The organism is Streptomyces sp. NPDC058051 (assembly GCF_042885475.1).
GTDB lineage: Bacteria > Actinomycetota > Actinomycetes > Streptomycetales > Streptomycetaceae > Streptomyces.
This window is the reverse complement of the sequence record NZ_JBHVRW010000005.1, coordinates 292,801-350,471: the sequence shown is the minus strand read 5'-3', so window position 1 is coordinate 350,471 and position 57,671 is coordinate 292,801. Positions and strand designations below refer to the sequence as shown.

At 69.9% G+C, this 57,671-nt stretch carries 45 protein-coding genes and 2 tRNA genes (1 of these 47 running past the window's edge); 6 read left to right on the top strand and 41 right to left on the bottom strand.

Annotated features, from left to right (window positions below):
• Positions 1-925: the 5' portion of a molecular chaperone DnaJ gene (gene dnaJ / locus ACFVUT_RS11510; RefSeq protein WP_389645555.1), read on the bottom strand. Its footprint begins 212 nt before the window's first position; only the first 925 of its 1,137 coding nucleotides appear in the window; it begins with the start codon at positions 923-925; its stop codon lies beyond the left edge, outside the window.
• On the bottom strand, positions 926-1,942 hold the full coding sequence (hrcA, locus tag ACFVUT_RS11505) for a heat-inducible transcriptional repressor HrcA (protein ID WP_389645552.1): 1,017 nt from the start codon (positions 1,940-1,942) through the stop codon (positions 926-928).
• A 197-nt stretch (positions 1,943-2,139) separates the two neighbouring features.
• Here hrcA and ACFVUT_RS11500 point away from each other — a divergent pair, with 197 nt between their 5' ends.
• Together ACFVUT_RS11500 and ACFVUT_RS11495 are read left to right on the top strand one after the other, a co-directional pair.
• Complete coding sequence (locus tag ACFVUT_RS11500; RefSeq protein WP_389645549.1) at positions 2,140-2,862, top strand: MBL fold metallo-hydrolase; 723 nt, start codon at positions 2,140-2,142, stop codon at positions 2,860-2,862.
• A 25-nt stretch (positions 2,863-2,887) separates the two neighbouring features.
• Positions 2,888-3,706: a DUF3097 domain-containing protein gene (locus ACFVUT_RS11495; RefSeq protein ID WP_389645547.1), complete on the top strand. Its 819-nt coding sequence runs from the start codon at positions 2,888-2,890 to the stop codon at positions 3,704-3,706.
• 278 nt (positions 3,707-3,984) lie between these two features.
• On the opposite strand, the gene hemW is transcribed toward ACFVUT_RS11495, so the two are convergent.
• The 4 genes from hemW to lepA form a co-directional block, all read right to left on the bottom strand.
• Positions 3,985-5,226, bottom strand: a complete 1,242-nt coding sequence (gene hemW, locus ACFVUT_RS11490) for a radical SAM family heme chaperone HemW (protein WP_389645544.1) — start codon at positions 5,224-5,226, stop codon at positions 3,985-3,987.
• 85 nt (positions 5,227-5,311) lie between these two features.
• The gene (locus tag ACFVUT_RS11485) at positions 5,312-7,237 is read right to left on the bottom strand and encodes a SpoIIE family protein phosphatase (RefSeq protein ID WP_389645778.1); all 1,926 of its coding nucleotides are present in this window, start codon (positions 7,235-7,237) and stop codon (positions 5,312-5,314) included.
• 202 nt (positions 7,238-7,439) lie between these two features.
• Positions 7,440-9,329 (bottom strand): AMP-dependent synthetase/ligase, encoded by a 1,890-nt coding sequence (locus ACFVUT_RS11480; RefSeq protein WP_389645542.1) that lies wholly within the window; start codon positions 9,327-9,329, stop codon positions 7,440-7,442.
• A gap of 323 nt (positions 9,330-9,652) precedes the next feature.
• Complete coding sequence (lepA, locus tag ACFVUT_RS11475; RefSeq protein WP_389645539.1) at positions 9,653-11,527, bottom strand: translation elongation factor 4; 1,875 nt, start codon at positions 11,525-11,527, stop codon at positions 9,653-9,655.
• Between the two features lie 215 nt (positions 11,528-11,742).
• Between lepA and rpsT the strand changes: the two genes are divergently transcribed.
• Positions 11,743-12,009 carry a 30S ribosomal protein S20 gene (gene rpsT / locus ACFVUT_RS11470; protein ID WP_389645537.1) on the top strand — a complete coding sequence of 89 codons (267 nt, stop codon included), beginning with the start codon at positions 11,743-11,745 and terminating at the stop codon, positions 12,007-12,009.
• 321 nt (positions 12,010-12,330) lie between these two features.
• On the opposite strand, the gene holA is transcribed toward rpsT, so the two are convergent.
• Positions 12,331-13,317, bottom strand: a complete 987-nt coding sequence (holA, locus tag ACFVUT_RS11465) for a DNA polymerase III subunit delta (RefSeq protein WP_389645534.1) — start codon at positions 13,315-13,317, stop codon at positions 12,331-12,333.
• A 188-nt stretch (positions 13,318-13,505) separates the two neighbouring features.
• Between holA and ACFVUT_RS11460 the strand changes: the two genes are divergently transcribed.
• Positions 13,506-13,751: a hypothetical protein gene (locus ACFVUT_RS11460; RefSeq protein ID WP_389645532.1), complete on the top strand. Its 246-nt coding sequence runs from the start codon at positions 13,506-13,508 to the stop codon at positions 13,749-13,751.
• Positions 13,752-13,920: 169 nt separating this feature from the next.
• On the opposite strand, the gene ACFVUT_RS11455 is transcribed toward ACFVUT_RS11460, so the two are convergent.
• The 9 genes from ACFVUT_RS11455 to ACFVUT_RS11415 form a co-directional block, all read right to left on the bottom strand.
• Positions 13,921-14,805 carry a YceI family protein gene (locus tag ACFVUT_RS11455; protein WP_389645530.1) on the bottom strand — a complete coding sequence of 295 codons (885 nt, stop codon included), beginning with the start codon at positions 14,803-14,805 and terminating at the stop codon, positions 13,921-13,923.
• A gap of 224 nt (positions 14,806-15,029) precedes the next feature.
• A complete protein-coding gene (locus ACFVUT_RS11450) occupies positions 15,030-17,696 on the bottom strand; it encodes a ComEC/Rec2 family competence protein (RefSeq protein WP_389645528.1) in 2,667 nt (888 codons plus the stop codon).
• Positions 17,693-18,112 (bottom strand): helix-hairpin-helix domain-containing protein, encoded by a 420-nt coding sequence (locus tag ACFVUT_RS11445; RefSeq protein WP_389645526.1) that lies wholly within the window; start codon positions 18,110-18,112, stop codon positions 17,693-17,695. Before ACFVUT_RS11445 ends, ACFVUT_RS11450 begins: the two co-directional genes overlap by 4 nt.
• Before the next feature lie 1,103 nt (positions 18,113-19,215).
• Positions 19,216-20,061, bottom strand: coding sequence for a DegV family protein (locus tag ACFVUT_RS11440; protein WP_389645523.1), 846 nt, complete (start codon positions 20,059-20,061; stop codon positions 19,216-19,218).
• A 108-nt stretch (positions 20,062-20,169) separates the two neighbouring features.
• The gene (locus ACFVUT_RS11435; protein ID WP_389645520.1) at positions 20,170-20,973 is read right to left on the bottom strand and encodes a hypothetical protein; all 804 of its coding nucleotides are present in this window, start codon (positions 20,971-20,973) and stop codon (positions 20,170-20,172) included.
• 376 nt (positions 20,974-21,349) lie between these two features.
• On the bottom strand, positions 21,350-24,223 hold the full coding sequence (leuS, locus tag ACFVUT_RS11430) for a leucine--tRNA ligase (RefSeq protein ID WP_389645518.1): 2,874 nt from the start codon (positions 24,221-24,223) through the stop codon (positions 21,350-21,352).
• A gap of 384 nt (positions 24,224-24,607) precedes the next feature.
• A tRNA-Ala gene (locus tag ACFVUT_RS11425) sits at positions 24,608-24,680 on the bottom strand.
• 133 nt (positions 24,681-24,813) lie between these two features.
• Positions 24,814-25,047 carry a hypothetical protein gene (locus ACFVUT_RS11420; RefSeq protein WP_073723092.1) on the bottom strand — a complete coding sequence of 78 codons (234 nt, stop codon included), beginning with the start codon at positions 25,045-25,047 and terminating at the stop codon, positions 24,814-24,816.
• A 259-nt stretch (positions 25,048-25,306) separates the two neighbouring features.
• Positions 25,307-26,758, bottom strand: coding sequence for an MFS transporter (locus tag ACFVUT_RS11415; protein ID WP_389645515.1), 1,452 nt, complete (start codon positions 26,756-26,758; stop codon positions 25,307-25,309).
• 108 nt (positions 26,759-26,866) lie between these two features.
• Here ACFVUT_RS11415 and ACFVUT_RS11410 point away from each other — a divergent pair, with 108 nt between their 5' ends.
• Positions 26,867-27,724 (top strand): helix-turn-helix transcriptional regulator, encoded by an 858-nt coding sequence (locus ACFVUT_RS11410; protein ID WP_389645775.1) that lies wholly within the window; start codon positions 26,867-26,869, stop codon positions 27,722-27,724.
• 232 nt (positions 27,725-27,956) lie between these two features.
• Here the strand turns inward: ACFVUT_RS11410 and ACFVUT_RS11405 are convergent.
• The 7 genes from ACFVUT_RS11405 to ACFVUT_RS11375 form a co-directional block, all read right to left on the bottom strand.
• A tRNA-Ala gene (locus ACFVUT_RS11405) sits at positions 27,957-28,029 on the bottom strand.
• Between the two features lie 173 nt (positions 28,030-28,202).
• Positions 28,203-28,856 (bottom strand): histidine phosphatase family protein, encoded by a 654-nt coding sequence (locus ACFVUT_RS11400; RefSeq protein ID WP_389645772.1) that lies wholly within the window; start codon positions 28,854-28,856, stop codon positions 28,203-28,205.
• Positions 28,853-29,284, bottom strand: a complete 432-nt coding sequence (gene rsfS / locus ACFVUT_RS11395; RefSeq protein WP_389645512.1) for a ribosome silencing factor — start codon at positions 29,282-29,284, stop codon at positions 28,853-28,855. Before rsfS ends, ACFVUT_RS11400 begins: the two co-directional genes overlap by 4 nt.
• Before the next feature lie 114 nt (positions 29,285-29,398).
• Positions 29,399-31,159, bottom strand: a complete 1,761-nt coding sequence (locus ACFVUT_RS11390; protein ID WP_389645509.1) for an LCP family protein — start codon at positions 31,157-31,159, stop codon at positions 29,399-29,401.
• A gap of 19 nt (positions 31,160-31,178) precedes the next feature.
• Entirely contained in the window at positions 31,179-31,796 is a 618-nt protein-coding gene (nadD, locus tag ACFVUT_RS11385; protein WP_389645507.1) for a nicotinate-nucleotide adenylyltransferase, read from the bottom strand.
• 38 nt (positions 31,797-31,834) lie between these two features.
• The gene (locus ACFVUT_RS11380) at positions 31,835-31,999 is read right to left on the bottom strand and encodes a hypothetical protein (protein ID WP_389645504.1); all 165 of its coding nucleotides are present in this window, start codon (positions 31,997-31,999) and stop codon (positions 31,835-31,837) included.
• 84 nt (positions 32,000-32,083) lie between these two features.
• Positions 32,084-32,236, bottom strand: coding sequence for a hypothetical protein (locus ACFVUT_RS11375; protein WP_389645502.1), 153 nt, complete (start codon positions 32,234-32,236; stop codon positions 32,084-32,086).
• Positions 32,237-32,347: 111 nt separating this feature from the next.
• Between ACFVUT_RS11375 and ACFVUT_RS11370 the strand changes: the two genes are divergently transcribed.
• The gene (locus ACFVUT_RS11370) at positions 32,348-33,493 is read left to right on the top strand and encodes a M48 family metallopeptidase (protein ID WP_389645499.1); all 1,146 of its coding nucleotides are present in this window, start codon (positions 32,348-32,350) and stop codon (positions 33,491-33,493) included.
• Here ACFVUT_RS11370 and ACFVUT_RS11365 read toward each other — a convergent pair.
• The 18 genes from ACFVUT_RS11365 to ACFVUT_RS11280 all read right to left on the bottom strand — a co-directional run.
• A complete protein-coding gene (locus ACFVUT_RS11365) occupies positions 33,480-34,547 on the bottom strand; it encodes a hypothetical protein (RefSeq protein WP_389645496.1) in 1,068 nt (355 codons plus the stop codon). The genes ACFVUT_RS11370 and ACFVUT_RS11365 overlap by 14 nt on opposite strands.
• 333 nt (positions 34,548-34,880) lie before the next feature.
• The gene (locus ACFVUT_RS11360) at positions 34,881-35,486 is read right to left on the bottom strand and encodes a hypothetical protein (protein ID WP_389645494.1); all 606 of its coding nucleotides are present in this window, start codon (positions 35,484-35,486) and stop codon (positions 34,881-34,883) included.
• A gap of 67 nt (positions 35,487-35,553) precedes the next feature.
• Complete coding sequence (locus ACFVUT_RS11355; protein ID WP_389645491.1) at positions 35,554-36,837, bottom strand: glutamate-5-semialdehyde dehydrogenase; 1,284 nt, start codon at positions 36,835-36,837, stop codon at positions 35,554-35,556.
• A gap of 78 nt (positions 36,838-36,915) precedes the next feature.
• Positions 36,916-37,416 carry a hypothetical protein gene (locus ACFVUT_RS11350; RefSeq protein ID WP_389645489.1) on the bottom strand — a complete coding sequence of 167 codons (501 nt, stop codon included), beginning with the start codon at positions 37,414-37,416 and terminating at the stop codon, positions 36,916-36,918.
• Between the two features lie 146 nt (positions 37,417-37,562).
• Positions 37,563-38,648 carry a glutamate 5-kinase gene (gene proB, locus ACFVUT_RS11345; RefSeq protein ID WP_389645769.1) on the bottom strand — a complete coding sequence of 362 codons (1,086 nt, stop codon included), beginning with the start codon at positions 38,646-38,648 and terminating at the stop codon, positions 37,563-37,565.
• Between the two features lie 186 nt (positions 38,649-38,834).
• On the bottom strand, positions 38,835-39,431 hold the full coding sequence (rfbC, locus tag ACFVUT_RS11340; RefSeq protein WP_389645486.1) for a dTDP-4-dehydrorhamnose 3,5-epimerase: 597 nt from the start codon (positions 39,429-39,431) through the stop codon (positions 38,835-38,837).
• A 55-nt stretch (positions 39,432-39,486) separates the two neighbouring features.
• Entirely contained in the window at positions 39,487-41,484 is a 1,998-nt protein-coding gene (locus tag ACFVUT_RS11335; RefSeq protein WP_389645483.1) for a glycosyltransferase family 2 protein, read from the bottom strand.
• 138 nt (positions 41,485-41,622) lie between these two features.
• Entirely contained in the window at positions 41,623-42,417 is a 795-nt protein-coding gene (locus ACFVUT_RS11330; protein WP_389645480.1) for a class I SAM-dependent methyltransferase, read from the bottom strand.
• Between the two features lie 292 nt (positions 42,418-42,709).
• Positions 42,710-43,594 carry a dTDP-4-dehydrorhamnose reductase gene (gene rfbD, locus ACFVUT_RS11325; RefSeq protein WP_389645477.1) on the bottom strand — a complete coding sequence of 295 codons (885 nt, stop codon included), beginning with the start codon at positions 43,592-43,594 and terminating at the stop codon, positions 42,710-42,712.
• A gap of 103 nt (positions 43,595-43,697) precedes the next feature.
• Positions 43,698-44,684, bottom strand: a complete 987-nt coding sequence (rfbB, locus tag ACFVUT_RS11320) for a dTDP-glucose 4,6-dehydratase (RefSeq protein WP_389645474.1) — start codon at positions 44,682-44,684, stop codon at positions 43,698-43,700.
• Positions 44,681-45,751, bottom strand: a complete 1,071-nt coding sequence (locus ACFVUT_RS11315) for a glucose-1-phosphate thymidylyltransferase (protein WP_389645471.1) — start codon at positions 45,749-45,751, stop codon at positions 44,681-44,683. Before ACFVUT_RS11315 ends, rfbB begins: the two co-directional genes overlap by 4 nt.
• A gap of 120 nt (positions 45,752-45,871) precedes the next feature.
• Entirely contained in the window at positions 45,872-47,098 is a 1,227-nt protein-coding gene (locus ACFVUT_RS11310) for a glycosyltransferase family 2 protein (protein WP_389645468.1), read from the bottom strand.
• A gap of 136 nt (positions 47,099-47,234) precedes the next feature.
• Entirely contained in the window at positions 47,235-49,259 is a 2,025-nt protein-coding gene (locus ACFVUT_RS11305) for a hypothetical protein (RefSeq protein WP_389645465.1), read from the bottom strand.
• Positions 49,260-49,412: 153 nt separating this feature from the next.
• Positions 49,413-50,912, bottom strand: coding sequence for a D-ribitol-5-phosphate cytidylyltransferase (locus ACFVUT_RS11300; RefSeq protein ID WP_389645462.1), 1,500 nt, complete (start codon positions 50,910-50,912; stop codon positions 49,413-49,415).
• 382 nt (positions 50,913-51,294) lie between these two features.
• The gene (gene obgE, locus ACFVUT_RS11295) at positions 51,295-52,731 is read right to left on the bottom strand and encodes a GTPase ObgE (RefSeq protein WP_389645460.1); all 1,437 of its coding nucleotides are present in this window, start codon (positions 52,729-52,731) and stop codon (positions 51,295-51,297) included.
• Between the two features lie 163 nt (positions 52,732-52,894).
• Complete coding sequence (rpmA, locus tag ACFVUT_RS11290; protein WP_018103204.1) at positions 52,895-53,152, bottom strand: 50S ribosomal protein L27; 258 nt, start codon at positions 53,150-53,152, stop codon at positions 52,895-52,897.
• Between the two features lie 14 nt (positions 53,153-53,166).
• Positions 53,167-53,487, bottom strand: a complete 321-nt coding sequence (rplU, locus tag ACFVUT_RS11285; RefSeq protein ID WP_030921216.1) for a 50S ribosomal protein L21 — start codon at positions 53,485-53,487, stop codon at positions 53,167-53,169.
• Positions 53,488-54,088: 601 nt separating this feature from the next.
• A partial coding sequence (locus ACFVUT_RS11280; RefSeq protein ID WP_389645456.1) for an Rne/Rng family ribonuclease occupies positions 54,089-57,671 on the bottom strand: 3,583 nt, incomplete at its 5' end.

Below are 57,671 nucleotides of genomic sequence, written 5' to 3'. Positions count from 1 at the left end.
GCAGCGGCACCGACTGGCCGGACTGGGTGCCGGGCCGGATGTCGACCTCCTCCAGGCCGTCGAGCGTCTCCAACGGCACCTTGGTGCCGAGCGCGCCCGCCGTCATGGGGATGGTGACCGTGCAGTGCAGGTCGTCGCCGCGGCGCTGGAACACCGCGTGCGGCAACTCGTGGATCTCCACGTACAGATCGCCGGCCGGGCCGCCGCCGGGGCCGACCTCGCCCTCGCCCGCGAGCTGGATGCGGGTGCCGTTGTCGACACCGGCGGGGATCTTCACGGTGAGCGTGCGCCGCGACCGGATGCGGCCGTCACCGGCACACTCCGGGCAGGGCGTCGGCACGACCGTGCCGAAGCCCTGGCACTGCGGGCAGGGCCGCGAGGTCATGACCTGGCCCAGGAAGGACCGGGTGACCTGGGAGACCTCGCCGCGACCGCGGCACATGTCACATGTCTGGGCGGAGGTGCCGGGGGCGGCGCCCTCGCCGTTGCACGTCTTGCAGACGACGGCCGTGTCGACCTGGATGTCCTTGGTCGTGCCGAACGCGGCCTCGGCCAGATCGATCTCCAGCCGGATCATCGCGTCCTGGCCGCGCCGGGTGCGCGAACGGGGTCCGCGCTGCGACGACGTACCGAAGAACGCGTCCATGATGTCGGAGAAGTTGCCGAAGCCACCCTGTCCGAATCCGCCCGCGCCACCGCCGCCGGAGGCGGACAGCGGGTCACCGCCGAGGTCGTAGACCTGTTTCTTCTGCGGATCCGACAACACCTCGTAGGCGGCGTTGATCTCCTTGAACCGCTCCTGCGTCTTCGGATCGGGGTTCACATCCGGATGCAGCTCGCGAGCGAGCCGCCGGAATGCCTTCTTGATCTCGTCCTGAGATGCGTCGCGGCGCACGCCGAGTACGGCGTAATAGTCCGTGGCCACTTACGACTCCGCCAGGATCTGTCCGACGTAACGTGCCACTGCGCGTACCGCTCCCATCGTTCCGGGGTAGTCCATGCGGGTCGGTCCGACCACGCCGAGTTTGGCGACTGCTTCGTCGCCCGAACCGTAGCCGACCGTGACGACGGACGTGGAGTTGAGGCCCTCATGGGCGTTCTCGTGCCCGATCCGTACGGTCATGCCCGAGTCCGTGGCCTCGCCGAGCAGCTTCAGCAGCACGACCTGCTCCTCCAATGCCTCCAGCACCGGCCGGATCATCACGGGGAAGTCGTGCCCGAAGCGGGTGAGGTTGGAGGTGCCGCCGATCATCAGCCGCTCCTCCGTCTCCTCGACGAGGGTTTCGAGCAGGGTGGAGAGCACGGTGGACACGGTTCCCCGGTCCTCGCTCTCGAAGGATTCCGGCAGATCCTGCACCAGTTGCGGGACGTCCGTGAAACGGCGTCCGACGACCCGGCTGTTGAGCCGGGCCCGCAGATCGGCGAGAGAGGTCTCACCGAACGGAGCAGGACAGTCGATCATGCGCTGTTCGACCCGGCCGGTGTCCGTGATCAGCACGAGCATCAGCCGGGCGGACGCCAGCGACAGCAGCTCCACATGCCGGACCGTCGACCGGGTCAGCGAGGGGTACTGCACGATGGCGACCTGCCGGGTCAGCTGCGCGAGCAGCCGCACGGTGCGTCCGACGACGTCGTCGAGGTCGACCGCACCGTCGAGGAAATGGTGAATGGCGCGGCGTTCCGGCGACGAGAGCGGCTTGACGCCCGCGAGCCGGTCGACGAAGAGCCGGTACCCCTTGTCCGTGGGGATGCGTCCCGCGCTGGTGTGGGGTTGGGCGATGAAGCCCTCATCCTCCAGCACCGCCATGTCGTTGCGGACGGTGGCCGGGGAGACCCCCAGCTTGTGCCGCTCGGTGAGCGCCTTGGAGCCCACGGGCTCCTCGGTGCCGACATAGTCCTGGACGATGGCGCGCAACACTTCGAGTCTGCGTTCGCTGAGCATCGCGCACACCTCCAGCTGAGTTTCCTCGGTGGTTCTCGGGCCGTTCCTGTTCCGTTCCCAGGAATCCGCCTGGCACTCTGTCCTCACGAGTGCCAGCAACCCCCCGGTCAGTGTACGGCGGCGGAGTGGGGGGCTAGCAAGAGCGACCGGTCACGGTATCGCGGGACTGCGCAGGTCGTTGCCGATAGCGTCCTGGTATGAACGCCTCTTGGGAAGAGTCCGGCTGGGAGCGACTCGGTCACGAAGTGGGCAGACGCCGTCTTCCCGGGTGGGACGCGACCGTCGCGCTGGTCGCCGGAGCGGACGGAGTGCTGCTCTACGACACCGGTTCGACCCTCCGCGAAGGCGTCCGGGTGCGGTCCCAGGCACAGACCCTGCTGGGTCGGAGGGTGACGCATATCGCACTCAGCCACCCCCACTTCGACCATGTCCTGGGCATCGGCGCCTTCTCCGGCGCCCAGGTGTACGGAGCCGTCGGCATGGCCGCCCTGCTGGAGCGCGGGGCGGACGCTCTGCGCGCCGACGCGGTGCGCCACGGAGTGTCCGAGCACGATGCGGCCGAGGCCACCGATGCGCTGGTGGTGCCGCGGCACGAGGTGTGCGGCGAGTGGACGCTCGATCTGGGCGGCGGCCGTCAGGTGCTGCTGGCGAACGTGGGCCCCGCCCACAGCGGTCACGATCTCGCGGTGCTCGTGCCCGGCTCCCCCGCGGTGGTGCTCTGCGGCGACCTGGTCGAGGAGTCCGGTGAACCGCAGGCGGGCCCCGACGCCGTCCCGGCCCGCTGGCCGGCCGCGCTGGACCGGCTGCTGGCGCTGGGTGGCGAGGACGCGGTGTACGTTCCGGGCCACGGGGCGGTGGTGGACGCGGCGTTCGTGCGGAACCAGCGCGACCGGCTGGCCGCACTCTTCGGCGTGTCGTGACACCTGATCGTCCTATCGTCATCCGATGCGCAGCTACCAGCCGGACCTGACCCCGCCGTGGAAGAGGTCCGCCCCCGTTCCCGAGGTCGCCGCCGAGCCCGATCTGGTGGTGGAAGAGGTCTCCACCGGTTTCTGCGGTGCCGTGATCCGCTGCGAGAAGACGGCCCAGGGCCCGACCGTGACCCTGGAGGACCGGTTCGGCAAGCACCGGGTGTTCCCGATGGAGGCGCGCGGCTTCCTCCTGGAAGGCCGGGTGGTCACCCTCGTGCGTCCCTCGGCGGCCGGTCCCGCACGTCCGCTGCGTACCGCCTCGGGGTCGGTCGCGGTACCGGAGGCGCGCGCCCGGGTCGCGCGGGCCGGCCGGATCTACGTGGAGGGCCGCCACGACGCGGAGCTGGTCGAGCGGGTCTGGGGCGACGACCTGCGGATCGAGGGCGTGGTCGTCGAGTACCTGGAGGGCATCGACGACCTCCCGGCCATCGTGCGCGCGTTCTCGCCCGGCCCGGACGCCAGGCTGGGTGTCCTGGTCGACCACCTGGTTCCCGGCTCCAAGGAGTCCCGGATCGCGGACCAGGTGTCGAACCCGGACGTGCTGGTGGTCGGCCACCCCTACATCGACGTGTGGGAGGCGGTGAAGCCGTCGTCCGTGGGCATCGCGGCCTGGCCGGTGGTCCCGCGCGGCCAGGACTGGAAGACGGGCGTGTGCCGCGCGCTGGGCTGGCCGGAGAACACCGGCGCGGCCTGGCAGCGCATCCTGTCCACGGTGCGTTCGTACCGGGATCTGGAACCGTCGCTGCTGGGCTCCGTGGAACATCTCATCGACTTCGTGACGACGGAGGCATAGGGGCCGCTTCGTGACGACGGAGGCATAGCGGTCGCTTCGTGACGACGGAGGCATGGGGGCTGCCGCGGGCGTACCGGGTCCGCGGGGGCGCGTACGGCCCCGCGGGGGCGCGTACCGGCCCGCCGAGACTCGTATGGGGGCGCGTAAAGCCCGTGGAGGCTCGTATCGGGGCGCGTACAGCCCGTGGAGGCTCGTACAGCCCGGCGGGGGCCCATACGGTCTGCGGGGGCGCACAGGGCGTCAGCCGCGGGCGCCTCGTCCCGCACCGGCCCCGGTGCTCAGTCCACCAGGTCCCGGACCACCGCGTCCGCCAGCAGCCGCCCCCGCAGGGTGAGCACCGCTCGCCCTTCGCCGTACGGGGCGCGCTCCAGCAGCCCGTCCTCGACCGCGCGCTCCGCCGCGGCCAGCCCGGTCGGTGCCAGCAGCGACAACGGGCACCCGTCCGCGAGCCGCAGCTCCAGCAGGATCCGCTCGACCCGCCGGTCCTCCAAGGAGAGGATCTCGCGCCCGGCCCCGGGCGACCGTCCCTCGGCCAGGGCCTGCGCATACGCACCCGGATGCTTCACGTTCCACCAGCGCACCCCGCCGACATGGCTGTGCGCTCCGGGGCCGGCGCCCCACCAGTCGGCGCCGCGCCAGTACAACTCGTTGTGCAGGCACCGGCCCTCGGGCGTGCGGGACCAGTTGGACACCTCGTACCAGGAGAAGCCCGCCGCGGCCATCACCTCGTCCGCGATCAGGTACCGGTCCGCGTGGGTGTCGTCGTCGGTCATCGGGACCTCGCCGCGCCGGATCCGCCGGGCCAGCTGTGTGCCCTCCTCGACGATCAGCGCGTACGCCGACACATGGTCGGGCCCCGCCCCGATCGCCGCGTCCAGCGAGGCCCGCCAGTCGTCGTCGGACTCCCCCGGCGTGCCGTAGATCAGGTCGAGGTTGACGTGCTCGAAGCCTGCCTCCCGCGCCTCGGTGACGCACGCCTCGGGCCGCCCCGGCGTATGTGTGCGGTCCAGGATCTTCAGCACGTGCTGCCGGGCGCTCTGCATCCCGAACGAGATCCGGTTGAAGCCGCCCTCCCGCAGCTCGGCCAGATAGGCCGGACCGACGGACTCCGGGTTGGCCTCGGTGGTGATCTCGGCGTCGTCCGCGAGCCCGAACTCGTCGCGGATCGCCCCCAGCATCCGGACCAGGTCCGCGGCGGCCAGCAGGGTCGGTGTGCCACCGCCCACGAAGACCGTACGGACCGGACGCGGATCGTCACCGAGGACCTTGCGGGCCTGGCGGACCTCGCCGATCAGATGGGCGGCGTAGTTGTCGCGGGAGGCCAGCGCACCGCCCGAGCCGCGCAGCTCGGTGGCCGTGTAGGTGTTGAAGTCGCAGTACCCGCAGCGGGTCGCGCAGTAGGGAACGTGCAGGTAGAAGCCGAGAGGCCGGTCGGCGGCGCCTTCCAGGGCATGGCGCGGCAGCGCGCCGTCGTCGGGTACGGGTTCACCATCGGGCAGTACGGAAGGCATACCGCCCATTGTCACTCGCCGCCGAACCGTCCGGTCCCGCCGGGGATCACGGACCGCCACGCCCGCCACGTCCGCCGCGCCCACGCGCCGCCTCTCACCCCGCCTGGAGCACCAGCAGCGCCAGATCGTCGTCGGGCGGCCGCTCGGCGAATTCGTGCACGGCGCGCTTGATCCGGTCCGCGATCCCGTCCGCCGAGAGTCCGGTGCAGTCGGCCAGCGCCTGGGCCAGGCCGTCCTCGTCGTCGAACATCAGCACCCCGGAGCGGCGCTCCGTCACACCGTCCGTGACGCACAGCAGGCTGTCGCCGGGCGCGAGATCGAAGCTCTGGCTCTCGTAGGCGACGTCGTCGAAGATCCCGAGCAGCATCTGCGGCTCGGCGGCCGGGCGCACCTCTCCATCGGGCCGCAGCAGCAGCGGCAGCGGGTGGCCTGCGCTGGCGAGGGTGCAGCGCACGCCACCACCGGGCAGCGGCACGAGTTCGCCGTACAGCAGGGAGAGGAAGCGGGACTGTCCGGTGTCCGCCGTCTGCTGGCCGCCCGCCGCGGCGACCATGAGGGCAGCCGCCTCGGCAGCCTCCATCGCATCGTCGAGGAGCAGTCTGTTGAGCCGGTCCAGCACCTCGCCGACGCCGAAGCCCTCCCGGGCCAGCAGCCGCAGCCAGGGGCGGGCGAGGCCCGTGACGACGGCTGCTTCGGGTCCGCTGCCCTGCACGTCGCCCAGGACGAAGCACCAGCGGTCGCCGGGGCACGGGAAGATGTCGTAGAAGTCACCGCCGACGACGCCGTCGTCGCTGGGCTCGTACACCAGTGAGCTGGTGACACCGGGTATGTCGGCGACCTTGCCGGGCAGCAGGGCGCGTTGCAGGATGCGGCTGATGGTGGCCTGCCGGGTATAGGCGCGGGCGGCGCCGACAGCGAGGCCGACGCGGCGTACGAAGTCCTCGATCAGGGCGGTCACTTCGTCGGGGACGCGTGCCATGTCCTCCCGGCCGAGGAGTACGGCGCCGAGGGTCCGGCCACCCGAGGTGATCCGGTAGGCGAGGGCGGAGGCGGCGCGCCCGTCGGATTCCCCCTCGGCCTCGTCCTCCTCGCTCCCGGGCAGAGAGACGGGCCCGGTGCCCACCCGCTCGGGCAGCCGGATCGGGTCCTGCTCCAGTGCCGCACGCAGTTGCCCGGTCTCGGCCTCGTCCCGGTGCCAGACGCTGGCGAGCCTGGGAACGGCCGAGGGGCCGCCGTTCTCGGGCTCCAGCCAGATCGCGCACCAGTCGGCGAGTCTGGGCACCAATAACTGTCCCGAGAGCGCCGCGACGATGTCCTCGTCGAGCTGGCCCGCGAGCAGGTCCGAGGCTTCGGCGAGGAACGAGAGCGCGCCGCGGCCGGCCCAGTCCGCGTCGTCGCGCAGGGCCCGGCGGGCGCTGGGGGCGAGCAGTTCGGCGGCACGCAGCCCCTGCGGGAGACCGGGTTCTTCCGACGGTTCGGGGAACGGATTCCAGTCGTCGACGGGAAGCCGGGCCCAGACGGTCTTGAGGCCGGTGCGGTAGGTGATGCCCCAGCGCTCGGCGAGGGTGCCGACGAGCTGGAGCCCGCGCCCGTAGTCGTCGGGGTCCTCGGCCTCGGAGTGGGCGGCTCCCGCTGCCGTGTCCGCCGCGCCGTCGTCCTCCTCGCGTTCGCTGCGCACGGTGCGGGCCGGGTGGTGGTCGGAGACCTCCAGCACCAGGGCCGCGGCCTCGTCCTCGACGGCCTCCTCAAGCCGGCAGAGCACCTCGACGTTGGTCCCGGCGTGCACGACCGCGTTGGTGACCAGTTCGCTGGCGACGACCGCCGCGTCGTCGGCCAGGCGTTCACTGACGCCGACGGCCGTCGGCAGTCCGAGCCGGGTCCACTCGGTGAGCGCGGCCTGGACGAACCGGCGGGCGGCGGAGGGCGCGAGGAGGTTTCCGGGCAGGGACGTATGGGCGACGGGCCGTGCGTCCGCATGGCCGACGGTGATACCGGGACGCTGAACGATGTCCCGCTGCAAGGGAATGGGCCCCACGGTGCAGCTCCTGACCTGTTCTCGCTCTGTCTGTATCTTGCTCTGTTCTCTGGCGCCGCTGACGACACCGACAGAGTGACAGATGGACCCTGCCCATAAGCGACGAGTTGCCGAAGTGAGCGGAGAAAGTGAGCGGAGAAGAACAGGAGCAGCCGCACCGTGCGGCCTGCGGCGGGAAGGTCCGGGGTCAGACCTCGCGGGTTCCCACGTACATGTCGTCGATGAGGTCCTTGTACGCGCGCTCGACGACCGGCCGCTTCAGCTTGAGACTGGGCGTCAGTTCGCCGTGCTCGATGTCGAGATCGCGGGGCAGCAGCCGGAACTTCTTGATGGTCTGCCAGCGCTGCAGCCCCTCGTTGAGCCGCTTCACATAGCCCTCGACGAGTTCCACGGTCTGCGGGGACGCCACCACTTCGGCGTACGTCCTGCCGCCCAGGCCGTTCTCGGCGGCCCAGCCGAGGAGGGTCGGCTCGTCGAGCGCGATCAGAGCGGTGCAGAAGTTGCGGTCCGCGCCGTGCACCAGGATGTTCGAGACGAACGGGCAGACCGCCTTGAACTGTCCCTCGACCTCCGCCGGAGCGATGTACTTTCCGCCGGACGTCTTGATCAGGTCCTTCTTGCGGTCGGTGATCCGGAGGTAGCCGTCCACGGACAGCTCGCCGATGTCGCCGGTGCGGAACCAGCCGTCCGCCTCCAGCACCTCGGCCGTCTTCTCCGGGAGCCCCTGGTAGCCCTGCATCAGGCCGGGGCCGCGCAGCAGGATCTCGCCGTCGTCGGCGATCCGTACCTCGGTGCCGGGGAGCGGCTTGCCGACCGTGCCGGTGCGATAGGCCTCGCCCGGGTTGACGAAGGAGGCGGCGCTGGTCTCGGTGAGGCCGTAGCCCTCCAGGATGTGGATGCCGGCGCCCGAGAAGAAGTAGCCGATGTCGGGGGCGAGTGCCGCGGAGCCGGAGATGCAGGCGCGCAGCCGGCCGCCGAAGGCCTCACGGATCTTGGCGAAGACGAGGGTGTCGGCGACCTTGTGCTTGGCACCGAGTCCGAACGGGACGGAGGCCACGCCGGTGCGCCGGAAGTTGTCCTGTGAGACCGTCGCGTACTCCCGGGCGACCCCGGCCGCCCACTGGAAGATCTTGTACTTGGCCCCGCCGCCGGCCCGCGCCTTGGCGGCGACGCCGTTGTAGACCTTCTCGAAGATACGGGGGACGGCGGCCATGTACGTCGGCTGGACGACCGGCAGATTCTCGATGATCTTGTCGACCCGCCCGTCCACGGCGGTGACGTGCCCGACCTCGATCTGCCCCGAGGTGAGGACCTTGCCGAAGACGTGCGCGAGCGGCAGCCACAGATACTGGACGTCGTCCTGGGTGATGAGACCCGTCGCCACGGTGGCCTTGGCCATGTACGACCAGTTGTCGTGCGGCAGCCGTACGCCCTTGGGGCGGCCGGTGGTGCCCGAGGTGTAGATCAGGGTGGCGAGCTGATCGGCCGTGATGGCGGCGACCCGCTCCTTGATCGCGTCGGGGTGCTCGGCGAGGTGCTCCGCGCCGCGGGCCTCCAGCTCGGCGAGGGTGAGCACCCAGCCCTCGGGATCGCCCTCGGCGGGTTCTGCGCCCTCGGCGTCGATGACGACGACATGGGCGAGGTGGGGCAGTTCGGTGCGGCGCTCGCGGGCCTTGGCCAGTTGAGTGGCGTCCTCGGCGATCAGGATGCGGCTCTCGGAGTCGGAGAGGATGAACGCCGCCTCCTCGGCCTTGGTCGACGGGTAGACCGTCGTGGTGGCGGCTCCCGCGCACATCACGCCGAGGTCGGCGAGGATCCATTCCACTCGCGTACTGGCGGCGAGCGCAACCCGCTCCTCCGGCCGCACACCCAGACCGATCAGCCCTGCCGCGATGGCGTACACCCGTTCGGCAGCCTGCGCCCAGCTCAGCGACTTCCAGTCGTCGGGCCCCTCGCCGGTGGCCGCGGGGACCGGGTAGCGGTAGGCCTCTTTGTCCGGGGTGGCCTCCACGCGGTCGATGAAGAGGTTCGCCACGGAGGGCGGTCGGTTCTCGATCAAGGTCTGTGTGTCGCTCACGACATCCTCCGGGCCTGCGGCAGTGCTTCACGACCGGCTGCTGATTGCTGCTGACTGCTAGGTGCTGTTCCTACGTGTGTTCCCGCGCTCGTGTGTGCGCTTGGTCCTGCGTTGCCCGTCCTGGCACGCTCGTCCTGTTTCCTGTCCTGCGGCTGCGGCGCTCGGCCCCGCTTGTTTAACTGGCGAGTAACTAAGAGGCCGTGATCAGGGTAGAGCGCCCGCGTCCGCCGCGTAAGAGGCAATAGGGCGCCGCTTCATAACAAACGGGCCCCCGCGTCGCGGTACGTTGCGACACGGGGGCCCGTCGGCCTCACGACCGGAAGCTACTTCTTGGCCTTGCCGTCCCCGCCCGACTCGTCCGTCGACAGCACGGCGATGAAGGCCTCCTGCGGCACCTCCACGTTGCCGACCATCTTCATCCGCTTCTTGCCCTCCTTCTGCTTCTCCAGCAGCTTCCGCTTACGGGAGATGTCACCGCCGTAACACTTGGCGAGGACGTCCTTGCGGATGGCGCGGACGGTCTCACGGGCGATGACCCGGGAGCCGATGGCGGCCTGGATCGGCACCTCGAAGTTCTGCCGCGGGATGAGCTCGCGCAGCTTGGCGACGAGCCGCACGCCGTAGGCGTACGCCTTGTCCTTGTGCGTGACCGCGGAGAACGCGTCGACCTTGTCGCCGTGCAGGAGGATGTCGACCTTGACGAGCTGGGCGCTCTGCTCGCCGGTGGGCTCGTAGTCGAGGGAGGCGTACCCCCGCGTCTTGGACTTCAGCTGGTCGAAGAAGTCGAAGACGATCTCGGCGAGCGGCAGGGTGTAGCGGATCTCGACCCGGTCCTCGGAGAGGTAGTCCATGCCGAGCAGGGTGCCGCGCCGGTTCTGGCAGAGCTCCATGATCGCGCCGATGAACTCGCTGGGCGCGAGGATCGTCGCGCGCACGACGGGCTCGTGCACCTTGTCGATCTTGCCTTCGGGGAACTCGCTCGGGTTGGTGACGATGTGCTCGCTGCCGTCCTCCATGTCCACGCGGTAGACCACGTTGGGGGCGGTGGCGATCAGGTCGAGACCGAACTCGCGCTCCAGCCGCTCACGGATCACGTCGAGGTGCAGCAGACCGAGGAAGCCGACACGGAAACCGAAGCCGAGCGCGGCGGACGTCTCCGGCTCGTACACCAGGGCGGCGTCGTTGAGCTGGAGCTTGTCGAGCGCCTCGCGCAGGTCCGGGTAGTCGGAGCCGTCCAGCGGGTACAGGCCCGAGAACACCATCGGCTTGGGGTCCTTGTAGCCGCCCAGCGCCTCGGTCGCGCCCTTGTTCAGGGAGGTGATGGTGTCACCGACCTTGGACTGCCGGACGTCCTTCACACCGGTGATGATGTAGCCCACCTCACCCACACCGAGGCCGTCGGCCGGGGTCATCTCCGGGGAGGAGACCCCGATCTCCAGCAGCTCGTGGGCGGCACCGGTGGACATCATCCTGATGCGCTCGCGCTTGTTGAGCTGGCCGTCGACGACACGGACGTACGTGACGACGCCCCGGTACGAGTCGTAGACCGAGTCGAAGATCATCGCGCGGGCGGGGGCGTCGGCCACGCCGACCGGGGCCGGGACGTCCTTGACCACCCGGTCGAGCAGGGCGTCCACGCCGACACCGGTCTTCGCGGAGACCTTGAGCACGTCCTCCGGCCGGCAGCCGATGAGGTTGGCCAGCTCCTCGGAGAACTTCTCGGGCTGCGCGGCCGGCAGGTCGATCTTGTTGAGCACCGGGATGATGGTGAGGTCGTTCTCCATCGCCAGGTAGAGGTTGGCCAGCGTCTGGGCCTCGATGCCCTGGGCGGCGTCGACCAGCAGGACCGTGCCCTCGCAGGCGGCGAGCGAGCGGGAGACCTCGTAGGTGAAGTCCACGTGGCCCGGGGTGTCGATCATGTTGAGGATGTGGGTGCGCCCCTGGTCCTCGCCCGTGGTGGGCGCCCAGGGAAGACGCACCGCCTGGGACTTGATGGTGATGCCGCGCTCGCGCTCGATGTCCATCCGGTCGAGGTACTGAGCGCGCATCTGCCGCGCATCGACCACGCCCGTCAGCTGAAGCATCCGGTCGGCAAGGGTCGACTTGCCGTGGTCGATGTGCGCAATGATGCAGAAGTTGCGGATCAGCGCCGGGTCGGTACGGCTCGGCTCGGGCACGTGGGTAGGAGTCGCGGGCACGCAGGGTCCTGATTCTTGAGACGCCGAACGCCGTGTCTCGGGTCGATGTCGGTTCGGTCGGATCGATACGTAGCCTCCATCGTCCCATGGTTGCGGGGCGGAGACCGGTTTGGGCCGGTCGGAGTGGGGCTGGTACCGTGGTCAGCTGTGCCTCGCGACCCTTTCGGGCCGCTCGACACACATCGAAGATCCATCGAACCTGAAAAGGCTCTTTCGTGGCGAACATCAAGTCCCAGATCAAGCGGAACAAGACGAACGAGAAGGCGCGCCTGCGCAACAAGGCCGTCAAGTCCTCGCTCAAGACCGCTATCCGCAAGGCCCGTGAGGCTGTCGCCGCCGGTGACGTCGAGAAGGCCAACGTGGCCACTCGCGACGCCTCCCGCGCGCTCGACAAGGCCGTCTCGAAGGGTGTCATCCACAAGAACGCCGCCGCCAACAAGAAGTCGGCGCTGGCCTCCAAGGTTGCCTCCCTCCAGGGCTGAGCTTCTCTGATGTGATCGCCGGAACGGATCAGCGGGCCCTCTCTCCCGCCCCTGCCCGGCCCCCGCGCCGCACACCGAACCTGCGTTCGCCACGCGGGTGCGGCGCACCAAGCGCGAACCGAAGGCCCCGGCCCCGCTCTCCCCAGAGCGGGACCGGGGCCTTCGGCGTACCCCGTCGGCTTACCCCGTCCCGTCTGCCCGGCGGCCGGGGGCGGTGCGGGCGGACTGCGCACCTGGCTTCTTACGCCCTGACCGCCCTGACCGCACCGGCGTGCTCCGGCTGCCGCCCAGGCCGTACACGACCGCATCGGCGCGCCCCGGCTACCGGCCTGACCGCGCCGCCCGCGCCACCGCGACCACGGCCTTCTCCAACGCGTACTCCGGATCGTCGCCGCCGCCCTTGACGCCCGCGTCCGCATCCGCGACCGCCAGCAGCGCCATGGCCACTCCGTCCGGCGTCCAGCCACGCATCTGCTGACGCACCCGGTCGATCTTCCACGGCGGCATGCCCAGCTCACGGGCGAGGTCCGCGGGACGCCCCCCGCGCGCCGAGGACAGCTTTCCGATCGCCCTCACCCCCTGGGCCAACGCACTGGTGATCAGCACGGGCGCCACACCCGTCGACAGCGACCAGCGCAGCGCCTCCAGCGCCTCTGCGGCCCGCCCCTCCACAGCGCGGTCGGCGACGGTGAAACTCGACGCCTCGGCGCGGCCCGTGTAGTAGCGGGCGACCACCGCCTCGTCGATCGTTCCCTCGACATCCGCGACGAGCTGCGAGACCGCACTCGCCAGCTCCCGCAGATCACTGCCGATGGAGTCGACCAGCGCCTGGCACGCCTCGGGGGTAGCCGAGCGCCCCAGCGCCCGGAACTCCGACCGTACGAACGAGAGCCGCTCGGCCGGCTTGGTCGTCTTCGGGCACGCGACCTCCCGCGCCCCGGCCTTGCGCGCCGCGTCCAGCAGCCCCTTGCCCTTCGCGCCGCCCGCGTGCAGCAGAACGAGGGTGATCTCCTCGACCGGATCGCCGAGGTACGCCTTGACGTCCTTGATCGTGTCGGCGGAGAGGTCCTGGGCATTGCGCACGATCACCACCTTGCGCTCGGCGAAGAGCGACGGGCTCGTCAGCTCCGCGAGGGTGCCGGGCTGGAGCTGGTCCGAGGTGAGATCGCGGACGTCCGTGTCGGGGTCGGAGGCGCGGGCCGCCGCCACCACCTGTTGCACAGCGCGGTCGAGGAGCAGGTCCTCCTGTCCCACGGCGAGCGTGAGGGGGGCGAGCGGGTCGTCGGTGGAATTCCTTCTGGTGGCCATCGCCGTCCAGCATCCCACGCACCACCGACAGCCCGCCGGACTCCCTGACCGCCTCGTACGGACAGCCGACGCGAGCGGACAGCCGACGCGAGCGGAAGGCCGGCGCGAGCGGAAGCCGCCGCACGCTGGGAGCCTCCTCGTGCGGGACCGCACAGCGTTCCTCTTTCCTCGTGCGGGAGGATGGGCAGGTGAGCGATGTGAGACATGTGCTGGTGCTGCCCGACCGCGATGCCGCGGAAGAGGTGGCCGGAGAGCTCGGCGACCGTTTCGGGGTCACCGAGGAGCCCCAGCTCATACGCGATGCCCTGGCGGGCGAGGACGATGCCGAGGACGCCCAGTGGCTGGTGGTCGTGGAGGATCCGTCGGGGCGGCTGGACTCCTCGGCGCTCGACGCGTTCGCCGGCGAGTACGAGGGCTGGCTCGAAGCGCCTTAGAGAGAGCAACAGCCGCGTGTACCACGCGTTCAGGCAGCCCTTCCGGGGCGTCGTCGGCCTCGCGCCTGAGCGCCTGAGCGGCCGAACCGGCCGAACCGGCCGAACGGCCGCAGGAGCTGAGCGGCTGAGATCACGTCGTGGAGGGGGCGCGGCCTGTCCTCTTGTGCGCTCAGCCCTTGGGGACGATCTGGATGTCCATGTCGATGGAGATGCTGGAGCCGACAACAGCGATGCCGCGTGCCAGCATGGTCTGCCAGGTGAGGGTGAAGTCCTCGCGGTGCAGTTCCGTGGTGGCCCGGCAGGCGGCGCGGGCCTCGCCCTCCAGCCCACTGCCCAGGCCCAGGTACTGGGTGTCCAGCGTGACCGTACGGCTGACGCCGTGCAGCGTGAGCGCGCCGGTCACACCCCAGCGGATCCCGCCGCGGTGGACGAAGCGGTCACTGTAGAACTCCAGAGTCGGAAAACGCCCGACGTCGAGGAAGTCACTGGAGCGCAGATGGTCGTCGCGCATCTGGACATTGGTGTCGATCGACGCGGCGTCGATGATCACGTGCATCGCCGAGTCCTCCATGCGATCGGCGATCCGGACGGCACCGGCGAAGGTGTTGAACCGGCCATGGATGCGCGCCATGCCGATGTGCCGGGCCGTGAAGCCGATCTGTGAGTGCGTCGGATCGACCTCCCACTCGCCCGGATCGGGCAGCTGCGGGGGCGCGGACAGTTGCAGGGTCACATCGCCGAGGTTCGCGTGGCCGCCCTCGACAACCATGGCGGTGCCGTGGAACGGAGTGAAACCCTCCGCCGTGACGGCCAGCCGGTACTCGCCGGCCGGAACGGTGGCGAGGACGTTGCCGTGCGGGTCCGTCTCACCACCGACCACCTTGCGGCCCGCCCCGTCCGTGACCACGAACTCGGCCTGCCGCACGATCTCGTTGACGGCGTCGAGCACACGGCAGCTGAGCATGCCTGCGGTGCGCGGCACCTCAAGTCCCGTAAGGGCGTTGCCGTGCGCGGCAACCGTCGCTCTCCTGCTTCCCAGCAAACGGCCGAACATCTTCCACCTACCCCGGGGCGATTCACTGTGGGGCCTGGCGGCTGGACGTCCTCGTCGGAGCAGCGGCCCACCGACGATCATCCATTCGATCACCCTTGTGGCGTTCGAGGCAAACAGAGCAGCTCGCAGGGGGTTGAGACGAGGTGTTACCGAAGGTCCGAATTCACCGGTCCGCTCGCATACGTCACATCGGCGGAGCTGCGCGTCCCCCATACGAGCCGTGCTCATGACCGGCCCACCGCCCGCAGCCCCGGCCCGGCACCCATCACAGCGATCGCGCCGTCGGTGTCCGTGCGGAGCACGACCGCTCCCTCGGCGCTGAGCGCGTCGACGGTACGCGCGGCCGGGTGACCGTATGGGTTGTCCCTGCCCACGCTCACCAGGGCGAGTCTCGGGTGCGCGCTGCGCAGCAGCGCGGGGTCCTGGTGGGCGGAGCCGTGGTGGGCGACCTTGAGAACGTCCACCCGCGGCAGCGCCGGATATCTGCGCAACAGCCCTTGTTGAGCGGGAGGTTCGAGGTCGCCCAGAAGCAACAGGGTCAGCCCACCGGTCCGGACGTACAGGGTGACACTGGCATCGTTCGGCTCCTGCGGTACGGGCCCCGCCCCAAGGGCCGCCGGCGCACCGCCCGCCCCTGCGCCTCCCGTCCCAGCGCCTCCTGCTCCTGCTCCTGCTCCTGCGCCTGCGCCGCCTGCCCCAGCGCCTCCGGCTCCTGTGCCTCCCACCCCTGCGCCGCCCGTCGGCCAGAGGATCCGCCAGTCCAGCGGGCCGATCCGTCGGTGTTCACCAGGGAGGGCCCGCACCAGGGGAACACCTCTCGCGGCGGCTGTCCTCCGTACGAACGCGACCTGATCAGGCGGTTCGTCCAGGATCGTTGTCTGGATCGCCCCCACCGCTCTGCCGCGCAGCACACCGGGCAACCCCTGTACGTGATCCGCGTGGAAGTGCGTGAGCACGAGGAGCGGCACCTCGCTGATGCCCAGGTCCCGCAGGCACCGGTCGGCGAGCCGGGGATCGGGACCGGTGTCGACCACCACACCCGCGCCGTCCCCCGCGGCCAGCACAAGAGCGTCGCCCTGACCCACGTCACACATCGCGAACGCCCAGCCAGGCGGCGGCCATCCGGTCAGCACCCGGGTGAGCGGCACCGGCCGGAGCACTGCGAGGATCAGCAGCAGCACGGCGGCCGAACAGACCCAGGGGTGGCGCGCGATGCGGCGGGCGAGCAGCACGACCAGAGCTGTCAGCACCGTGAGGAGCAGCGCGCCCTTCCCGCCGCCGGGCCAGTCGGTCTCCGCCCCCGGCAGGGCCGCCCCGGTACGGGCCACCGAGGCGATCCATCCCGTCGGCCAGCCTGCGACCCGGGCGAACAGTTCCGCCACCGGCATGGCCACCGGCGCCAGGGCGAGCGCGCCGAATCCGAGCACCGTGGCCGGTGCCACCGCGAACTCGGCCAGCAGATTGCACGGGATCGCCACCAGGCTGACCCGGGACGCCAGCAGCACGATGACCGGTGCGCACACCGCCTGCGCCGCGGCGGCCGCGGCCAGCGCCTCGGCGAGCCGGGGCGGTACCCGGCGCCGTTGCAGCGCGTCACTCCACTTCGGTGCGATGGTGAGCAGGGCGCCGGTGGCCAGTACGGACAGGACGAAGCCGTAACTGCGCGCCATCCACGGGTCGTACAGCACCAGCAGCAGCACGGCGGTGGCCAGTGCCGGAATCAGTGATCTGCGGCGCCCCGTGCCGATGGCGAGCAGGGTGATCAGTCCGCAGGCCGCGGACCGCAGCACGCTCGGCTCGGGCCGGCAGACGATGACGAACGCGACTGTCAGCCCGCCGCCGAGCAACGCTGTCATCCGCAACGGAATCCCCAACCGGGCTGCCAGACCGCGGCGTTCGACGCGCGACGCCGTGCCCGGCGGTCCGATCAGGAGGACGAGCAGGATCGCCAGGTTGGCACCGGAGACCGCCATCAGGTGGGTGAGGTCGGTTGTCCGGAAGGCGTCGTGCAGTTCGGTGGTGACCCGCGAGGTGTCACCGATCACCAAGCCCGGCAGGAGCGCCCGCGCATCGGGATCGAGCGGCTCGGTCGCCTGCCTCAGGCCACCCCGCAGAGCACCCGCTGCGCGCTGGGGAAGGGAAGGGAGGCCGATGACGCGGGGCGGACCGTTGCCCTCGGACCGGAGCACGGCGGCATGGCGCTCCCCGTCGTGCAGCGGTGGCGCCAGTCGGCCGCCGACATGCAGGTGCGTCGACGGGAGCAACCCCTGCCACTGGGCCATCGACCCGCCGGGCGAGACGATCAGCAACACCGGCGTGCGCAGCCGGAGCGCCTCGCCGTGGGGCCTGGTGAACCGCGTGATCTCGGCGTCCATGAGGAGCGAAGCGGGCGTGCTGTGGTCGCCCCGTACCCGGGGCCGGGTCTGCCGGGCGTCGGACGTCACCGTCAGCTCCGCCTCGACCCTCTCGTACTGTCGGGCCGACTCATGGATCGGCCCCTGCCGGACGTCCGCACCATGCATTCCGGCCGATGCGGCGCCGGCCGCCGCGCAGAGCAGTGCGGCAGCAGCGGCGACGGCGGTGGTGGTGTGCGGCCACCGGTTGCGTACCGCGCTCTCGCCCTCCGCCGCACCTTCTCCGGCGTCGGCCGACCGCCTGCGCCTCGCACGGGTCGCCGACGCTCCCGACACCGCCAGGACCACCATGGCCGCGCCGGCGCAGAGCAGCACGCCCACCGCCGTCCACCGCCCCGGCATGCTCAGCGCCGCCGCCGCCCCGGCCCAGGCCGCCATGGCCGGCGGAACCAGCCGGAGATCGACCGGGCCTTCCTGCCGCGGGTCGGAGGCGCCCAGGCGTCGGCCCGACGCCGCATGGACGTCACGGTGGTTCATGGGCCCACCAGCGGTCGGAGATCGGCGAACCGGCGGTCACCGATCCCATTGACCTCGCGGAGTTCATCGACAGAACGGAAGCCGCCGTGCTGTGTGCGGTAGTCGATGATGTGTTGGGCCAGAACCGGGCCGACACCGGGAAGGGTGTCGAGTTGTCCGACGGTCGCACGGTTGAGGCTGACCGGTCCGGTGGCGGGGCTGCCGCCGCCCGTGACGGCTTCCCCCGTACCGTCGGCGGCAGGAGGGCCGGGTGGGGCTCCCACCACGACCTGCTCCCCGTCCATGAGCACCCGCGCCCGGTTGAGCCCGGTCAGGTCGACACCGGGCCTGGCTCCGCCCGCGGCGCGCAACGCGTCGGCGACCCGAGCGCCGGAGGGCAGTCGAAGAACGCCCGGCCTTCGCACCTTCCCGCTCACATCGACGACAATGTGCCCGGCGGGCCCCGTCACCGGCGGTGGACCCGGTGACGGATCGGGGTCTGCGGCGGCGTCCTGTACCGGGGCCGATGTCCGGGCGGGCGCGGCCTCGTTGACCGGATCCGGGACACGTACCGCATGAGGACGCGCGGACCAGAAGTGCACCGCCGCGAAGGCCGCGGCCGCGATCAGGACAACGGCCAGCGCGGCAAGGGTCTTTGGCTCCAGACCGCACCTGAGCTGCAGCCACAGGGGAATCCGCTCCCGCAGTGCCGGAACCAGCCTCTCCCACCGCGGCGATGTTCCGGAGCCGGAGACCGGAGCCGAGGCTGAGACCTGGGCTGGGGCCGGGGATGGGACCTGGGCTGGGGACGGGGCCTGGGCTGGGGACAGGGCTGGAGCCGGGGATGGGACCTGGGCCGGGGCCGAAACCGAGGATGGGGCCGATACCGGAACCGGTGCTGGGGCCGCAGCCGTAGCCATAGCCGTGGCGGGAATTGATGTCGGGGACGGGCTCGGAGCAGGCGCCTGAGCCGCGGACGCCCCCGGCATGCGCCGCGCGGCCCGCCCGTCCCCCGCACCCCGCATGAGTGCGTCCGCCCGACCGCGCGATGCCGCCGCCACGACATCAGCACGTCCGCGCGACGACCGTCTCCGTGCGGGCCGGAGACCGAGGCCGCGACCGGCGCGGCCGTCCGAGAGACGGGACCGGCCGGGGCCGCTGCCGCTTCCGTTGCTTGCGCGATGTGATCGGGGAGCCATGCCTCACGACGGTAGGCACATCCGCCCCCACCCGCTGAGCAGGCCCGATTTCGGTGGACAACCGGCCAGTTGTGGATATCTCGACCACCCTCAGGAGTGAGGTCCACGCGCAGCAGGATCCGGGCCGGGCCGGCACGACTGCGGTGTGGCGCAGCTCGTGAGAGTCACGGCCAGTGGCCCCCGGGGCATGGAGACCAAGAGGCGCGAGGGAGCCAAGAAGCGCGAAGGGATCAAAGCGCGAGGGGACCACGAAGCGCGAGGAGACCACGAAGCGCGAGGAGACCACGAAGCGCGAGGAGACCACGAAACCAGATCCGGGAGACAAAGCCGGAGCACCGGCTTCAGCGCGGCGAGACCACTGCCCCGAGCAGGCCTGGGCCGGTGTGCGCGCCGATCACCGCGCCCACCTCGCTGACATGCAGATCGACCAGCCCGGGCACCCGCTCGCGGAGCTGCTCGGCAAGCCGCTCGGCCCGCTCGGGTGCCGCCAGGTGATGCACGGCGATGTCCACCCGGCCGTCGCCCGACCGCTCCGCGACGATCTCCTCCAGGCGCGCGATCGCCTTCGAGGCGGTCCGTACCTTCTCCAGCAGCTCGATGCGTCCGCCGTCCAGCTGGAGCAGCGGCTTCACGGCGAGCGCCGATCCCAGCAGAGCCTGCGCGGCACCGATGCGACCGCCGCGGCGCAGATAGTCCAGCGTGTCGACGTAGAAGTACGCGGAGGTACCCGCTGCCCGCTTCTCCGCGGCCGCGACGGCCTCGTCCAGGCTTCCGCCGGCCTCCACCGTCTCCGCCGCCGCCAGAGCGCAGAATCCGAGAGCCATGGCGACCATTCCGGTGTCCACCACCCGCACCGGAACCGGTGCGTCCTTCGCCGCCAGCACCGCTGCGTCGTACGTACCCGAGATCTCGGCCGAGAGGTGCAGTGAGACGACGCCGGTGGCTCCGGCCCCGGCCGCCGCCCGGTACGCGGCGGCGAAGACCTCAGGACTCGGCCGGGAAGTCGTCACGGGGCGGCGCTTCTGCAGTGCCACCGCGAGGGAGCGGGCGGAGAGCTCCGTGCCGTCCTCCAGAGCCTGATCGCCAAGGACGACAGTCAGCGGCACCGCGGTGATGCCGTGCCGCTCCATCGCGTCGGGCGGCAGGTAGGCCGTGGAATCGGTGACGATCGCGACATGGCGGGACATGAGCGGGAGATTACCTGGCGCGTCCACGGCTCGGCAGTCCGACCCCGACCGAATGATCGCTCGCGAACGCTTCGGACCGCATCCTGTCACCGCTGGTCGTCGAACTGCTCAGTTCGTCGTTTCGGGCCGAGCCGCCTTCTGCCAGAGGTATTCGGTCTGCCGTCGCGGATCCCGAGCCGTGATCGCCTGCGCCGCGTCATCGGCCGCCCCCGCCCCCTGCCCTGGCTGACCGCCCTGCCTGCGGCCCCGGTCGTGCCCATGGTCCCGCAGCTGCCCCGACTCCTGTCGCTCTCCCCGGGCCCCCGGTTCCTGTCGCTCTCGGCGAACCCCGGGCTCCTGTCGCTCTCCCCCGACCGGCTCGTTCGGCTCCGTCGTCCAGTGCCGCAGCGCCCCGGCCTCCACATCGATCTGTGCGTTCAGCGCGTCCAGATCGTCGTCGGAGAACTGTTGCGCCCGGTCCCGCGCGGCCCATCGCAGCGCGTCCGCGGAGTGCGTGATCCGCTCCGTACGCTGCTTCAGGCCCGGCAGCAGCGAGGCGACCGTAACCCGGTCGGGCTCGCGCTCCAGTCTCTTCAGCTCATCGTCCAGCTGACGCCCGTGCACACTCAGCCGCTGGAACAGGCCCAGCGACTCCGAGAGCGAGGCGTCCTCGACAACTCCCCTCCGCAACGCCTCCTGCGTGGCCCGCATGGATGTACGCAGCGCGAGCCGTAGCTGCGCCAGCTCTCCGCCCACACCCGCCTGGCCGTAGCTCTTCGCCCGCAGCGTGGTGTCCTCGACGGTGCGGCGCGCCTGCGTGATCGTGCGGTCCACCCCCCGCTTCGCCACGCCGATCGCCTTGACGCTCACGTACACGCCAAGGGCGATGAAGGCGAAAAAGAGCAACCCCAGAATCAGGATCACGGCTTCCATGAGCGCCCCTCGGATGTCATTTCTGCTGCCGGGTGCCGACCTCTCCACCGTAAACGGAAAGAGCAGGTTGAGGGTTCCGAAGAAACCCCCAACCTGCCCGTAGGGGAACGCCCTCACATCGCCGTACGGTGACCAGCGCGTGCGAGCGGACCGTCACGCGGGTCGGGTCGGCACCCCTCGTGTGGGGCCGACCCGCGGCCCCACACGAGAACGACCGCGCGCCCTCACAGGAACGCCCCGCAGCGTCACACGGGACGCAGACCCGACCCGCACCTCACACCGGACCGCCCCGCAGCCCCACACCGGACCGCACCTCACACCGGACCGCCCCGCAGCCCCACACCGGACCGCACCTCACACCGGACCGCCCGCAGCCTCACGCCGGAACGATGTTGACCAGCTTCGGCGCCCGCACGATCACCTTGCGGATCCCCGCGCCGTTCAGCGCCGCGACCACGGCCGGGTCGGCCAGGGCCAGTGCTTCCAGCTCCTCGTCCGCGATCGACGGGGAGATCTCCAGGCGCGCCTTGACCTTGCCCTTGACCTGCACGACACAGGTCACGGTCTCGTCCACGACGTACGCCGGATCGGCGACCGGGAAGTCCTGGTGCACGACCGACCCGGTGTGGCCCAGTCGCCGCCACAGCTCCTCGGCGATGTGCGGCGCCAGCGGCGCCACCAGCAGCACCAGCGACTCGGCGACGCTCCGGGACAGCGGGCCGCCCGCCTTGGTCAGGTGGTTGTTCAGCTCGGTGACCTTGGCGATGGCCGTGTTGAAGCGCATCCCGGCCATGTCCTGGCCGACGCCGTCGATCGCCTTGTGCAGCGCCCGCAGCGTCTCCTCGCCCGGCTCCGCGTCGACAACGGTGACCTCACCGGTCTCCTCGTCCACGACATTGCGCCACAGCCGCTGCAGCAGCCGGTACTGGCCGACCACAGCACGCGTGTCCCACGGCCGTGACACGTCCAGGGGGCCCATGGCCATCTCGTACAGGCGCAGCGTGTCCGCACCGTACTCGGTGCAGATCTCGTCGGGCGTGACGGCGTTCTTCAGGGACTTGCCCATCTTGCCCAGGACACGGCTGACCTTCTCGCCCTGGTAGAAGAACTTTCCGTCCCGTTCCTCGATCTCGGCCGCCGGAACCGCGACGCCGCGGCTGTCCCGGTAGACGAACGCCTGGATCATGCCCTGGTTGTACAGCTTGTGGAACGGCTCGACGGACGAGATGTGCCCCAGGTCGTACAGCACCTTGGACCAGAAGCGGGCATACAGCAGGTGCAGCACGGCGTGCTCGGCGCCGCCGACGTACAGGTCGACGCCGCCGGTCGGCTGACCCTCGCGCGGCCCCATCCAGTACTGCTCGATGGCCGGGTCCACCAGCTGCCGGTCGTTGTTCGGGTCCAGGTAGCGCAGCTCGTACCAGCAGGAGCCGGCCCAGTTGGGCATGGTGTTGGTCTCACGGCGGTACTTCTTCGGGCCGTTGCCGTCGCCCAGGTCCAGGGTGACGTTGACCCAGTCGGCGTTCCGGGAAAGCGGGGTCTCGGGCTGGGTGTCGGCGTCCTCGGGGTCGAAGGTCCGCGGCGAGTAGTCGTCGACCTCCGGCAGCTCCAGCGGCAGCATCGACTCGGGCAGCGGGTGGGCGATGCCGTCCTCGTCGTAGACGATGGGGAAGGGCTCGCCCCAGTAGCGCTGGCGGCTGAACAGCCAGTCGCGCAGCCGGAAGTTGACGGTGCCCTCGCCGACGCCGTGCGCCCGCAGCCACTCGGTGATCTTCGCCTTGGCGTCGACGACCCCCAGACCGTTCAGCGAGATCTCGTCATTGGCGGAGTTGACCAGCTTCGCCTCGTACGAGGCGAAGGCGTCGTCCCACGTCGAGGGGTCCGTGCCGCGGTCGTCCGACGGCTCGACGACACAGCGCATCGGCAGCTCGAAGGCGCGCGCGAAAGCGAAGTCGCGCGCATCGTGCGCCGGTACGGCCATGATCGCGCCGGTGCCGTAGCCCATCAGGACGTAGTCGGCGATGAAGACGGGCACCTTCTCGCCACTGACCGGGTTGGTCGCGTACGCACCGGTGAAGACACCGGTCTTGTCCTTGGCCTCGGCCTGCCGCTCGACGTCGGACTTGGCGGCGGCCAGCTTGCGGTACGCGGTGACGGCCTCGGCCGGGGACGCGTGTCCGCCGGTCCACACCGGGTGCGTGCCCTCGGGCCAGGCGGCCGGAATGATCCGCTCGACCAGCTCGTGCTCGGGCGCCAGCACCATGTAGGTGGCACCGAACAGGGTGTCCTGGCGGGTGGTGAAGACGGTGATGGCGCCTGCGCCGTCGACCGGGAAGTCGACGCGCGCACCCTCGGAACGCCCGATCCAGTTGCGCTGCTGCAGTTTGATGGCCTCGGGCCAGTCCAGCCCGTCCAGGTCCTTCAGCAGCCGGTCGGCGTAGGCGGTGATGCGCATGTTCCACTGGCGCAGCTTGGCCTTGAAGACGGGGAAGTTACCGCGCTCGGAGCGGCCGTCGGCGGTCACCTCCTCGTTCGCCAGTACCGTGCCCAGGCCGGGCGACCAGTTGACCGGCGCGTCAGAGGCGTACGCCAGGCGGTACCCGCCCAGGACGTCCGCGCGCTCGACGGCGTTCAGCGTGCTCCAGTCACGGCCGTCCGGGGTGGGACGCGAGCCGCTCTCGAACTGGGCGACCAGTTCGGCGATCGGGCGGGCCCGGTCGGCATCGGTGTCGTACCAGGAGTTGAAGATCTGCAGGAAGATCCACTGAGTCCACTTGTAGTACTCGGCCTCGATCGTGGCGAACGAGCGGCGCTTGTCGTGGCCCAGGCCCAGCCGGCGCAGCTGAGCGGTCATGTTCGCGATGTTGGTCTCGGTGGAGACCCGCGGGTGTGTGCCGGTCTGTACGGCGTACTGCTCCGCGGGCAGGCCGAAGGCGTCGAAGCCCAGGGTGTGCAGCACGTTGTGCCCGGTCATCCGCTGGTGGCGGGCGAAGACGTCGGTGGCGATGTAGCCCAGCGGATGACCGACGTGCAGGCCCGCACCCGAGGGGTACGGGAACATGTCCATGATGAACTTCTTCGGCTTGGCCGCCAGTGCCGGATCACCTGCCAGGTCACCGGTCGGGTTCGGCGCCTCGTACGTGCCGTCGGCGTCCCAGAAGTCCTGCCAGCGTGCCTCGATGTCGGCGGCCATCGCCGCCGTGTAGCGGTGCGGCGCAGCCGCCTCGGCTGCGGAATTCGTCTCGCTCATGGTCCTCAAAGCTCCATCGATCGTCATCTGCCGGCGCCCATGTCTACGGACACGCGTCTACGGAAACGAAAAATCCCCTCGCACAGGAGGGGACGCCGCGCCGATTCCGACCAGGCATTCTCACCGGTCGGGGCTGATCAGCGCGGCTCGCTAAGCAGAAGGCGTACGGCACGCATGGCGTCAGGGTACCGCACAGGCTCGGAGCCGGGCCGGGCACGGCCGCTCCGTGGACGGGGGCAGCGGGGTCGGCCGCACGACGGACCTCCGGAAGGCCGGGTTCACTGTCGGCCACCGGACCGAAGGCTCTGGGCCCAGCCGCGATTGACGTCCATACGCGAGAAGCGGGTCACCCTGTGAGGATGACCCGCTTCTCGCTCTTCCTTGTGGAGCTAAGGAGAATTGAACTCCTGACCTCCTGCATGCCATGCAGGCGCTCTACCAACTGAGCTATAGCCCCGTGCTGTGTGCCGCCCGGTCCCCCTGGCGACATCGAGAACATTACCGGTGACCCTGCCACTCCACCAAATCGTTTCGCGTCCGCTCCGCCTTGACCGGTCGCGCGGCGTCTCTGCCGCGTGGTGACGAGGGGGTCACGCGGTGGCGAAGGAGTAGAAGCGCTTGAGCGTGCAGTGCTCCTCCAGCAGCCGCCCGTAGATCGGCTCCCCCTCCAGTTCCCGGTAGGTCTCGATCGGGTCGCCCTTTATGATCAGCGCCCGCGCACACTCCTCGCACCAGTACTGGTAATCCGGATTGATCGGATCCATGTCCCTGACGATGGGCGTACCACTGCCGCACCAGTCGCACTTACGCCTGTGTGCACCCATGGGTCAGCTCCGGCTCAGGCCGCGGGCGGTACACGCATCAAGGACTCCGCCGTTCGCGCCGAGCACATGGACCGGATGGGACGGATCGTCGGCGGGGCGACCGGCACGGGCGCCGCGTCCGGGAACAAGGAGCAGGTCCGGGACCTCGTGGCGGCTCGCAGGCATCGCGCGCTCCCTCCCGTTCGGTCCGTCGCCCCCTCCGGCGATCCGATTCTGCCATGACCCCGCAAGGGGGGAAGCCCGCCCGACAACCGGTCGGTCACCGACGCCGCACGAGACCCGTCGACGCACCCGCGACAGCGGCCACCGATAGTGCGAGACAACATGCCCACAAGGCATGCGCCGAGCCCTGCGTCCCCGACGCGTCAAGGCGGTTGAGATAGAGCGTGCCGAATACCGAGACGCCGATCAGCTGGCCGAGTTGGGTGACGGTCACCAGTACGCCGCTCGCATCAGCCGCGTCTTCCGGACGTACGTTCGCCAACGCCCCCGTAAGGGTGGGACTGAAGCCCAGCGCCATGCCGCCGCCCACGACCGCGGAAGCGGCATAGAACCAGACTCCGCCGTCGCCGCCGTCCCGCATCAACAGCCCCACGGCCACGGAGCCGACGGCCGCCAGGACGAACCCACCCGGCACCAGGGCGGCTTGGAGCCGCCCGGGCCACCGCCGCCAGGTCAGGCCGACCACACCGAACACCAGCGCGGTCGGTGCGAACATCAGCCCCCCGCGCAGCGCCGAGTAGCCCAGACCCCCCTGGACGTGCAGCGTCATCGCGAAGAGGAAGCCCGCGTTGACCGCCATCACCAGAAGAATGCGCAGCGCCGCCATCGCGATACCGGGAACGCGAAGCACCCTGGGCGCGATCAGCGGCGCACCACCGCGCGCGGCCAGCCGTGACTCGTACCCGACGAAACCGGCGAAGAACCCCACGGAGGCGATCAGGCAGACCCAGGACCAGACCGGCCAGCCCAACTCCTGCCCGAGCACCAGGGGGACGGTGAGCAGTGTGACGGCGGCGGCCAGCAGCACCAGTCCGGGCAGATCGAGCCCGCGGGCCCGCGCCTGGACCCTGGCGGTTCCTGTGCGCGGTTCGCCGGGCAGCACGCGGAGGCCGAGCACCAGCAGAACCAACCCGATCGGCACGTTCACCAGGAAGACCGGCCGCCAGCCCGTGCCGAACAGATCGGCGCTGACCAGCACGCCGCCGACCACCTGCCCGGCGACCGCGCCGATGGCGAGCACCGCACTGTAGGCACCGAGCGCCCGCATCCGTGCCTCGCCGACGAAATGGCGCTGGATGAGGCTGAGTACCTGCGGAATCATCACCGCCGCACCCGCCCCCTGGATCAGCCGGAAGGCGATCAACTGGCCTGTTCCGGCGGCCAGACCGCAGGCCAGCGAGGCGGCGGTGAAGACGGCGAGTCCGGCCAGGTGCGCCCGGCGGTGCCCGAGCAGGCCGCCGAGCCTGGCGCCGATGACGAGCAGCACGGCGTACGTGACGGTGTAGCCGGCCACGACGAGCTGCAGCCCCGCTCCGGAAGCGCCGAATTCGCTCCGGATCGTCGGGGCGGCGACGTTGACGATGAAGACATCGATCAACGCCATGAACTGAGCCGCGAGCACCAGGGCGAGCACGCGTCCGGGGTGTTTGTCAGTGGTGGCGTCTTTACTGGTTTCGGAACGTGGAGTCGCCTCTGAGGTCGTCGTCATGGCACCGAGCCTGGTCCCGGTCGCATACGGGTAACGAGAGCCCGCTGATGCTGGTACTGACACCACCTGGCAACTCCCCGGCGGAGCACCGACGATGGGGGTGTGGCAATGGTGACGGCACATCGGCAGGATCAGCACCGGCGGCGTCCGGAGCTCGCGGCCTTTCTGCGCAACCGCCGGGCGCGGGTGACACCCGCCGATGTGGGTATGGCGCCCGGACTGCGCCGTCGCACCCCGGGCCTTCGCCGCGAGGAGGTGGCACAGCTCTCCGGTGTCGGTGTCACCTGGTACACCTGGCTGGAACAAGGCCGTCCGATCAACGCGTCACCGCAGGTCCTGGATGCCGTGGCCCGCACCCTCCGGCTGGACGCCCCGGAACGCGAACACCTCTACCACCTGGCCGAGGTGGCCTGCGTCCCGGGCCGGCAGGCAGACGCGATAGAGGTGGGGCCCGAGATCCAGGGCATCATCGACGCGCTCGATCCGCACCCCGCCGTGGTCTACAACGCGCGGTACGACGTCCTGGCCACCAATCCCGCCTATCGCGACCTGTTCGGCTTTCTCGAAATGGCGGGGACAGGCATACGCAACGCGCTGTGGACGCTGTTCACGGTGGACGAGGACGCCTGCCCCATCGTCCACCGGGACCAGGAATTACCGATCATGGTGGCCACGCTCCGGGGCGCCTACGGGCGTCATACGGGCGAGCCCGCCTGGGAGTCGTTTGTCGAACGGCTCTCGGCCGCCAGCCCGTACTTCGCCGAGCTGTGGCTCAGCGGCGATGTCGCCCCGCCGGGACCTCGGGTGAAGACCTTCCGGCACCGCGCGGCGACCGCCGAGATACGGATGACCTCGGTGTCGCTGTCGGTCAACGGCCTGCCGGAGTGCCGGATCGTGGCCTACACCCCCGCCGACGAGGAGAGCGCGCAACAGGTGGCGGCGCTGCGGCAACGCCGCAAGGCATGACCCGTGGCGGCGCTGCTGCAACGCCGCAAGGCATGACCCGTGGCGGCGCTGCTGCAACGCCGCAAGGCGTGACCGGGGGAGGCGCTGCGGCAACGCCGCGAGGCGTGACCGGACGCACGGTCAGAGGACGGTCTGCCAGGCGAAACCGAAGGCCCAACCGTCGCAGGGAGCGACCCAATTGTCGGAGGGAAAGAAAAGATCCCATCCCTTGAGGGGGACGGGATCTTGATTGTGGAGCTAAGGAGAATTGAACTCCTGACCTCCTGCATGCCATGCAGGCGCTCTACCAACTGAGCTATAGCCCCGCTGTTCGCTGTGTTTCCCTGCGTTTCCGCGCTGCGAACAAGAAGAACTTTAGCCTGTGACCAGCCCGAAAGTGAAATCCGGCCGACGGCGCCCAAGCGGGCCTTCGCCCACCGTGCGGGCCCGCGCCACCGGCAGGCGCCGGCACTCCGGACGTCGGCGCTCCGGGTGCCCTCTACGTGTCGTCGCCGAGCACCGGCTCCGGCAGAGTGCCGGCGTTGTGCTCCAGCAGGCGCCAGCCCCGCGCCCCCTCGCCCAGCACCGACCAGCAGCAGTTGGTGAGCCCACCGAGGCTTTCCCAGTGGTGCGACTCCAGGCCCAGCAGCCGGCCGATGGTGGTGCGGATGGTGCCGCCGTGGCTGACCACGACGAGCGTGCCCCTGTCGGGCAGCTTCTCGGCGTGTCCCAGTACGACCGGGGCGGCCCGGTCGGCGACCTCGGTCTCCAACTCACCGCCGCCGCGGCGCACGGGCTCGCCGCGCTTCCACGCGGCGTACTGCTCGCCGTACTGCTCGACGATCTCCTCGTGGGTGAGCCCCTGCCACGCGCCCGCGTAGGTCTCGCGCAGTCCCGCGTCGAGCGCCACTTCGAGGCCGGTGATCGCGGCGAGCTCGGCGGCGGTGTCCGCCGCCCGCTGCAGATCGGAGGCCACGATCGCGTGCGGCCTCAGCGATGCGAGCAGCCGGGCAGCCCGCTGGGCCTGCCCGACACCGGCTTCGGTGAGCGCGATGTCCGTGGAGCCCTGGAACCGGCGCTCCAGATTCCACGCCGTCTGGCCGTGCCGCCAGAGAACGATCTTGCGGCCTCTGCCGCCTCTGCTGCCGTTCAGCTCTGCTCACCTTCCGTGCTGCCGGTGAGCTCGGCGTGCTCCGCGGCCTTGCCCCGGGTCTTGACGGCGTCCTCGGGGAGCGCGATCTCGGGGCAGTCCTTCCAGAGGCGCTCCAGCGCGTAGAAGATCCGCTCCTCGCTGTGCTGGACGTGGATGACGATGTCGACGTAGTCGAGGAGGATCCAGCGCGCGTCGCGGTCGCCCTCACGGCGGACCGGCTTGGCGCCGAGCTCCTTCTGAAGCCGTTCCTCGATCTCGTCGACGATCGACTTGACCTGGCGGTCGTTGGGGGCCGAAGCCAGCAGGAAGGCGTCTGTGATCGACAGCACGTCGCTGACGTCGTACGCGATGATGTCGTGTGCGAGCCGGTCGGCGGCCGCCTGAGCGGCGGCGTTGATGAGCTCGATGGAGCGGTCCGTGGCGGTCACAAGCAGGCTTTCGTCGGCGGTCAGATCGACCTCTAGGGTCTCACGGACCGCCGACAGCCCACGCAGCGAACGTTCGACGGTCGAATCGGCGTCATTCGAGTGACACGGCCGCGGTCATTTGATCTTGTAGTTCTGGCCGATCACGACGGTCACATCCGCGTTCGCGGCAGGCTTGCCCTGCTTCAGTGCGCTCGTCGGCAGGCCGAGGGTCTTGGCGACCTGTGTCGCCTTCTCCTTGTCCGCCGCACTCTTGTAGACGACCTCGGACAGGGGCACGGCCTCGGCCGTTCCACCGCTGACGAAGGCATAGCCGCCGTTGACCAGCTTGATCCGGGCGGACTCCGTGCCGTCCGTGTCGCCGGTGGCGTTCTTGATCCCGACCCGTACCGCCGCGTCGGCGTCGGGTGCCTTCACCGTGCCGCCGAGGATGTCCTTGACGACGTTCTCGGTGGCAGCTTCGGAGAGGGTGCCGTCGGCCTGCACGGCCAGCAGCGCCGTCTTGTAGTCGCCGCCCTTGGCGTGCTGCGCGAGCTTCGCCAGCGAGGCACCGAGGTCCTTCTCGGGGAGCGACGGGTCGAGGATCTGCGCCAGCGTCTGCACGGTGACCGTGGCCGCCTTCGGGTCGTCCGACACCTTCCGCAGAACGCCTCGCATGACGGTCCCGAACCGCGTGAGCTGCTTCGTCTCAGCCTCGCCGGGTGCCCGGTAGGTGGCGTAGGCGACGGCCATCTGGCCGCTCAGGGTCTGCGCCTCGCCCTTCTTCACGAGGGGGGCCTCGCCCTTCTTCGCGCCGGGCACATCGGTGTCGGTGTCGACGTCGATGTTGCCGACCAGATCGACGAGGGTCTCCAGGTAAGGGGTGTCCAGCCGCCAGGTGCCGCTTATCTTGGTGCCGAGCAGCGAGTCGATGGACTCGCGGGTGCCGGTGGTGCCGTCGTCCTCGACGGACTTGCCGAGGGTGGTCGTGACGCCCTCGTCGTCGGAGACGGCGAGCGCGTTGGGGAGCAGGACCGTGGTCCCCTGTTTGGTCGTCACGTTGTCGACGAGCAGCGCCGTGGAGGTGCCGCCGTTCTTGGTGTTGTGCAGATGGACCACGATGACGTCCCGCTCCTGCGGGCCCGCCGATGCGGTGTTGTCCTTCTCCGAACCGGAGAGGCCAGGGATCTTTCCGGCGGACCAGAGGTAGCCGGCACCGCCGACCACGACCAGGACCACCACGACTATCAGCGCGACCATGCGGTTGCGTCCGCGGCGCCGCGCCTCCTCGCGCCGCTCGCTGCGGCTCTCGGTGAACTTCAGCCAGTCGATGACGTCTTCGGAGTCCTCGTCGGGCTCCTCGATGAAGGAGAACTGCTCGGTGCGGTAGTCGCGGCCGGCTCGGCGCTGCCCGGGGACGGCCGGTTCCGGCTCCGCCTCGAAGCCGGGCTCGGATTCCTGCCGGGCCGGGGCGGGTACGGGGGCGGGGGCGGGCGCGGACGGATGCGCGGCGGCCTGCTGCGGAATGTTCCACTGCTGGGTGGTTTCGACCACGGCGGGCTGCTGGCCGGTGTCGTAGCCGTAACCGTCGTAGCCGCCGTACGCCTGCTGCCCAGGCTGTTGCGGTTGCTGAGGCGGTTGCGCCGACGAGGGTTGCTGTGAGCTGTACGGGTCGTACGTCTGCTGCGGCTGCTGCTGCTGCGGCGGCTGGGCGTACGGGTCGTACCCGTAGCCCTGTTCCGCCTGAGGCGGCTGCTGCGGCTGCTGGGGCTGCTGGGGCGCGTACGGGTCGTACGGCTGCTGCCCGGGCTGCTGGTACACCGGCTGCCCGTACGCGTCGTAGCCGATGATCTGCGGCTGCTGGTAGTACGGGTCGTACGGGTTCTGTCGGTCGTTCACCGGTGCCCCTCTGCGTGGCTCATTCGCCGCGGTACAGCTGGCGCTTGTCGATGTAGCGGACCACACCGTCCGGCACCAAATACCAGACCGGCTCGCCCTTGGCGACCCTCTCACGGCAATCCGTGGACGAGATCGCCAGCGCGGGCACCTCCACGAGGGAGACTCCGCCCTCCGGCAGTCCGGGATCCGTGAGCACATGCCCCGGCCGCGTCACACCGATGAAGTGGGAGAGCGAGAACAGTTCGTCGGCGTCCCGCCAGGTGAGGATCTGCGAGAGCGCGTCAGCGCCCGTGATGAAGAAGAGGTCCGCGTCACTGTGGATCGCGCGCAGATCCCGCAGTGTGTCGATGGTGTACGTCGGCCCGCTGCGGTCGATGTCGCTCCGGCTGACCGAGAACTGCGGGTTGGACGCCGTCGCGATGACCGTCATCAGATAGCGGTCCTCCGCCGGGGAAACGTGTTTGTGGCTCTTCTGCCACGGCTGCCCGGTCGGAACGAAGATCACCTCGTCGAGGTGGAACTGGGCGGCCACTTCGCTGGCCGCCACCAGGTGTCCATGATGAATCGGGTCGAACGTCCCGCCCATCACGCCGATTCGGCGCCTCTTGCGGCCGGTAGGCACTTCCTGCTCTCCCATGCGTGCAGAGCCTACTGGCACAGCTGTTCGCCTCCGCCTCAGCGGTCGCGGTTGAAGCGAGTGGTGATCCACAGCAGGAGCAGCAGCACGACGAACGCACCGCCTCCGGTGAGATACGGGCTGAGGCTTTCGTGGTTGCCACCGTGCTCGCCGCCCTCGGCGGCGAGAGTGACCAGCTGGTTCGCGGTGCTCGTGAGGCTCATCTTCGGCAGGACCTATCGATCGGGAGTCGGAAGGAAGACGTCGCGCACATCGTATGCGGGCGTCCCTGGCACGCTCACGCCGACTCAGTCGTTGTTGTCGTCGCTGCGGTATCCGCGAAGCAGGAACCAGCCGAGCAGGACGGCTCCGACGAGCGAGCCGAGCAGCACGATACGAAGCGTGTTGCCGGGCCCCTGCGCCTCGGATGCGGTGGCGAGCAGAGCAACGGTATGCGGCATGTCGGGCGTCTCCTCAGTTATCCACAGCCCCCCGCACACCGTAGCCCCAGCGCCTACGCTGGGTTGTGTCAGGGGGCGAGCGACGTCTCGTACGAACAGGGGGCCCAATTCATGACCGAACGCAGCCACGAGAGCCGCGAGAGCGTGCCGAGCAGGCAGCGCAGGCGTTTCGCGGGAATCTCGTCCCGGGCCTACGAGCACCCGGCGGACCGCTCGGCCCTGGTGGCCCTGCGCAAGCTGAGCGGTTTCGACACCGTGTTCAAGACACTGAGCGGCCTGCTGCCCGAGCGCAGCCTGCGCCTGCTCTTCCTCTCCGACTCCGTCCGGGTGAGCGACGCGCAGTTCGCCCATCTCAACGACATGCTGCGGGACGCCTGTTACATCCTGGACCTGGAGAAGGTCCCGCCGATGTACGTCAACCAGGACCCGCAGCCCAATGCCATGTGCATCGGTCTCGACGAGCCGATCATCGTGGTGACGACGGGCCTGGTGGAGCTGCTCGACGAGGAGGAGATGCGGGCCGTCGTCGGCCACGAGGTGGGACACGCCCTCTCCGGTCATGCCGTGTACCGCACGATTCTGCTGTTCCTCACCAGTATCGCGTTGAAGGTCGCCTGGATCCCGCTCGGCAATGTCGCGATCATGGCGATCGTGACGGCACTGCGCGAGTGGTTCCGCAAGTCGGAGTTGTCGGCCGACCGGGCGGGACTGCTGGTCGGACAGGACCTGCAGGCTTCGATGCGCGGCCTGATGAAGATCGCGGGCGGCAATCATCTGCACGAGATGAATGTGGATGCCTTCCTCGCCCAGGCCGACGAGTACGAGAAGGGCGGCGATCTCCGCGACTCGGTGCTCAAGATCCTCAATCTGCTGCCCCGCTCGCACCCCTTCACCACGGTGCGCGCGGCCGAGCTGAAGAAGTGGTCCGAGACCCGCGACTACCAGCGGATCATGGACGGCCACTACCCGCGGCGCGACGAGGACAAGGACACCTCGGTGACGGACTCCCTCCGGGAGTCCGCGTCGCACTACGCGGACGCGGTGCGCACCAGCAAGGATCCGCTGATGAAGCTGGTCGGCGACATAGCCGGCGGCGCCGGGGATCTGGGCGGCAGGCTCCGCGACAAGTTCACCGGTCAAGGAGGCGGCGGCGCAGCGGGCCGGAACAGCGCCAAGGACGGCCCGGCGGGCTCTACGACGTCCCAGGAGCCCCAGGAGCCCCAGAGTCCTGATGAGCCGGGCGCTACGGGGAGCTGACCGCCAGCGTTCCGCAGAGCGCCGCCGTGGGCCGGCCCGTCGCGTACGGGTCGGTGCCCACGGGGACGCCGGAGACAGCGTGCTGCCCGGCGAGCAGCGGCCGCAGCGCACCGCTGCTGTCCGTCGGACACGACTGCGGTCCGGCCAGTACGTAACTGGTGCGCAGCTCCAGGCGGTGCAGCCGCAGGTCTTCCCGGTCGAAGCGGAAGTGCAGCTCGCGCCGCACGGTGAAGAGGGAGGCGCCGCCTGCGCGTTGCGGCCCGGATGCGGCCGGGCGGAGCGTGTAGGTGAAGGTGTGGTCCGAGGTCACCTCCAGGGTGTCGGACCCCGCCTCGGCATAGCTCAGGGTGCCCCGGACCCGTATGTCCGGAGCGGCCAGGGCCACCTTCGCCGCGTCGAATCGCACCAGCCAGCCGGTCGCGGCATGCCGGCCGTCGTCGGCCGGCCGGCTCATGCTGCGGTCGAACTGAGCCGTCTGGTCCGGGTCGAGCAGCCGTTCGACCGGGCGCACCGCGTTCCCGGTGAGGACGTCGGGGTCGAGCGAGGATGCCACCAGGTAGTCCTTGACCGTGTTCAGGGCCGCCTCCACCTGGCTGTCCGAGAAGTTGTCCGTCGCCCGGACCGCGGGCAGATTGATGCCTGCTGCACCCGTTTCGGACTGGGCGGCGGGGCTCTTCGCGAGAAGGCCGGCGGCGGTCCCGCCGGGCACGGCACCCCGGGGTGCCAGGGGTACAACGGTCGAACTCAGAGGTTCGACCTTTCTGCCGACGGGCGCCTGGTAGGGGTGGCGGAAGCCCATGTACACGGCTGTTCCGAAAGCCAGGGCTATCAGGATCACCAGGGCGACGGCGGCCTTGGAGCCGGCCCGGAAGCCCCGGGCCGGGAGGCTCCGTACGGCCCGGGCGTGATCTTCCATGCGCTCCTCGGCGGAGAATTCCTTCAACCGTGCAGCGCGCACGAACGACTCGTCGAAGACGAGTGATCGGTACTCGTCGTCACCGCCGCCCGGGGTGCTCTCGGGCGGACCTTCAGGTGGTTCTCCGCGGTCTGCCATGACTTCTCCCGACTCCACGTCACCGGCCGGGGCCGAAACGCTTCGCTCTGCGTCGGCCGTACGGCCTCGGACAGGGCCTGTCCGTCATGAGTTCGTATGACGTCGAATGACTGCGCATGTACGGACGAGTGAGAAGCCGCCTCGTAGAGAGGCGTCACATCTTCAGGGTAGGTCGATTACGACCGGGGTAAACGCTCAGCCGCGAGAGAACCGTCTCCGAATTGCCCCGCACACCGCCGACCGCCTTCAGGAAGGGCGCGGAGACCGGAACGGAAGCGGATATGTCAGGCGCACCGGACCGGTCGTCCCACCCCACGCGCCGGACGGGCTGTCTCAGCCCACGCGGGGGACCGCTGAGACCGTGGGCCGCAGGTAGCCGTCCGGGGCCGACGGGACGGCGCTGGGGACACGGCGGGGAACGCTGTCCACACCGGTGGTGGCGGGCGGCGGGACGGGGTCCTGGCGGCTGCCCGAGGTATTGCGGTAAACGGCGCTGAATGCGAGCGCGATCATTCCGATGCCCATCAGCACGGCGAGCAGCCAGGCCACCGGCCGGTGCCAGCGCGCCGCACCTCGGTAGGGGCGCAGGGCGCCGCCGTGTCGCCCGTAGGGGCCGCTGTCGTACGCGTCGTCGTCATCAGGGTCCAGCGGGTCGCCATAGGCGTTCCCGCGGGCGTATGCGCCGCCCGGTCCATATCCCTCGTCGTAGAGTTCGTCGTCCGGCGGACCGCCGCCCGCCCTCGCCCGGGACGCCTCGGCCTCGGCACGCGCCTGTGCAGCCGCCAGCAGCCGCTCCACGGCGGTCGGCTCATGGATCTCCGCGGCCCGTACGAAGTCCTCGTCGAACACCACGGAGGCGAAGTCCTCGTCCGCGCCCCCGCGGTCGTCGTCGGGCTCCCAGCCGTCCGGGAACGGCCTGCCCCCCACGTCGTCCGGCACGGCTCCAGACTAGCCCTGCCGGGTGGTTCTGGGCAGGGAGCCCGCGAGATTCACCGAACCCGGACGGTCACCGCACGTGGCCGTCGCCCGTGACGATGTACTTCGTCGAGGTCAGCTCCGGCAGCCCCATCGGGCCCCTGGCGTGCAGCTTCTGCGTGGAGATGCCGATCTCGGCACCGAAGCCGAACTGGCCGCCGTCGGTGAAGCGCGTCGACGCGTTCACGGCCACGGTCGTGGAGTCGACCAGTTGGGTGAAGCGGCGGGCAGCGGCCTGGGAGGTGGTCACGATCGCCTCGGTGTGACCTGAGGACCAGAGCCTGATGTGGGCGACGGCGGCGTCCAGCGACTCCACGACGGCCGCGGCGATGTCGTACGAGAGGTACTCGGTCTCCCAGTCCTCCGGCGTCGCCGCCACCACGGTGGCCTTGGAACCCTCGGCGTACGCGAGGACCCGCTCGTCCCCGTGCACGGTCACCCCGGCGTCGGCCAGCGCGTCCAGTGCGCGCGGCAGGAACTCCGCGGCGATGTCCTTGTGGACCAGGAGCGTCTCGGCGGCGTTGCAGACGCTCGGGCGCTGCGCCTTGGAGTTGATCAGGATGGCGACGGCCATGTCGAGGTCGGTCTGCGCGTCCACGTACACGTGGCAGTTGCCGGTTCCGGTCTCGATGACCGGAACGGTGGATTCCTCGACGACCGTACGGATCAGCGAGGCGCCGCCGCGCGGGATGAGGACGTCGACGAGACCTCGGGCCCGCATCAGTTCCCGGACCGAGTCGCGGTTCTCGCCCGGCACCAGCTGCACCGCGTCGGCCGGAAGGCCGGAGCCGCCGACGGCGTCGCGCAGCACCCGCACGAGGGCGACATTGGACGCGTACGCGGACGACGAGCCGCGCAGCAGGACGGCGTTGCCCGACTTCAGACAGAGGGCCGCGGCGTCGACCGTCACGTTGGGCCGGGCCTCGTAGATGATCCCGACCACGCCGAGCGGCACCCGGACCTGTCGGAGGTCGATGCCGTTCGGCAGGGCCGAGCCGCGGACGACCTCGCCGATCGGGTCGGGCAGAGCCGCCACGTCCCGCACGTCGGCGGCGATGGCACGGATCCGCTCCGGGGTGAGGGTGAGCCGGTCGACGATCGACTCACTGGTCCCGGCCTCCCGGGCACGGGCGACGTCCTCGGCGTTGGCCGTGACGATCTCGCTCGTGCGCACCTCCAGCGCGTCCGCGATCGCCAGCAGCGCGTCGTCCTTCACCGCGCGCGGCAACGGCGCGATGTCGGCGGCGGCGGAGCGTGCCCGGTAGGCCGCCTGGGCGACCGGGGACATGTTGTCGTAGGGCGAGAGCGTGGTCATGCCCGCAGCGTAGTGCGCACACTGCGGGCATCCGTCACTATCCCGTGATGCGAGACAACTGCCCAGGATCCGACGCACTCAGTACGGGTGCACGCCGACCGGGGCGGCCGGGGGCGGTCCGTATCCCTCGGCCACGCGCTGGTGATACGTCTCGCGGTCGATGACCTCCAGACCGACGATCTCCCAGGGTGGAAGCCCGGCGGTGGAGCGGTGCTCTCCCCACAGCCGCAGCGCGACGGCCGCCGCGTCGTGCAGGTCACGGGCCTCTTCCCAGTAGCGGATCTCCGCGTGGTCGTTGGCGTACCTGCTGGTCAGCAGGAAGGGGTGGTCGTGCGCGAGCTGTTCGAGACCGCGTCTGATCTCCTTCAGCGGGAACTCGGCCCCCGAGACACTGAGCGTGACGTGCCAGAGTCTTGACGGGGTGCGCTCCTCCCCCGCCGCCGCGGGCTCGGGCCCCGTGGTCCGTTCGTATCCGCGGTCCACGGATCGGCTCCCGTCGAAGCCGACACCCGCTCCCACGCTGGTCAGGGCCCGGCCACCCGTTCCTCGGGGCGGCGCCCCCGGGCGCGCTCGTCTCACCGGCGGCCTCCTGTGAATGCGTTTGCTGTGCTCTGTACCCCGCTGTGTCACCGTGACAAAGTTGACCAGTCCTCGGCCGACGATGGGGCGGTTTTCGTGAAGGTCCCTGTCCCGAGGCTGGACTTTCAGCCGTTTCAGGGGCTCTGTCAGGGGTGCAGGACGACGAGATCGTCCCTGTGTACGATCTCGCGCTCATATGCCGGACCGAGTTCCCGCGCCAGGTCGCGGGTGGAACGGCCGAGCAGCTGCGGGATCTCCTTGGCGTCGAAGTTGACGAGCCCACGGGCGACGGCACGGCCTTCGAGGTCGCGCAGTTCCACCGGGTCGCCCGCGCTGAACTCACCCTCGACCGAGGCGATTCCGGCGGGCAGCAGCGAGCTGTGGCGCTCGACGACCGCCCGCACGGCTCCGTCATCGAGAGTGAGCGAGCCCTGCGGGGTGGAGGCGTGGGCGAGCCAGAGCAGCCGGTCCGCCGAGCGGCGACCGGTGCGGCGGAAGTACGTACCGGTGTCGCGCCCGGCCAGGGCGTCCGCCGCCTGACTCGTCGAGGTGAGGACGACCGGGACTCCGGCGGCCGTGGCGATCCGGGCGGCCTCGACCTTGGTGACCATGCCGCCGGTGCCGACGCCCGCTTTCCCCGCGCTGCCGATGACGACACCCGCGAGATCCTCGGGGCCGGCCACTTCCGCGATCCGTGAGGTGCCCGGGGTGCTGGGATCGCCGTCGTAGAGGCCGTCCACGTCCGAGAGCAGGACCAGCAGGTCGGCGCGGACGAGATGGGCGACGAGCGCGGCGAGCCGGTCGTTGTCGCCGAAGCGGATCTCGTCGGTGGCGACGGTGTCGTTCTCGTTGACGATCGGGAAGGCACCCATGTCCAGGAGCTGGTCGAGGGTGCGGTAGGCATTGCGGTAGTGGGCGCGGCGGCTGGTGTCGTTGCTGGTGAGCAGCACCTGGCCGACCCGTACGCCGTAACGTGCGAAGGAGGCGGTGTAGCGGGCGACGAGAAGCCCCTGCCCGACGCTGGCGGCGGCCTGCTGCCGGGCCAGGTCCTTGGGCCGGCGGTGCAGTCCGAGCGGGGCGAGCCCGGCCGCGATGGCACCGCTGGAGACGAGTACGATCTCGCGCTCCCCGCCGCTCCTCACCTTGGTGAGGACGTCCACGAGCGCGTCCACCCGGTCGGCGTCGAGGCCGCCCGCCGCGGTGGTGAGGGATGAGGAACCGACCTTGACCACGATCCTGCGGGCCTCTGCGACGCCCTGCCTGACTCCTGACACGTGCTGTTCCCGTTCCGAGGAGGCGCTGTCTTCAGGCGGTCAGGCTACGCGAGCGGCCGGGCGGGACGTCCGCCTGTTCCGAGGTGTGGGATGCGCGGGTGGTGCCCCCGCGCACCCCGTGCACCCGCGCACCCCGTGCCCGGTTCAGCGGGCCCGCAACTGCTCCCGGAAGGAGAGGCAGTCCTCGTAGCGGGGCAGGAGCCCCTGCTGCTCGGCCTCGGCGAGCGTCGGCGCCTGCTCGTCCTTGGGGGAGAGCAGCGGCTCGATGTCCTCGGGCCAGGCGATGGCGAGTTCGGGATCGAGTGGATTGATGCCGTGCTCCCTCTCGGGCGCGTACCCCTCGGAGCAGAGGTAGACCACGGTCGCGTCGTCGGTCAGGGCGAAGAAGCCGTGGCCGAGGCCCTCCGAGATGTAGACCGCGTGGTGGTTCTGGTCGTCGACACGGACGATCTCCCACTGCTTGTACGTCGGGGAGCCGACCCTGATGTCGACGATGACGTCCAGGACGGTGCCGCGTACGCACTTGACGTACTTGGCCTGGCTGGGCGGCACATCCGCGAAGTGGAGGCCGCGCAGGGTTCCCCGACGGGACACGGAGTAGTTCGCCTGGACCAGGCTGAGGTCCTGGCCGGTGGCCTCCCGGAAGTCCGCGCTGCGGAACCACTCGTGGAAGCTGCCGCGGTCGTCGGGGAACACCTTCGGCTCGTGGACCCAGGCGCCTTCGATGGACAGAGGTCGCATTCTGTTCTGCTTTCTCACTGCAAGGTGGTGTTGTGACGGCTGCTGGGCGGGGAGGCTACCTGGCCAGGGCCCGCTTGATGCGGCCTGCCACACGCCGCGCCAAAGACCTCTTCGGTGCGGACCCGGCGGACTTCTTGGCCGCCTTGGCGTCCTTGACCGCCTTGGCCGCCGCGTCGGCCGTGGTCACGGACACCGATCCGTCGAGGGCGACCGGAAGCTTGGCCCAGCGGAACGTGCCACGTCTGGCGGACGGCAGGCCGAACTCGACGCTCCAGAAGTGCCCGGTGCCCAGCCCCTCCGGAAGCGGTGCGCGGAGCACGGCTCCGGCGGCGCCCGGTGCGAGAGTCGCGGCGGATTCCGCCTGGCCGCTGCCCGACAGGGCCTTGAAGCGCAGCGCGGCGCTCTCGGTGCCGGAAGCACCGTTCATGGCGACGGGGACGGGCAGTTCGATCCTGGCGTCGTCCAGGATCACGTCCTGTGGGGTGAGGCTCTTGAGGTCCCGGTCGAACCGGCTGGTGGCAAGGTCCACGTCGAGGGAGAGATTGCCGTACGGCTCGGTCCAGTACGGCAGGACCAGCCGTCGGGGCTCGCCGCTCAGGGCACCGCGCCGACCGCTCTCGATCTCCTCGGCACGGGACGATCCGAGGCGGACCTCCTTGGTCCAGCCGCACGCGCTGATCCGGATCAGGATGTCCCAGATGCCGTCGCCGAGCGGTGCGCCGTTGGCCGCGGTCTCGGGGTTGATCGTCGCCTCGGCCCGGAGCACCAGCCGGAACGTCGTCCCGTCGTCGGAGGAGATCCGCTCGCGCGTGAAGTCGACCGGCTGGAAGAACTCCGCGGCAGTGGAGCGTTCCCGTACGACCAGGTCGACCTTGGACGCGTCGACGGTCGCGACCGTGCTGACGCCGAGACCGGCCACGGCGTCCAGGGTGCCCTGTGCCAGCGGGGGGTTCAGCAGCGCCTTGTCACCCTCGGTCCGGAACGTCATCGGTTCGTCGTCGGCCTGGTACTCGGCGGTGAAACCGACCCTGAGCACCCCACCGTCCCACGTCAGGGACTCCAGGTGGCCGGTGGGCTTGATCCCGGACTCCCAGCGGGCCAGTTCCTCGATGTCGGCGAGGCGGTCGTCCACGACGAGCGCGGCGACGATCTGCTGGGTGGGCTGCATCCCCGCCGCGACACCGGGACCGAACCGTTCGGTGACGACACCCCGGATCTCGGTGTACAGCTCCTGCCGGTAGTCCTCCGGCAACTGCAACAGACGCTTGCCGCGGAGGCGTTCGACCATCTCGTTGCGCAGCCAGCGTCGGTACATGCTGTCCCGGAGCCTGCCGGGCTCCGTGTACTGCTCGACGATGTCGAGGGCTTCCCGGAGGTTCTTGTAGTAGCCGACCGGGTCGAAGCGCTGGAAACCGGCGTTCGAGGCGTCCTCACGCTTGATGTGGTAGTAGCACAAGTAGTCGCTGAGGACCGAGACGTTGGAGGCGCGGAGGTAGGTCTCGACCACGAAGACATGGTCCTCCAGGCGCCGCCGGCCCTCGCGGAAGCGGATTCCCTTGCTCTGCAGGAATTCCTTGCGGAACATCTTGTGCGGCGTGAGGCTGTCCATGAGCGGCGCATCGGAGACGTGGGCGCGCGGGCGGTTCGTCCGGAAGAGCTCCACCGGCACCGGACGGCCCTTGCCGGCCATCTTGCCGATGATGACGTCGGCCTCGTTCGCGACGCCGTAGTTGTACATGCGCTCCAGCGCCTCGTCGCCCAGCCAGTCGTCGTTGTCGACGTACATGACGAACTCGCCCCGGGCCGCGTCGGTGCCGACGTTGCGGGGCTTTCCCGACCAGCCCGAGGACTCCTGGTGGATGACGTGCACGTTCGGGTACGCTGCGGCGATCTCGTCCAGCCGTGCCGGAGTGGCGTCGGTGGAGCCGTCGTCGACGAAGATGGCCTCGTACTCGTCGTCCGGCAGGCTCTGCCGCAGGAGCGAGGAGATGCAGTCCTCGATGTACTCACCCGGGTTGTACACCGGGATGACGACGCTGACCTTGACGGACATGCAGCTAGCCCCAAAAGTGAGGAAAGGCCCCGGCGTCTCATCGCCTCGGGAACACGTGCGCGTCAGATTATCCCAAGGCACCACCGGAGGCGGCCCGAGGTGGTTCCGGGCCGCCCCTCCCCTGCCGGTGCCTGCGACTCAGCCGGTCAGCGCCTCGATCTGGCGGCGCAGCGGCGCGTAGGCGGAGCGCGGACGGCGCAGATTGCGGGCGCGGACGAGCGAGGACCAGAAGGCGGCTTCGAGCAGCGCCTCGGGCTGTACGGCGTTCTTGCGCACCAGCAGCTCGTCGGGGACGGCCTGCGGGTCGGGCACGACGTATTCCGCGATGATCTCGTCGTACGCGTTCTTCAGCACCCTGCTGTCCGGGTCGGCACCGAAGATCAGCACGACGCCCGTGGGCTGGGTGTCGACCTCGACCACGGTCAGGTCGGGGCGGAAACGCCGCAGCACGGTCGCCACCTTGTAGACGTCGCCCGTCCAGGCATTGGTGTGCCGGTCGCGGGCGGCCTCGTCGACGCTGCGCGGCAGCATGTCGTCGAGCACGACGACGCTCGACCAGCGCGCGTGACGCTCGACGTTCATGAAGTCGCGCAGGGCGAACTCGAAAAGGTGCATGCCGTCGATGAACGACAGCTCCAGCTTGGGGTCGCCGCCGAAGACATTCAGCGGATCCTTGCGGGCCAGGGCGCGGAAGGGGTTCCGCCCGTTGCGCAGGTGCAGCAGCGGGTCCTTGCGGGCGAAGAAGTCGTCGCTGGTCGCCCGGACCAGGTGGGCGTCGCAGCTGAGCTCCGTCACCACCTTGAACGCCGGATCGACGGCGACGGACGGCACCCGGGACAGCGTCAGGCTGCGACCGTCGTTGACCCCGATCTCAAGGTAGTTCCGGGGCTTCAAGACGCGGTGCAGGTGGCGCAGAAATTCATGGCGATGCACGTGACGGTCCTTCACTGGGAATCAACGGGCTCCATTCCCAGCGAAGTTAGTCGTCCGGCGGCCGGTTCGTAAACGAAATGGCCGAGACCGACACGGAACTCACCGCATACCCGTACCTCGCGCGGGTATTCTGCCGGCCCTGCGCGGACAGCCCGCGGACAGCCCGCGGATCGCCCCGGTGCGGGGTGCGGTGCGTCACACGGCGAAGGGACGTCCGCAAACCCCGTGTACCGGAACGTCCCGACAGCACGGCGAGGTGCCGGGGCTGCGACCGGGGACGACGGGGCGGCGCTCAGCCGCGCTCCGCCCGGACCAGGGACGGGAACGCTTCGGCGAGCGCTTCCTGCCAGGGCCTTGCCGGGGCGATCCCGGCCCGGGCCCAGCGCTCATGGCCCAGCACGCTGTACGCGGGACGCGGCGCGGGGCGGACGAACGCCTCGCTGGTGGTGGGCCTCACCCGTTCGGGGTCCGCTCCCAGAAGCCGGAAAATCTCCTGGGTGAAACCGAACCATGTCGTCTCGCCACTGCTCGTCCCGTGGTACGCACCCGCCGGGGCGGTGCCGGCGAGGGCTCCGTGGCCCAGCCGCACCAGCAGGTCGGCCAGATCGACGGTCCAGGTGGGCTGACCGCGCTGGTCGTCGACGACGTCGAGGGTGTCCTTGATGCCTTCCAGCTTGATCATCGTACGGACGAAGTTGCCACCGCCCGCGCCGTACAGCCAGGCGGTACGCACGACGTAGCCGGTTTCCGGCAGGGTTTCCAGGACCGCTCGCTCACCGGCCAGCTTGGTGCGGCCGTAGGCGCTGCGCGGCCCGGTCGGCGCCCCCTCCGGGTACGGGGACGTGGCGTCCCCCGCGAAGACGTAGTCGGTCGAGACGTGCAGCAGGATCGCGCCGTACTCCGCGCAGGCCTCCGCCAGGCGCAACGGGCCCTCGCCGTTGATCCGCAGCGCCTCGCCCTCACGGGACTCCGCGTCGTCCACCGCGGTCCAGGCCGCGCAGTTGACCACCACGGCCGGCCGGTGCTCGGCCAGCGCGGCGCGCACGGCGGCCGCGTCCGTGATGTCCAGTGTCCGGTGGTCCGGACCGACCGCCGTCACGCCGTCACCGGCAAGACGTGCGAGAAGGTCCTGACCGAGCATTCCGCCCGCTCCGGTGATCAGCCAGCCGTCACTCATGTGGTTCCGTTCTCTGTCGCACCGGGCCGGCTCCGCCGGAGCCCGGTTTTGGAAGTCGGCCCAAGGAGGGACAGACCCATGCCCGCCCCGCCTCTGCCCGGGGTCAGAGCGCGGCCCGGTCCTTCAGCGGCTCCCACCAGGCGCGGTTGTCGCGATACCACTGCACGGTCTCCGCCAGGCCGGTGCGGAAGTCCTTGCGGGGCTCGTAGCCGAGCTCCTCACGGATCTTGGCGCAGTCCACCGAGTAGCGGCGGTCGTGGCCCTTGCGGTCCTCGACATAGGTGACGCTGGTGTCCCAGTCCGCCCCGCAGGCGTCGAGGAGCAGGCCGGTGAGCTCCTTGTTGGAGAGCTCCGTGCCGCCGCCGATGTTGTAGACCTCTCCGGCCCGGCCCTTCGTACGCACCAGTTCGATGCCCTGGACGTGGTCGTCGATGTGCAGCCAGTCCCGGACGTTGGCGCCGTCGCCGTACAGCGGGACCTTCTTGCCGTCCAGCAGGTTGGTGACGAACAGCGGGATGACCTTCTCGGGGAAGTGGTGGTGCCCGTAGTTGTTGGAGCAGCGGGTCACCCGCACGTCGAGGCCGTGGGTGCGGTGGTACGAGAGCGCGATCAGGTCGCTGGACGCCTTGGCCGCGGAGTACGGCGAGTTGGGCGCGAGCGGGTCGGTCTCGGGCCAGGAGCCCTCGTCGATGGAGCCGTAGACCTCGTCGGTGGAGATGTGCACGAAGGTCTTGATGCCTGCCAGGTGCGCCGCGTGGATCAGGGTGTGGGTGCCCACGACGTTCGTACCGACGAATTCGGCGCCGCCGTCGATGGAACGGTCCACGTGGGACTCTGCGGCGAAGTGCACCACCTGGTCGTGCTCCGCCATCAGCTTGGAGACCAGCTCGGCGTCGCAGATGTCGCCCTGCACGAACCTGAAACCGGGGTGGTCGCGCACCTCGTCGAGGTTGGCCGGGTTGCCCGCGTAGGTGAGCTTGTCGAGCACGGTGACGGCGATGTCGCCGGGGCCCTCGGGGCCGAGCACCGTACGGACGTAGTGCGAACCGATGAAGCCGGCGCCGCCGGTCACCAGGATGTTGATGGTCATGAGGAGATCTGCACCTTGCTGTGGTCGCCGAGTACGAGTCGGTGGGCGGAGGGGGAACGGGGCGCGGGGGTCACCTCGACGTCACGGCCGATGAGCGACGCCTCGACACGGCGGACACCGGCGATGGAGGCGCCGCGCAGAACGATGGAGTACTCGATCTCGCTGTCCTCGATCCGGCAGTCCTCCGAGATCGAGGTGAACGGTCCGACGTACGCGCCGCTGATCACCGACCCGGCACCGATGATCACGGGACCGACGATGCGGCTGCCGCTGACCTTCGCACCCGCCTCGATCCGCACCCTGCCGATGATCTCACTGGTCTCGTCGACCTCGGCCTCGTCGTGGTACGGCTCGACGGTCTCCAGGACGGTCCGGTTGACCTCCAGCATGTCGGTGACGTTGCCGGTGTCCTTCCAGTACCCGCGGATCGTGGTGGAGCGCACGTCCCGCCGCTGGTCGATCAGCCACTGGATGGCGTGGGTGATCTCCAGCTCGCCGCGCCAGGAGGGCTCGATCGCACGGACGGCCTCGTGGATGGCGGGGGTGAAGAGGTAGACACCGACGAGTGCCAGATCGCTCTTGGGCTTCTTCGGCTTCTCCTCCAGGGACGCCACCCGGCCTTCGGCGTCGAGTTCCGCGACGCCGAAGGAGGTCGGGTTCGGCACCTGGGTCAGCAGGATCTGCGCATCGGGCCGGTCCGAGCGGAACTCCTCCACCAGACCGGTGATCCCGCCGACGATGAAGTTGTCACCGAGGTACATGACGAAGTCGTCGTCCCCGAGGAAGTCACGGGCGATCAGCACCGCGTGGGCGAGGCCGAGCGGCTCGTCCTGCGGGATGTACGTGACCTCGATGCCGAGCCGGGAACCGTCGCCGACCGCCTCGCGGATCTCCTGGGCGGTGTCGCCCACGATGATGCCGACATCGGTGATCCCGGCTTCCGCGATGGCTTCCAGGCCGTAGAAGAGCACGGGCTTGTTGGCCACCGGCACCAGTTGTTTGGCGGAGGTGTGGGTGATGGGACGCAGGCGGGTGCCGGCCCCTCCGGATAGTACGAGAGCCTTCACGTGACGAGTCCCCAGAGTGAGATGTCGGTCCCGCCGCGGGAGTGCGACGTCCGAACGAATTTTACTGAGTTTCCGGGCATACCGGCCGAACAGACGATCCGGACGGTGTGGGAGCGGCCGCTACTCCGCGTTCCTCCGGGCCCTCCAGCGACGTACGTCACGGCGCATCCTGCGTGCCACACGCCGGGACAGCGAGGCCCTGGGGGCAGCGGCCTTCGGCTGTTCCAGGCGCTTGCCCTCGCGCCACTCGGGCACGGTGACTTCGTAGTCGGAGTCGGCCAGGCCGGCCGACTTGTCGCGGAAGTGCGGGTATGCGAGGTAGAGCTTGTCACCCTCGCGCGATGCGATCACATCCGGGACCGTCTTCGCCCGGAGATACAGCAGGAGATCGATCAGCTGATCCGTGCGCCCCCGCGCCACCCATGTGAGCCGCAGCCGCTCAGCCACCTTGATCAGCCGTGCCACTCCGTCGTCCCAGTAGGCGTCCATCAGCGGCGCCGCGAGTTCCATCTTGTGCCGCCGGACGTCCTCCGAATCCTTCAATAACACGGGGCCGAACTGCTGCAGCATCCCGACCGTGAAGGGGCGGACCATCAGGAAGTCCCGCTTCGGCCCGGCGGGCTCGATGCGGTGGATGAGCGCCATCATGGCGCGCATGGAATCGAAGCGCCATTCATAGCCGCCGCTCTTCGTGACGTGCTTTCCGTCGTCACGACCCACCAGGTAGTAGCACACATAGTCGGAGATCACGGATATCCCGGCACCGCGCAGATACGCCTCCATGGTGAAGAGGGCATCCTCACCGGTTTTGAGATTCTCGTCGAATCTCAAGGAGAGACGTTCCAGCAGAGCGCGCCGGAAGAGCTTCTGCGCGCTCAGCGTGTAAATGACCTTGGAGTTGTAGACGTCGACGCGTTCCTTGGTCGCCTTCCACATCGACTTCGGTGCGCCCCGGTTCACACCGACCACCTTGCCGAGGACCACATCGGTGCCGGCCCGGTCGGCCATGGTCACCATGCGCTCCAGGGCCTCGTCCCCGAAGTAGTCGTCGGCGTCCAGGAAGAACACATAGCGGCCGCGTGCCCTGTCGAGACCCACATTGCGCGGGCCACTGGGGCCGCCGGAATTCTTCTGTCTGATCACCCGGGTCGGAATCCGGGAGCGGGCTGCGAAATCCTCCAGGTACTCACCCGTGCCGTCGGTGGAGCCGTCGTCGACCGCGACAATTTCGATCCGGTCGGCGCCGAGAGTCTGCGCCTCCACCGATTCGAGACAACGGACGAGATAGGGCATCGCCTCATACGCGCCGATAACCACGGTTACGTCAGGAATTTGCGTCTCGTTCACACAAACACAAGACAGCCGGATCGCTCCGTTGGTTGTCCCGGCGCCCCGATGTCCGTGGTGACCCTCATCACAAAGGCCCGGCACGCCCCGCTGAGGGGTGTGCCGGGCCCAGCTCGATCGTGTACGGCGCGTGGCGTCAGCCGCCCACGGGCTCACCGAGGCTCTTCGCCACTCCGGTGTTGCGCGCCTCGGACTTGGCCGCGAGCGCCTTCACGGCCGCGTCGAACTGCATGAGGGACGTGGGCTCGTCCGGGCCGAGGAGGTACCGCTTCAGCTCCTGCCGGGCCTCCGCCAGCGTGTCGGTGCCGGGGTCCGTCACCGCGTCGAGCAGGGTGTCCAGCTCGGTGGCCGCGTTGGAGAGGATCACCGCGGCACGTACCGCGGTGTTCTGCCGGCGGAACTCGTCCTCGCCCAGTGCGGCGGAGTCGGCGACCGCGTACGGCTTGCCGCTCGCGATGAAGTCCGACACCACGCTGGAGATGTCCGAGACCATGGCGTCGGACTCGTTGAAACAGTCGTACAGCCGCATCTGGGAACCGGTGATGACCCGGTGCTCCCACCAGCCCTGCGCACGCCAGGCCGCGGTGTTCCACTCGTCCTTGAGCCTCGCGGTCTCGGCCTCGCGCGCGGGGTCGGCCAGCGAGTCGCGCGAGAGCTCCGCCTCGTCCCGGGCGGTACGGCCGCCGCTGGAGAGTTCGGCCAGACGTGCCTCGATACGGGCCAGCTCGGCCCGGGCCTCGGCCTGCTCGCCCTGCAGCGCGGCCGACTCCTTTGCCCAGCGGGGGTCGGTGACCCGCTGGGCCGCGGCCTGCTCGATCATCGCGGTGATGCGCAGGTGCGCGGCCAGGGCCTTGGCGCTGCGCGTGCCGGTGAAGGGATGCGGCTTGTACAGCAGCCGGATCGGCTTCTCCGCGTTCAGCAGCCGCTTGACGATGTTCTCGCCGGCCAGCAGCAGCGAGGTGTTGCCGGGGTTGTCGTCCCAGCCCTCCCACGTCGGGGCGTACAGCACGGTCGGGATCGGGTTCTTCGGCGTGCCGGTCCACGACTGGATGGAGGCCAGCTGCGGGCGGCCCACCTCGACGATGTCCTCGTCGCGCACACCGACGTCGGCCAGGGCGTAACGGTCCCGGCCGGCCCGGCCCGCGGTCCACACCTCGTCGTAGACCTTGCTGTAAGGGTTGACGCTGGCGATCTTGTCGCTGTCGCCGTGGCCGATGAAGACGTGCTTCATCGTCGGCACCCGGAGCAGGTGGATGTTCTTGCCGACGTTGGCGGCGTAGAACGCCACCCGCACCGTCGAGAGATCCAGATTCATCAGGTGCACGCCGCCGGGCACACAGAGCACCGGCACCGACGTCGTGGCGAGCTGCGGAACGATGTTGCGCTCACGCAGGAAGATCAGCGGCCGCCCACCGAGCTGGGCCATGGTCTCCAGCCACATGTTGACCTGGTAGGCCGAGTCCTTGGAGCCGGAGAAGTACAGCATCACGGTCGGCCGGTACTCGGCCAGCCAGTCGTCGACCGCCTTGAGGACCTTGGCGTCCGGCGGTACGAGCCGGCTCGGCCGGACGTACGGCAGAAGCGCCGCCAGGTAACCGAACGCGAGGACGAGCGTGAGACCGAGTCCGGCGTAGGCGATGGCGTACCTGCCGGTCTCGACCGCGATCAGCACACCCACCATCGAGAAGATGTCCAGGTGCAGCATCTTCTCCGCAGGCCTGTTCATCAGGCCCTGCGGCGGGGCGTCCCCTATCCGCACCGTCTTCAGGTCGATGTTGCGGGTGACCACCGGCAGCTTGCGGCGCAGCCGGATGAGGGTGACCATCGCGCTCTGGGGCGCCTGGAGTCCGTAGAAGGCCAGCAGGCAGGCGACCGTCACGTAGAACAGCGTCTGCTCTCCGTACCCCATGCGGGAGAGCAGCAGGATCAGCAGCAGCTGACGGACCAGGAAACGGATCGAAAGCCCCGCGCGGACAGCGGCGAGCCGGTTGACCAGATAGCTCCCGCAGTGGTGCAGATACTGGTCGGCCACGTAGGTCACGACGGCAGCGCCTGCGAAGAACCAGAGGTTGGGGATTATGGCCGCGAGCATTATGCACGGGAACCCCAGGGCCATGAGGAGAGCGGCGGCCAGCTCGGAACCACTGCCCACTCGAGCCATGCGAATGGCTTTCGAAATCACGAAGTACCGCTCCCGAGGACGCCGACTGATTACCTTGCGGGGAAAATGTGAAGGCAGAACTCCACGAATTCGGACCCCTGTGGTTCGCACACGGCGTCCACAGGGGTCCGAATAGTCGATTGTCAAGCAGTATTACACATCGGCCTGTCGGTCGAGGACAGCCGCCAGAGCCTGCTCGAAGTCCGACGCCTCGGAGGCGCCGCGGGTCGGGTCCTGCTGGCGTACGTCGATGACATGGCCGGTCATCCCGGAGAGCAGGACGTCGAGGGATGTCCTGGCCACCGCCTCGGAGGAGAGCAGCGTGCCTGCGGGCTCCTCGCCGAACGCCTTGGTACGCATCGGGGTCGCGGTGCGCTCCGGGTTCACGCAGTTCACCCGGACTCCGTCGGCCGCCCACTCGTCCGACAACGCCTGGGTGAGATTCACCATGGCGGCCTTGGTCGACGAGTAGAGGCTGTACTCCGCGCGGCCCCGGGTGTAGCTGCTGGAGGTGTAGAGCAGCAGCTGCCCCTTGGTCTCCGCGAGGTACTTGTACGAGGCGCGGGCGATCTGCACCGGGGCCAGGTAGTTGACGTTCAGCGCTTCCTGGATGGTCGCGCTGTCCGTCTCGGCCAGCTTGCCGATGCGGAGCACGCCCGCGGTGTTGATCACGTAGTCGACGCGGCCGGTGTCCGCGTAGGCCTTGGAGAGCGCGTCGTCGATGTGCTCCGGGTTCTCCACGTGCGTTCCGGTGGTGGAGCGGCCCAGGGCGTAGACGGTGGCACCGTAGGACTCGGCGAGCGTCGCGATGTCCGCACCGATGCCGTACGAGCCGCCGAAGACGACGAGGGTCTTGCCGGTGAGCAGCTCACGGTAGGCGGCTTCGTCGGTCGGGCGCGGGACGGCCGTGGAGGCCAGCTGGAAGAGCTTGTCCGCGATGAAGACGTCGACCGGCTGGGTGACCTTCATGTTGTACTCGTCGCCCTCGACCACGTAGATCGGCACGTCGGGGAGGTACTTCAGGACGACCGAGCAGTCGTCGGTGGCCTGGAAGTTCGGGTCCTCCGCGGCGACCTCGTAGGCCCGGCGGATCGTGGAGAGCTTGAAGGCCTGCGGCGTCTGACCGCGGCGCAGCCGGGAGCGGTCGGGCACGTCGGTGATGAACTCGCCGTCGCCGCCGTGGGTACGGGTCACGATGATCGTGTCCGCGGAGGGGATGGCGACGTCGACCGCCTGGTAGCGGTACAGGGCGTCGACGCAGTCCTGGATGACGCGCTGCGAGAGCAGGGGGCGCACGGCGTCGTGGAACAGGACGTTGCGGTCCTCTCCCTCGGCCAGGCCCTCACCGAGGGCCGCGATGGCGCGCTCGGTGGTCTCGTTACGGGTGGAGCCGCCCTCGATCACCTGGGTGACCTTGGTGAATCCGGCCTTGGCGACGATCTTCTCCACGTCGGGCACGTAGCCCGGAGCCATCAGGACGATGACGTCGTCGATGGAGTCGGCCTGCTGGAAGATCGACAGCGTGTGCTCGATGACAGCCTTGCCTGCGATCTTCAGCAGCTGCTTGGGGATGGACAGACCCACGCGCTGGCCGGTACCGCCGGCGAGCACGACTGCTGTGGTTCGGGCTTTGGCTATGTGCTGAGCAGACACGGACGACCTACCTTGGGGGTGGAAGATACAGCGATGGTTGCACTCTCCGTTTCCGTCTCGCAAGGCGGACGTCGGCCACCGCACACCGTATCGAAACCTTCTGTTGCCCTGCGATCAGGGCGTATACCGGAATTGACTCTCCCCCACCAGGTGACCGACACCACACGATTGAGCGGCATGAATCACCCTTGAGCGTATTCGGTTGCACCGGTCACACGGTGCAAGATCGCACCCGGCCATCGGTCGCCCGGCGCGAAAACACGCACTGCCACCGGTCGCGCGGCGCGAAAACACGCACTGCCACCGGTTTCACGGCGCGAAGAGCGCGCACCGGTGCCGGACAGGCGTGCGGAGCAAGCCCGTCCGGCACCGCTGTCCGGCCCTAGAACGGGTTGAAGTCGTCGAACTCGCGCTGCGCCTCGTCGCGTTCGGCATCTCGGTCACGACGGCGCTGGGCCGCCGGGCGCGGCGCGTCGAAGCGGTGGTCCTCACCACGTCGACCGAGCATCTCCGCGCCTGCCGCCATGGTCGGCTCCCAGTCGAAGACCACGGCGTTGTCCTCGGCGCCGATGGCCACGCCGTCGCCCGCGCGGGCGCCCGCCTTCATCAGCTCGCCCTCGACACCGAGTCGGTTGAGACGGTCCGCGAGGTAGCCGACGGCCTCGTCGTTGCTGAAGTCGGTCTGCCGCACCCAGCGCTCCGGCTTCTCGCCGCGCACCCGGAAGAGGCTGTCCTCTTCCCTGGTGACGGTGAAGCCCGCGTCGTCGACGGCCTTCGGACGGATGACGATACGGGTCGCCACCTCCACGGGCTTGGCCGCGCGCGCCTCGGCGACGATGCCCGCGAGCGCGAAGGAGAGCTCCTTCAGGCCGGTACGGGCGACGGCGGACGCCTCGAAGACGCGGTAGCCCCGCGACTCCAGGTCCGGGCGGATCATGTCGGCGAGGTCCTGGCCGTCGGGGATGTCGACCTTGTTGAGGACGACGATGCGGGGCCGGTTCTCCAGACCGCCGTACTGCTTCAGCTCCTCCTCGATCATGTCGAGGTCGGAGACGGGGTCACGGTCGGACTCCAGCGTCGCGGTGTCCAGCACGTGCACGAGCACCGAGCAGCGCTCCACGTGCCGCAGGAACTCCAGGCCGAGACCCCGGCCCTGGCTGGCACCCGGGATCAGCCCGGGCACGTCGGCGATGGTGTAGACGGTGCTGCCCGCGGTGACCACGCCGAGGTTCGGGACGAGAGTCGTGAAGGGGTAGTCGGCGATCTTCGGCTTGGCCGCCGACAGGACGGAGATCAGCGAGGACTTGCCGGCGCTGGGGTAGCCCACCAGCGCGACATCGGCGACGGTCTTCAGCTCCAGGACGATGTCCCGGGCCTCTCCGGGCTCACCGAGCAGCGCGAAACCGGGGGCCTTGCGCCGGGCGGAGGCCAGCGCGGCGTTGCCGAGGCCGCCGCGGCCGCCCTGCCCCGCGACGAAGGTGGTGCCCTGGCCCACGAGGTCGGCCAGCACCTCGCCGTTCCTGTCGAGCACGACCGTGCCGTCGGGCACGGGCAGGACCAGGTCCTGTCCGTCCTTGCCGGAACGGTTGTCGCCCGCGCCGGGCTGACCGTTGGTGGCCTTGCGGTGGGGGCTGTGGTGATAGTCGAGGAGCGTGGTGACGGACTGGTCGACGACCAGGGTCACATCGCCGCCACGGCCGCCGTTGCCGCCGTCCGGACCGCCGAGCGGCTTGAACTTCTCACGGTGTACGGAGGCGCAGCCGTGGCCTCCGTTACCCGCGGCGACGTGCAGTTCGACGCGGTCCACGAAGGTGGTCATGGTGGGATCCTCCAGTTACATGCATGCAGAAATGTCTCACTCGCGCCGTCCCCGCACAGGGAGAAAGCTGTCTCTCATGGGAGAAACACGCGAAAGGCGGACCCGCTTCCCGTACGGGAAGTGAGGTCCGCCTCCGCAGAAACCGCTCGACGAGCGCCGAAAATCAGCCGGCGATCGGAACGATGTTCACGACCTTGCGGCCACGGTGCGTGCCGAACTCGACCGCACCGGCGGCGAGTGCGAACAGCGTGTCGTCGCCGCCACGGCCGACGCCCGTGCCCGGGTGGAAGTGGGTGCCGCGCTGGCGGACCAGGATCTCACCGGCGTTGACGGCCTGACCGCCGAAGCGCTTCACGCCGAGCCGCTGAGCATTGGAATCGCGCCCGTTCCGGGTGGACGATGCGCCCTTCTTGTGTGCCATGTCTCCTCAGTCCCTTACTTCGCAGCCGCGGGGATACCGGTGACCTTGATCGCCGTGTACTGCTGACGGTGACCCTGGCGACGGCGGTAGCCGGTCTTGTTCTTGTAGCGAAGGATGTCGATCTTCGCGCCCTTGTGGTGGTCCACGACCTCGGCCTGGACCTTGATCCCGGCCAGCACCCACGGGTCGCTGGTCACGGCGTCGCCGTCGACCACGAGCAGGGTCGAGAGCTCGACCGTGTCGCCAACCTGGGCAGTGGAAATCTTGTCAACCTCAACGATGTCACCGACAGCAACCTTGTGCTGGCGGCCACCGCTGCGCACGATGGCGTACACGCGGATCTCTCTCTCGCTCGGAACGGATCCCCTGATGCCAGCCGCCCGCACGGGCCGGGGCCCGCGACGATCCGGAAGGATGAGCGGCCTCTCCTGACGGACGAGTCCACCGGGAGGAATGTGCTCAGGGGGTGGGCGCGCATGGGAAACACGCCGAGGGGCAAGGTTACGGGGCCGCCCCTCAGAGGGTCAAACCGGGTCGCCCCCGACAGGGGCCACGCCCCGCCGGACCGCCCCGATACCGACCACGGCCGTGACGGGCCTCACACGCTCAGGCGCTGTCTCCACCACGTGGCGCACCCCTCCCCACCGGCGTGGCGACACCGGCAAGGCGACACCGGCGTGGCGACCCTCCCCGCGGCAGCAGACGGCACGCTGCGGACGGCGCCGTCCGCCGCGGCGATCGGTGGGCGCCGGTCCGCTGCGAGGCGGTCACAGCGCCCCGAGGGCGCCTTCCCTCCGGCACTCGGGCATCCGGCCCCGACGCCGGCAGGAAGGCCGGCACCCGGCGTGCAGGAAGGCCGCCGTCCAGCACGAAGGAGGTGCGGGGCCCTCGTCCTGCGCGGGCCCCGCACCTCCTTCATCGCTGTGCGACTGCCGGTCAGCTCCCGGTGTCGGCCGAGACCGACGCCTGCGACGGCTGCTCCGCGGCGACCGCCTTCTTCGCTGCCGCCTTCTTGGCCGTCGTCTTCTTCGCGGCGGTCTTCTTGGCAGCCGTCTTCTTGGTGGCCGCCTTCTTGGCCGTGGCCTTCTTCGCCGTCTTGCGTGCCGTCTTCTTCGCCGGCGCCTCCGCTTCCGCGCCCTCCGGGACCGGAGTGGCCTCGGCCGATTCGGCAACGGGCTCAGGTGCGACGGCGGGCTCCGGCTCGGTGGAACCGGTCACCACGACGACCTCGGCCGCGTCCGCGCCCACGGGCGAGCCCGCGGGGGCGGTGACCTTGCGGGTCACTCGGCGACGGGCCCGCGGCGGGGCGGCCTCCGGGACCACCTCCTCGGGGACCGCCTCGGGCTGCGGGGCCTCTGCCGGGGCCTCCTCGACGACCGGGGCTTCCTCGGCGACGGGAGCCGTCACCGAGGCCGTGGCCTCGACCGGCTCGGCCGGGGCCGGCGAGCCCGCCGGAGCGGTCGCCTTGCGGGTCGCACGACGGCGCGTACGGCCCTGAGGGGCCTCGGCGGCCGGCTCCGGCTCCACGACCGGTTCCACGACGACGACCTGCTCGGGCTCCACGATCACGACCGGCTCCGGCTCGGCCACCGGGGCCGCCGCGGCCTTCGGGGCACCCACCGGGGCCGACGCCCTGCGGGTCGCACGGCGACGGCCACGACCGCGCGTGGCAGCCGCCTCGGCCTCGGCCGCGCTGCTGTACAGCTCCTCGTCCGGGACGAACTCCGGCTCGGGCAGCGCCACCGGGGCGGCCACCTCTGCAGCCACCTCGGCCTCGGTCTCGACCTCGGACACGTACTCGTGCTCGTGCTCGTGGTCCTGGCCCGCACCGCCGCGGCCACGCTTCTTGGAACGCTTGCCGTTGCCGCCACCACCGACCGAGGTCGGCTGCTCCATGTGCACGATCACACCGCGCCCGTTGCAGTGGACACAGGTCTCGGAGAAGGACTCCAGCAGGCCCTGGCCCACCCGCTTGCGGGTCATCTGGACCAGGCCGAGCGAGGTGACCTCGGCGACCTGGTGCTTCGTGCGGTCGCGTCCCAGGCACTCCAGCAGGCGCCGGAGCACCAGATCCCGGTTGGACTCCAGCACCATGTCGATGAAGTCGACGACGACGATGCCGCCGAGGTCGCGCAGCCGCAGCTGACGCACGATCTCCTCGGCCGCCTCCAGGTTGTTCTTGGTGACGGTCTCCTCAAGGTTGCCGCCCTGCCCGGTGAACTTGCCGGTGTTGACGTCGACGACGACCATCGCCTCGGTCTTGTCGATCACCAGCGAGCCGCCGCTCGGCAGATAGACCTTCCGGTCCAGCGCCTTCATCAGCTGCTCGTCGATCCGGTACGTCGCGAAGATGTCGACCTCGGACGTCCACCGCGACAGGCGGTGCGTCAGGTCGGGTGCCACGTGCGAGACGTAACCGTGAATGGTCTCCCACGCGTCGTCACCGCTGACGATGACCTTGGAGAAGTCCTCGTTGAAGATGTCACGGACGACCCGGACGGTCATGTCCGGCTCGCCGTACAGCAGCGTCGGCGCGTTGGAGCTGCTGGTGCTCTTCGACTTCTTCTGGATGTCCTCCCACTGCTCCTGCAACCGCTCGACATCGCGACGCAGCTCGTCCTCGCTGGCACCCTCCGCCGCGGTACGGACGATGACGCCCGCGTCCTCGGGAACGATCTTCTTGAGGATGGTCTTCAGCCGGGCCCGCTCGGTGTCGGGCAGCTTGCGGCTGATGCCGGTCATCGAGCCCTCGGGCACGTAGACCAGGTAGCGGCCGGGCAGCGAGACCTGACTGGTCAGGCGGGCGCCCTTGTGACCGATCGGGTCCTTGGTCACCTGGACGAGGACGGACTGGCCGGACTTCAGCGCGGTCTCGATGCGGCGCGGCCCGTGGGCCATGCCCAGGGCTTCGAAGTTCACCTCACCGGCGTACAGGACGGCGTTGCGGCCCTTGCCGATGTCCACGAAGGCCGCCTCCATGGACGGCAGTACGTTCTGCACCTTGCCCAGGTAGACGTTGCCGACGTAGCTGGTGGCCTGCTCCTTGTTGACGTAGTGCTCGACGAGCACGTTGTCCTCAAGGACACCGATCTGCGTACGTTCGCCGTTCTGGCGGACGACCATCACGCGCTCGACGGCCTCGCGGCGCGCCAGGAACTCGGCCTCGGTGATGATCGGGACGCGGCGGCGGCCCTGCTCACGGCCCTCGCGGCGGCGCTGCTTCTTCGCCTCCATGCGGGTCGAGCCCTTGATGGACTGGACCTCGTCGAAGCCCGTACCGTGCTCGCGCTCTTCCTTCTTGCGGGGCTCGCGGACCTTGACGACCGTGCGCTCCGGGTCGTCCATGGCACCCTCGGCCGTGACGTCACCGCTGCGACGGCGGCGACGACGGCGACGACGGCTGCTGCTGGATCCGCCGGCGGACTCCTCGTGGTCCTCCTCGGCCTCCTCGGCCTCCTGGTCCTCTTCGGCATGCTCGTCGGCAGCGGCCTCGTCGCCGTGCTGCTCCGCGGCCTCGTCGCCCTCGCTGGGCTCACCACGACGGCGGCGACGGCCTCCGCGACGGCGACGGCGCGAAGGCCGGTCCCCGTACTCGTCCGTCTCCTCGCCCTCGTGCTCACCCTCGTCCTCGGGCTCGGGCTCGTGCTCGTGCTCGGGCTCGGGCTCCTCGGCGTGCTCCTCCACCGCGGCAGCGGCGGCCGGCTCGGGCTCGGCGGCCTCGCCGCGACGACGGCGACGACGGCGCGAACCACCCTGCGGCGCGGCCTCAGCGGCCGGGGCCTCCGTGACGGCGGCCGGCTCCTCGACCGTCTCGACCTCCTCCTCGACCTCTTCATGGCGCGAGGCGGCAGCGGCGGCGGCCGCGGTCTCCGGGGTCTGGAACATCGGCTCGGCGAAGACCGGCGCCTGGAACACGGCCACGGCGGGGCGCGTCGCGCGACCGCTCTTCTGTACGGGTTCCTCGGTCCTGCCGGTGAACTCGGGCCGGCCTGCGGCAGCCGTGGCCCGGCGGCGCTGGCGGCCTCGGGGAGCCGCTTCCTCCACCTCGGCGGGCTCGGCGGCCGGCTCCTTGGCAACCGCCTCGGGCACGCTCTCGCGGGTGTCCTCGGCGGCCTGCGGCGCACCCGCCGGAGCGGTCGCCTTGCGCACCGCACGACGACGTCCGCGCGGGGCCTCCGCGACCTCGACGTTCTCGGCTGCCTCGCCGACGGCTTCTTCCGCTGCCGCGGGCGCGGCGGGCTCGGCCGCTGCCTCCCCGTGCTGCGGTGCACCGGCCGGAGCCGAAGCCCTGCGCCGGGTGCGTCCGCGCGGCGCGGCGGCCACGGGCTCAGCGGCCGGGGCGGCCTCCTCGGGCTCGGCACTCGCCGCGGGCGCTGCTTCTTCCACGATCTCGACGGCCTCGGCGGCCTGCGGCGCACCCGCGGGGGCCGTCGCCTTGCGCACCGCACGACGACGCGTACGCGCAGGCGCAGCCACCTCAGGCTCAACCTCGGACACAGCCTCGGACACCGCCTGAGGC

What these genes read in the sequence shown, in the direction of transcription:
- hrcA (WP_389645552.1), bottom strand. Translation starts at nt 1,942, where the DNA reads ATGCTCAGCGAACGCAGACTCGAAGTGTTGCGCGCCATCGTCCAGGAC.
- ACFVUT_RS11500 (WP_389645549.1), top strand. Translation starts at nt 2,140, where the DNA reads ATGAACGCCTCTTGGGAAGAGTCCGGCTGGGAGCGACTCGGTCACGAA.
- ACFVUT_RS11495 (WP_389645547.1), top strand. Translation starts at nt 2,888, where the DNA reads ATGCGCAGCTACCAGCCGGACCTGACCCCGCCGTGGAAGAGGTCCGCC.
- hemW (WP_389645544.1), bottom strand. Translation starts at nt 5,226, where the DNA reads ATGGGCGGTATGCCTTCCGTACTGCCCGATGGTGAACCCGTACCCGAC.
- holA (WP_389645534.1), bottom strand. Translation starts at nt 13,317, where the DNA reads ATGGCCACCAGAAGGAATTCCACCGACGACCCGCTCGCCCCCCTCACG.
- ACFVUT_RS11455 (WP_389645530.1), bottom strand. Translation starts at nt 14,805, where the DNA reads ATGTTCGGCCGTTTGCTGGGAAGCAGGAGAGCGACGGTTGCCGCGCAC.
- ACFVUT_RS11450 (WP_389645528.1), bottom strand. Translation starts at nt 17,696, where the DNA reads ATGAACCACCGTGACGTCCATGCGGCGTCGGGCCGACGCCTGGGCGCC.
- ACFVUT_RS11440 (WP_389645523.1), bottom strand. Translation starts at nt 20,061, where the DNA reads ATGTCCCGCCATGTCGCGATCGTCACCGATTCCACGGCCTACCTGCCG.
- ACFVUT_RS11435 (WP_389645520.1), bottom strand. Translation starts at nt 20,973, where the DNA reads ATGGAAGCCGTGATCCTGATTCTGGGGTTGCTCTTTTTCGCCTTCATC.
- leuS (WP_389645518.1), bottom strand. Translation starts at nt 24,223, where the DNA reads ATGAGCGAGACGAATTCCGCAGCCGAGGCGGCTGCGCCGCACCGCTAC.
- ACFVUT_RS11420 (WP_073723092.1), bottom strand. Translation starts at nt 25,047, where the DNA reads ATGGGTGCACACAGGCGTAAGTGCGACTGGTGCGGCAGTGGTACGCCC.
- ACFVUT_RS11415 (WP_389645515.1), bottom strand. Translation starts at nt 26,758, where the DNA reads ATGACGACGACCTCAGAGGCGACTCCACGTTCCGAAACCAGTAAAGAC.
- ACFVUT_RS11410 (WP_389645775.1), top strand. Translation starts at nt 26,867, where the DNA reads ATGGTGACGGCACATCGGCAGGATCAGCACCGGCGGCGTCCGGAGCTC.
- nadD (WP_389645507.1), bottom strand. Translation starts at nt 31,796, where the DNA reads ATGGGAGAGCAGGAAGTGCCTACCGGCCGCAAGAGGCGCCGAATCGGC.
- ACFVUT_RS11380 (WP_389645504.1), bottom strand. Translation starts at nt 31,999, where the DNA reads ATGAGCCTCACGAGCACCGCGAACCAGCTGGTCACTCTCGCCGCCGAG.
- ACFVUT_RS11375 (WP_389645502.1), bottom strand. Translation starts at nt 32,236, where the DNA reads ATGCCGCATACCGTTGCTCTGCTCGCCACCGCATCCGAGGCGCAGGGG.
- ACFVUT_RS11370 (WP_389645499.1), top strand. Translation starts at nt 32,348, where the DNA reads ATGACCGAACGCAGCCACGAGAGCCGCGAGAGCGTGCCGAGCAGGCAG.
- ACFVUT_RS11365 (WP_389645496.1), bottom strand. Translation starts at nt 34,547, where the DNA reads ATGGCAGACCGCGGAGAACCACCTGAAGGTCCGCCCGAGAGCACCCCG.
- ACFVUT_RS11355 (WP_389645491.1), bottom strand. Translation starts at nt 36,837, where the DNA reads ATGACCACGCTCTCGCCCTACGACAACATGTCCCCGGTCGCCCAGGCG.
- rfbC (WP_389645486.1), bottom strand. Translation starts at nt 39,431, where the DNA reads ATGCGACCTCTGTCCATCGAAGGCGCCTGGGTCCACGAGCCGAAGGTG.
- ACFVUT_RS11335 (WP_389645483.1), bottom strand. Translation starts at nt 41,484, where the DNA reads ATGTCCGTCAAGGTCAGCGTCGTCATCCCGGTGTACAACCCGGGTGAG.
- rfbD (WP_389645477.1), bottom strand. Translation starts at nt 43,594, where the DNA reads ATGAGTGACGGCTGGCTGATCACCGGAGCGGGCGGAATGCTCGGTCAG.
- rfbB (WP_389645474.1), bottom strand. Translation starts at nt 44,684, where the DNA reads ATGACCATCAACATCCTGGTGACCGGCGGCGCCGGCTTCATCGGTTCG.
- ACFVUT_RS11305 (WP_389645465.1), bottom strand. Translation starts at nt 49,259, where the DNA reads ATGGCTCGAGTGGGCAGTGGTTCCGAGCTGGCCGCCGCTCTCCTCATG.
- obgE (WP_389645460.1), bottom strand. Translation starts at nt 52,731, where the DNA reads ATGACCACCTTCGTGGACCGCGTCGAACTGCACGTCGCCGCGGGTAAC.
- rpmA (WP_018103204.1), bottom strand. Translation starts at nt 53,152, where the DNA reads ATGGCACACAAGAAGGGCGCATCGTCCACCCGGAACGGGCGCGATTCC.